56 protein-coding genes and 1 tRNA gene (1 of these 57 running past the window's edge) are annotated in these 57,671 nt (G+C 38.6%); 22 read left to right on the top strand and 35 right to left on the bottom strand.

The window, feature by feature from the left end; translation table 11 throughout:
* Window positions 1–244: 244 nt before the first annotated feature.
* The 3 genes from CLW00_RS03295 to CLW00_RS03305 all read right to left on the bottom strand — a co-directional run bounded on the left by CLW00_RS03295 (window position 245) and on the right by CLW00_RS03305 (window position 3,445).
* Entirely contained in the window at window positions 245–1,243 is a 999-nt protein-coding gene (locus CLW00_RS03295; protein WP_106132242.1) for a hypothetical protein, read from the bottom strand.
* Entirely contained in the window at window positions 1,244–2,266 is a 1,023-nt protein-coding gene (locus CLW00_RS03300; RefSeq protein ID WP_106132243.1) for a hypothetical protein, read from the bottom strand.
* Window positions 2,267–2,482: 216 nt separating this feature from the next.
* Window positions 2,483–3,445 (bottom strand): hypothetical protein, encoded by a 963-nt coding sequence (locus CLW00_RS03305; RefSeq protein ID WP_106132244.1) that lies wholly within the window; start codon window positions 3,443–3,445, stop codon window positions 2,483–2,485.
* A 1,054-nt stretch (window positions 3,446–4,499) separates the two neighbouring features.
* Here CLW00_RS03305 and CLW00_RS03315 point away from each other — a divergent pair.
* The 5 genes from CLW00_RS03315 to CLW00_RS03335 all read left to right on the top strand — a co-directional run bounded on the left by CLW00_RS03315 (window position 4,500) and on the right by CLW00_RS03335 (window position 9,627).
* Window positions 4,500–4,766, top strand: coding sequence for a DUF493 domain-containing protein (locus CLW00_RS03315; RefSeq protein WP_106132246.1), 267 nt, complete (start codon window positions 4,500–4,502; stop codon window positions 4,764–4,766).
* 11 nt (window positions 4,767–4,777) lie between these two features.
* Window positions 4,778–5,005 (top strand): 4a-hydroxytetrahydrobiopterin dehydratase, encoded by a 228-nt coding sequence (locus tag CLW00_RS03320; protein WP_106132247.1) that lies wholly within the window; start codon window positions 4,778–4,780, stop codon window positions 5,003–5,005.
* Window positions 5,006–5,007: 2 nt separating this feature from the next.
* Window positions 5,008–5,697, top strand: a complete 690-nt coding sequence (rsmI, locus tag CLW00_RS03325; protein ID WP_106132248.1) for a 16S rRNA (cytidine(1402)-2'-O)-methyltransferase — start codon at window positions 5,008–5,010, stop codon at window positions 5,695–5,697.
* Between the two features lie 36 nt (window positions 5,698–5,733).
* A complete protein-coding gene (locus tag CLW00_RS03330; protein ID WP_106132249.1) occupies window positions 5,734–6,525 on the top strand; it encodes an inositol monophosphatase family protein in 792 nt (263 codons plus the stop codon).
* 117 nt (window positions 6,526–6,642) lie between these two features.
* Entirely contained in the window at window positions 6,643–9,627 is a 2,985-nt protein-coding gene (locus tag CLW00_RS03335) for an AsmA-like C-terminal region-containing protein (RefSeq protein ID WP_106132250.1), read from the top strand.
* Here the strand turns inward: CLW00_RS03335 and CLW00_RS03340 are convergent, their stop codons facing one another.
* Window positions 9,628–10,533 (bottom strand): AEC family transporter, encoded by a 906-nt coding sequence (locus tag CLW00_RS03340; protein ID WP_106132251.1) that lies wholly within the window; start codon window positions 10,531–10,533, stop codon window positions 9,628–9,630.
* A gap of 143 nt (window positions 10,534–10,676) precedes the next feature.
* Here CLW00_RS03340 and CLW00_RS03345 point away from each other — a divergent pair, with 143 nt between their 5' ends.
* Window positions 10,677–10,907, top strand: a complete 231-nt coding sequence (locus CLW00_RS03345; RefSeq protein ID WP_106132252.1) for a hypothetical protein — start codon at window positions 10,677–10,679, stop codon at window positions 10,905–10,907.
* Here the strand turns inward: CLW00_RS03345 and CLW00_RS03350 are convergent.
* Window positions 10,904–11,278, bottom strand: coding sequence for a UDP-glucuronosyltransferase (locus CLW00_RS03350; RefSeq protein WP_106132253.1), 375 nt, complete (start codon window positions 11,276–11,278; stop codon window positions 10,904–10,906). The two genes, CLW00_RS03345 and CLW00_RS03350, sit on opposite strands and share 4 nt — an antisense overlap.
* Before the next feature lie 173 nt (window positions 11,279–11,451).
* Here CLW00_RS03350 and CLW00_RS03355 point away from each other — a divergent pair, with 173 nt between their 5' ends.
* From CLW00_RS03355 to CLW00_RS03375, 5 genes are all read left to right on the top strand, one after another.
* Entirely contained in the window at window positions 11,452–11,790 is a 339-nt protein-coding gene (locus CLW00_RS03355) for a hypothetical protein (RefSeq protein ID WP_245917158.1), read from the top strand.
* Window positions 11,791–11,854: 64 nt separating this feature from the next.
* Window positions 11,855–14,119 (top strand): TonB-dependent receptor, encoded by a 2,265-nt coding sequence (locus CLW00_RS03360; protein ID WP_106132254.1) that lies wholly within the window; start codon window positions 11,855–11,857, stop codon window positions 14,117–14,119.
* Between the two features lie 182 nt (window positions 14,120–14,301).
* A complete protein-coding gene (locus CLW00_RS03365; RefSeq protein WP_106132255.1) occupies window positions 14,302–15,285 on the top strand; it encodes a TRAP transporter substrate-binding protein in 984 nt (327 codons plus the stop codon).
* On the top strand, window positions 15,282–15,752 hold the full coding sequence (locus CLW00_RS03370) for a TRAP transporter small permease (protein WP_106132256.1): 471 nt from the start codon (window positions 15,282–15,284) through the stop codon (window positions 15,750–15,752). Before CLW00_RS03365 ends, CLW00_RS03370 begins: the two co-directional genes overlap by 4 nt.
* The gene (locus CLW00_RS03375) at window positions 15,749–17,023 is read left to right on the top strand and encodes a TRAP transporter large permease (protein WP_106132257.1); all 1,275 of its coding nucleotides are present in this window, start codon (window positions 15,749–15,751) and stop codon (window positions 17,021–17,023) included. Before CLW00_RS03370 ends, CLW00_RS03375 begins: the two co-directional genes overlap by 4 nt.
* A 114-nt stretch (window positions 17,024–17,137) precedes the next feature.
* On the opposite strand, the gene CLW00_RS21835 is transcribed toward CLW00_RS03375, so the two are convergent.
* The 13 genes from CLW00_RS21835 to tpiA form a co-directional block, all read right to left on the bottom strand.
* Window positions 17,138–17,365, bottom strand: a complete 228-nt coding sequence (locus tag CLW00_RS21835; protein ID WP_425437938.1) for a DUF6364 family protein — start codon at window positions 17,363–17,365, stop codon at window positions 17,138–17,140.
* Window positions 17,366–17,584: 219 nt separating this feature from the next.
* Window positions 17,585–17,869 (bottom strand): addiction module antidote protein, encoded by a 285-nt coding sequence (locus tag CLW00_RS03385; RefSeq protein WP_106132258.1) that lies wholly within the window; start codon window positions 17,867–17,869, stop codon window positions 17,585–17,587.
* A gap of 3 nt (window positions 17,870–17,872) precedes the next feature.
* Window positions 17,873–18,070 carry a type II toxin-antitoxin system RelE/ParE family toxin gene (locus CLW00_RS21805; protein WP_342747901.1) on the bottom strand — a complete coding sequence of 66 codons (198 nt, stop codon included), beginning with the start codon at window positions 18,068–18,070 and terminating at the stop codon, window positions 17,873–17,875.
* 421 nt (window positions 18,071–18,491) lie between these two features.
* Window positions 18,492–19,655: a DUF4221 family protein gene (locus CLW00_RS03395; RefSeq protein WP_106132259.1), complete on the bottom strand. Its 1,164-nt coding sequence runs from the start codon at window positions 19,653–19,655 to the stop codon at window positions 18,492–18,494.
* A gap of 88 nt (window positions 19,656–19,743) precedes the next feature.
* On the bottom strand, window positions 19,744–20,856 hold the full coding sequence (locus tag CLW00_RS03400; RefSeq protein ID WP_106132260.1) for a DUF4221 family protein: 1,113 nt from the start codon (window positions 20,854–20,856) through the stop codon (window positions 19,744–19,746).
* A gap of 696 nt (window positions 20,857–21,552) precedes the next feature.
* On the bottom strand, window positions 21,553–22,305 hold the full coding sequence (locus CLW00_RS03405) for a LytR/AlgR family response regulator transcription factor (RefSeq protein ID WP_106132261.1): 753 nt from the start codon (window positions 22,303–22,305) through the stop codon (window positions 21,553–21,555).
* A 69-nt stretch (window positions 22,306–22,374) separates the two neighbouring features.
* Complete coding sequence (locus CLW00_RS03410) at window positions 22,375–23,511, bottom strand: sensor histidine kinase (protein ID WP_106132262.1); 1,137 nt, start codon at window positions 23,509–23,511, stop codon at window positions 22,375–22,377.
* A gap of 2 nt (window positions 23,512–23,513) precedes the next feature.
* The gene (locus tag CLW00_RS03415; RefSeq protein WP_106132263.1) at window positions 23,514–23,801 is read right to left on the bottom strand and encodes a hypothetical protein; all 288 of its coding nucleotides are present in this window, start codon (window positions 23,799–23,801) and stop codon (window positions 23,514–23,516) included.
* Between the two features lie 176 nt (window positions 23,802–23,977).
* Window positions 23,978–24,634 carry a hypothetical protein gene (locus tag CLW00_RS03420; protein ID WP_245917160.1) on the bottom strand — a complete coding sequence of 219 codons (657 nt, stop codon included), beginning with the start codon at window positions 24,632–24,634 and terminating at the stop codon, window positions 23,978–23,980.
* Window positions 24,635–24,645: 11 nt separating this feature from the next.
* Window positions 24,646–26,796: a TonB-dependent receptor gene (locus tag CLW00_RS03425; protein ID WP_106132264.1), complete on the bottom strand. Its 2,151-nt coding sequence runs from the start codon at window positions 26,794–26,796 to the stop codon at window positions 24,646–24,648.
* A gap of 262 nt (window positions 26,797–27,058) precedes the next feature.
* A complete protein-coding gene (locus CLW00_RS03430; protein ID WP_106132265.1) occupies window positions 27,059–27,241 on the bottom strand; it encodes a hypothetical protein in 183 nt (60 codons plus the stop codon).
* Window positions 27,238–28,068, bottom strand: coding sequence for a 50S ribosomal protein L11 methyltransferase (gene prmA, locus CLW00_RS03435; protein ID WP_106132266.1), 831 nt, complete (start codon window positions 28,066–28,068; stop codon window positions 27,238–27,240). Before prmA ends, CLW00_RS03430 begins: the two co-directional genes overlap by 4 nt.
* 87 nt (window positions 28,069–28,155) lie before the next feature.
* A complete protein-coding gene (gene tpiA, locus CLW00_RS03440) occupies window positions 28,156–28,917 on the bottom strand; it encodes a triose-phosphate isomerase (protein WP_106132267.1) in 762 nt (253 codons plus the stop codon).
* A gap of 74 nt (window positions 28,918–28,991) precedes the next feature.
* On the opposite strand from tpiA, the gene CLW00_RS03445 reads away from it, so the two are divergent.
* The 3 genes from CLW00_RS03445 to CLW00_RS03455 all read left to right on the top strand — a co-directional run bounded on the left by CLW00_RS03445 (window position 28,992) and on the right by CLW00_RS03455 (window position 30,828).
* The gene (locus tag CLW00_RS03445) at window positions 28,992–29,492 is read left to right on the top strand and encodes a regulatory protein RecX (RefSeq protein WP_106132660.1); all 501 of its coding nucleotides are present in this window, start codon (window positions 28,992–28,994) and stop codon (window positions 29,490–29,492) included.
* A 58-nt stretch (window positions 29,493–29,550) separates the two neighbouring features.
* On the top strand, window positions 29,551–30,054 hold the full coding sequence (locus tag CLW00_RS03450) for a hypothetical protein (protein ID WP_106132268.1): 504 nt from the start codon (window positions 29,551–29,553) through the stop codon (window positions 30,052–30,054).
* A 171-nt stretch (window positions 30,055–30,225) separates the two neighbouring features.
* Window positions 30,226–30,828, top strand: a complete 603-nt coding sequence (locus CLW00_RS03455) for a DUF2179 domain-containing protein (protein WP_106132269.1) — start codon at window positions 30,226–30,228, stop codon at window positions 30,826–30,828.
* A gap of 422 nt (window positions 30,829–31,250) precedes the next feature.
* Here CLW00_RS03455 and CLW00_RS03460 read toward each other — a convergent pair whose 3' ends face one another.
* From CLW00_RS03460 to CLW00_RS03475, 4 genes are all read right to left on the bottom strand, one after another.
* Window positions 31,251–33,176: a CHU_0125 family OmpA-like outer membrane integrity protein gene (locus CLW00_RS03460; RefSeq protein ID WP_106132270.1), complete on the bottom strand. Its 1,926-nt coding sequence runs from the start codon at window positions 33,174–33,176 to the stop codon at window positions 31,251–31,253.
* 53 nt (window positions 33,177–33,229) lie between these two features.
* Window positions 33,230–33,721, bottom strand: coding sequence for a hypothetical protein (locus CLW00_RS03465; RefSeq protein WP_106132271.1), 492 nt, complete (start codon window positions 33,719–33,721; stop codon window positions 33,230–33,232).
* 432 nt (window positions 33,722–34,153) lie between these two features.
* Entirely contained in the window at window positions 34,154–34,945 is a 792-nt protein-coding gene (locus tag CLW00_RS03470) for a (Fe-S)-binding protein (protein ID WP_106132272.1), read from the bottom strand.
* An 85-nt stretch (window positions 34,946–35,030) separates the two neighbouring features.
* Complete coding sequence (locus CLW00_RS03475; protein ID WP_106132273.1) at window positions 35,031–36,365, bottom strand: 4Fe-4S dicluster domain-containing protein; 1,335 nt, start codon at window positions 36,363–36,365, stop codon at window positions 35,031–35,033.
* A gap of 106 nt (window positions 36,366–36,471) precedes the next feature.
* On the opposite strand from CLW00_RS03475, the gene CLW00_RS03480 reads away from it, so the two are divergent.
* The 7 genes from CLW00_RS03480 (at window position 36,472) to CLW00_RS03510 (ending at window position 40,801) form a co-directional block, all read left to right on the top strand.
* Window positions 36,472–36,544 (top strand) — tRNA-Phe (locus tag CLW00_RS03480).
* A 203-nt stretch (window positions 36,545–36,747) separates the two neighbouring features.
* The gene (locus CLW00_RS03485; protein ID WP_106132274.1) at window positions 36,748–37,242 is read left to right on the top strand and encodes an RNA polymerase sigma factor; all 495 of its coding nucleotides are present in this window, start codon (window positions 36,748–36,750) and stop codon (window positions 37,240–37,242) included.
* 13 nt (window positions 37,243–37,255) lie between these two features.
* Window positions 37,256–37,660, top strand: coding sequence for a hypothetical protein (locus tag CLW00_RS03490; protein WP_146131362.1), 405 nt, complete (start codon window positions 37,256–37,258; stop codon window positions 37,658–37,660).
* Window positions 37,661–37,662: 2 nt separating this feature from the next.
* Window positions 37,663–38,187, top strand: coding sequence for a DUF4252 domain-containing protein (locus CLW00_RS03495; protein ID WP_106132276.1), 525 nt, complete (start codon window positions 37,663–37,665; stop codon window positions 38,185–38,187).
* 145 nt (window positions 38,188–38,332) lie between these two features.
* On the top strand, window positions 38,333–38,818 hold the full coding sequence (locus CLW00_RS03500) for a DUF4252 domain-containing protein (RefSeq protein WP_106132277.1): 486 nt from the start codon (window positions 38,333–38,335) through the stop codon (window positions 38,816–38,818).
* A gap of 414 nt (window positions 38,819–39,232) precedes the next feature.
* Window positions 39,233–39,823 (top strand): hypothetical protein, encoded by a 591-nt coding sequence (locus CLW00_RS03505; protein ID WP_106132278.1) that lies wholly within the window; start codon window positions 39,233–39,235, stop codon window positions 39,821–39,823.
* 393 nt (window positions 39,824–40,216) lie between these two features.
* On the top strand, window positions 40,217–40,801 hold the full coding sequence (locus CLW00_RS03510) for a flagellar hook assembly protein FlgD (RefSeq protein ID WP_146131363.1): 585 nt from the start codon (window positions 40,217–40,219) through the stop codon (window positions 40,799–40,801).
* A gap of 293 nt (window positions 40,802–41,094) precedes the next feature.
* Here CLW00_RS03510 and CLW00_RS03515 read toward each other — a convergent pair whose 3' ends face one another.
* The 7 genes from CLW00_RS03515 to accD form a co-directional block, all read right to left on the bottom strand.
* Entirely contained in the window at window positions 41,095–42,246 is a 1,152-nt protein-coding gene (locus CLW00_RS03515; RefSeq protein WP_106132280.1) for a pseudouridine synthase, read from the bottom strand.
* Between the two features lie 103 nt (window positions 42,247–42,349).
* Window positions 42,350–43,156 (bottom strand): N-acetylmuramic acid 6-phosphate etherase, encoded by an 807-nt coding sequence (gene murQ / locus CLW00_RS03520; protein ID WP_106132281.1) that lies wholly within the window; start codon window positions 43,154–43,156, stop codon window positions 42,350–42,352.
* Window positions 43,153–43,995 carry an N-acetylglucosamine kinase gene (locus tag CLW00_RS03525; RefSeq protein ID WP_106132282.1) on the bottom strand — a complete coding sequence of 281 codons (843 nt, stop codon included), beginning with the start codon at window positions 43,993–43,995 and terminating at the stop codon, window positions 43,153–43,155. Before CLW00_RS03525 ends, murQ begins: the two co-directional genes overlap by 4 nt.
* 1 nt (window position 43,996) lies before the next feature.
* Window positions 43,997–44,227: a cytochrome b5 domain-containing protein gene (locus tag CLW00_RS03530; RefSeq protein WP_106132283.1), complete on the bottom strand. Its 231-nt coding sequence runs from the start codon at window positions 44,225–44,227 to the stop codon at window positions 43,997–43,999.
* The gene (locus CLW00_RS03535; RefSeq protein ID WP_106132284.1) at window positions 44,228–45,379 is read right to left on the bottom strand and encodes a formimidoylglutamase; all 1,152 of its coding nucleotides are present in this window, start codon (window positions 45,377–45,379) and stop codon (window positions 44,228–44,230) included.
* Window positions 45,380–45,465: 86 nt separating this feature from the next.
* Window positions 45,466–46,764: an NADH:ubiquinone reductase (Na(+)-transporting) subunit F gene (gene nqrF, locus CLW00_RS03540; protein ID WP_106132285.1), complete on the bottom strand. Its 1,299-nt coding sequence runs from the start codon at window positions 46,762–46,764 to the stop codon at window positions 45,466–45,468.
* 137 nt (window positions 46,765–46,901) lie between these two features.
* The gene (gene accD, locus CLW00_RS03545; protein WP_106132286.1) at window positions 46,902–47,744 is read right to left on the bottom strand and encodes an acetyl-CoA carboxylase, carboxyltransferase subunit beta; all 843 of its coding nucleotides are present in this window, start codon (window positions 47,742–47,744) and stop codon (window positions 46,902–46,904) included.
* A gap of 257 nt (window positions 47,745–48,001) precedes the next feature.
* Between accD and CLW00_RS03550 the strand changes: the two genes are divergently transcribed.
* Window positions 48,002–49,633, top strand: a complete 1,632-nt coding sequence (locus CLW00_RS03550) for a carbon starvation CstA family protein (RefSeq protein WP_106132287.1) — start codon at window positions 48,002–48,004, stop codon at window positions 49,631–49,633.
* Between the two features lie 200 nt (window positions 49,634–49,833).
* On the opposite strand, the gene CLW00_RS03555 is transcribed toward CLW00_RS03550, so the two are convergent.
* The 6 genes from CLW00_RS03555 to CLW00_RS03585 all read right to left on the bottom strand — a co-directional run.
* Window positions 49,834–51,375 carry a vanadium-dependent haloperoxidase gene (locus CLW00_RS03555; protein WP_106132288.1) on the bottom strand — a complete coding sequence of 514 codons (1,542 nt, stop codon included), beginning with the start codon at window positions 51,373–51,375 and terminating at the stop codon, window positions 49,834–49,836.
* Between the two features lie 11 nt (window positions 51,376–51,386).
* Window positions 51,387–52,310, bottom strand: a complete 924-nt coding sequence (locus tag CLW00_RS03560; RefSeq protein WP_106132289.1) for a transporter — start codon at window positions 52,308–52,310, stop codon at window positions 51,387–51,389.
* A gap of 161 nt (window positions 52,311–52,471) precedes the next feature.
* Window positions 52,472–53,020, bottom strand: a complete 549-nt coding sequence (locus CLW00_RS03565; protein ID WP_106132290.1) for a hypothetical protein — start codon at window positions 53,018–53,020, stop codon at window positions 52,472–52,474.
* A 353-nt stretch (window positions 53,021–53,373) separates the two neighbouring features.
* Complete coding sequence (infB, locus tag CLW00_RS03575; protein WP_106132291.1) at window positions 53,374–56,352, bottom strand: translation initiation factor IF-2; 2,979 nt, start codon at window positions 56,350–56,352, stop codon at window positions 53,374–53,376.
* Between the two features lie 68 nt (window positions 56,353–56,420).
* A complete protein-coding gene (gene nusA / locus CLW00_RS03580; protein ID WP_106132292.1) occupies window positions 56,421–57,665 on the bottom strand; it encodes a transcription termination factor NusA in 1,245 nt (414 codons plus the stop codon).
* A 5-nt stretch (window positions 57,666–57,670) separates the two neighbouring features.
* Window position 57,671, bottom strand: partial view of a ribosome maturation factor RimP gene (locus CLW00_RS03585; RefSeq protein WP_106132662.1) — a 1-nt sliver only. It continues 470 nt past the right edge of the window; a 1-nt sliver of its 471-nt coding sequence is all that appears in the window; its start codon lies off the right edge, out of view — the gene reads right to left on this strand; only part of the stop codon is in view: it crosses the right edge, with 1 base visible at window position 57,671.

Raw genomic sequence — 57,671 nt, forward strand, 5'->3', positions numbered from 1 at the left:
CTGATTTTTTTCCACATTACAAAATTACAAAGGTTTCCCTATAGTGAAACAAAAAAGTTGGTTTATTTTTTACAAAATGTCTTCTTGTTGGGGTTTTGGTAATCGCATATAACGTTTTGGCGCTTGGCGCAGTGGGGGATAAGATGCATTACACTTGATTGCAAGCAAGATGTACTAAAGTACGAAAAGGATTCGGTTTAGCACTAAAACCCCCATTGCAGCCAAACGCGTGTTAGCGGCAGTTTTATTTTTGGAAGTACGACCGTTTTATAACTACTAATGTAACCAGGCTTAAAAAGTATGCACACTTCCGATTAATTAAACTAAAGAAAAAATCTGAGTCTACTATATCAACGCTTTGAATGTTATTGTCTTGGGAGTTTTTCAAATGAAAAAATCTATTACGAATCGTAATGATAAAACTTGAGAATTCTGGAAACTTAATTGAAATCTTTGAATTTTTTTTATTCCTTGGTTCTTCAAAAATACTTTTATCACAGATGCTGAGTATTGTATTGTATACCCTTTCATTATACTCTTCCAAATCAGAAATGATATTTATATCGATAGATAACCTTTTATAATCTTTTTCAACACTCATTACATTTTCAATAAAATCTTTAAAAACTTTTAGTTCTCCCTTGTCTTTGTCGCCACTAAATAGAGTTTTTAAAATGTCGAAAGATTTTGAAAAGTCTTTTGTGCTGGCTGCATACATTACCGGAAATGAATATGAAACGAACTCTAATATTCTGTATAGATGTAAAAATGCAACGGTGTGATTTTCTTTTGAAGTATGATAATAAAAGTTAGAAAACTCATTATTAAGTGACTCAAAAAAGTTTTTATTTCTATGGACTGCTCTTCTATCAGAAAGCACATCTGATAAATCCTTCAATGAGAATGTATCCGAAATATATTTAGGTAAAATTTCTAGATTAGATTTACACTTTGTTTTCAAAACTTCGAGAAGGTTTGATATTGCTGTCTTTAAGCCTTCTTCAATAGACGTTTCACTTTTACTTTCTTCGCCTGCTATTGAGACAGGCTTTTCAACTGGATTCAAGAAATCTCGTGTTTGCTGAAATGTAATCTCTCGAAATGTCTGCTTTATCTGAATATTCCCAATGATGCCTCTAAGAATTAAATAAAAAGCTGGACTATTATTAATTTTCAAGTTAGGATATTGAGTAAATATTCTATCCTGTTCATCAATCTCTGAAAATTCAAAAGGCTCAACCATTTATTCCGTAATTGTTAATTCAAAAAAGACTTCAGCTAATTCTTCGATATTGAGTTCTCGATATTTCGCCAAGTTTTGAATAAATTCTTTAGATAATTCTCTTCTAAATTTCCCTAAATTGATTTTGGATAGATTTAGTATTTTGAAGGCTGCTTCAAATTTTTGAAATTCAATTTCAAGTTGATTAGAATCTAACATATTTAAAAGTTGAAACGAATTATTAAACCCTACACTAAAGCCTATAAAATTATTGGCGGTTTGCAACCAGGTTAAACAATATAAGCTTTGGGAATGCCTTGCAACAAAAGCTATTACATCATAAAATTCGATCTGGTTATTTGAAATATCATTGTCCAATATTCTACCGACAAGAATCTCATCCATTTTTTCTTCGATAATCTTAGAGTTCTCGTTATTGACGTTATTTGTCAAAAATGCCATATACCCTTTCGCAATATCTCCAAGGCTGAAAGAGTTTTTTACTGGGTTTTCAAACTTTTCTTTTTCAGTTTGGACTGTGATTGCTAATTGTTCAAAGTCGAAAAGTTCTTTTGTTAATATTTCAATCTGATGTCTGGGGGTCATTCCTTTTTGCCCATTGTTAAGGGTTATCATTCGATACAAAAGTTTGTCTTTGTTGTCGGCGATAATTATGTTGAAAAATATTTCTTTATTCCCATTGAATCCTTCCTTTTGAGATGCTCGCTCAAGTGTAGTAAGCCTTTGTATGCCATCCAAAATAAAGCCATGTGAGATATTTTCATTTATATAATTACTCAATTCTTCAAGGCTATTTACATTGTTTTCCTTACTGACAAACGCAAGCGTCAAAGGCGGCATTAGACAGCCTGCCAAAATATCCCGTTCTAACCTCTTGTAAAACTTAGAATCTAATATTTTTCTTTGCTCTTCAAGTTTATTGATAAGTGGATAGATTTTTTCCAGGGTGTATTTGTAGTCAGTCTCGGCTAAACCGCAAATACCACGAATCACATCGTCATGTGCTATATTGAAAATTTTCATTTGCTTTAATTTTACTCTAAAATACGTTTTTGTTGGTAGACTGTTTGTTATTCTCAGGGTTTTGTGAAAATTGCCGCTAACGTGATTCAGCTTGGAGACGGCGGGCTTTAGGAGCCGTTCCCATCCAGCCTACTCCTAACTTCTTAAAGATAGTAAACTTTCAATTTACTCTGAACCGCCCGCTGGATCCAAGGTGATGTTATAGCACGTTTATTTTCATTCATCAATAACTTTAAAAGAATTGAAGAATTGGTTAGCCATTCTTTTATAAACTTCTTCATTTTCTTCAACTATCGGATATCTTGTTCTTAACCAATAAGTGGACTTTTTTCCTAATAGTAATTTGTCTAAAACTAATTCATTTTCTAAAGTATCTTGACTATAGGACTCAAAAATTGCTTTAGGATGAGGTATGTTTGCATCTACAATTATCTCCGATTGCCCCATAGCAATAAGGATCTTAACCAAATAATTTTCTATCGTTAGAGTATCATTACTGTTAAATTCAATATCAACTATCCAAAACTTAACACCGTACTTATCAAGCAAATAACCATTAAATTTTTCATCGTCAATAGATAATACAAGATTCTTAGGTGTTTCTGGGAAAAACACTTCAATATTTTCTGTCTCTTGAAAGATTGGAAAGTCAATGGATTTGTTCAACATTGAATCAATCTTGTATTCCCAATAATCCTGCTTAGCCCTAATGAGGCTATGATTTGTTTCTCGATCATACAATTTTTGATATTGCCTGTCTCTTTGGATTCTGTCAATTACAAATTGGTGGGTTTCTGAGTAAGTAAGATTTTTTTCTTTAATAGATTGGTTAATCTCTGTTGCAAAATAATGGGCAAGTTTTAAATGATATGCTTCGTGTCTGATCAAGTAATCGCTTGCATGATGTTTATGAATGAATGAATGAAATCGATCAACAATTACAGCCACCTTTACCTCTGGTTTATCTAATATCCTATAGTTGTAAGAAATTCTTGCAGCCGCTTTTCCTTCATAAAATGGAGGTCTGCGTAAGAAATCGCTTTCATCAAGAATTGAATCTTCACTCCAAACTTTGTGCTGTTCAGGGTTAGTTTCTTTGCTGGAGACTTCCAAAAAGTAACAAACTATCAGCATTGCCGAAAAAATAATAATACCAACTAACCTGTAAACCCTTACCATAAAGACAATTTAAAAATCTTTGATAAAATCAGGTTTATAAGAGATAAGGCAAATTCAGCCAAGCAAACTATAAATACAGATAAAATAATTAAGTTTGAATAGCTTCCTATCTGATAAAACTTGTTAACCAAATTCAAACTGATTCCAATCAAAAGAAAAATAAATAAGGCAGTGATTAGATTGTGAATCATCCTTCCCAATATTCGATTTCTCCTTTTGTGTTCCAAAAAATAAAATCTATGTTTAAGGAGAATCGGACCTAAAATAACCAAACTGAGAACAATATATTTTGAATCAAACAAACTTAGGTTTCTGAATAAAAAAGCAAGTGATAATAACATCAAGGCAGCAAACAAAGAAGAAAGGATTTCTCTATATGAAAAGGACCTTAAAAACTCTTTCATTTGAATTCTACCTTTAAATGGTTCATTGATCTAATGTGCTATAACTTGTATATACCCCTGACAACTTTCAGGCTTAGCTAACCAACGATCGATAACTAAGCCTAATTTTGATAGTGAATTTATCAGAGTTATTTTGATCCTCTAAACCTAACCATTTCCCATTACCCAAAAAATACCCTGTACTGGGTATTTTTCATCTAAACCAAAAGATAAAAGCTCCTCGAAAGGAGCTTTTAGTACAATTAAGGGATATGATCAACTTTGAACACTTGCCAAAGTTGAAATTACCAGAACGGGATTCAGCTTGGAGACGGAGGGCAATCCCTATGGGAGGCGAGCATTCGGATACGTTTCTCTTCACGCCACTATAGCGTATAGCATTCCAATTGAGAGTGAAAAGTGCCATTATGGCGCCTACATCCGAATTATCTAAACTTAAAACTAACTCTTAAATATCCAATCTGTCCAGAGAACTTTTTATTTGACCAAAACCCTTTTTTGTAATGTGTGTGATTACCAGCCTTCCAGCAGGAAGTACTTTACGGTTGGAGTTGAATATTTCCTCAGAACTATAAGAAACAGGAAACCTTTTGGAGATTAAAGTAGGTTAAACTTCGAAGTATGCTTTATAAGTTTTAATTTAGAGAAATATGAAAGACACCTTTAATCGGGAATCATTTAAGGAAAAACTGGATGCTCAATCTTCATTTCCATCCTTGTACATGTTTAAATTCATTGTGCCAAATGGTAAAGAAGAGGAGGTAGGAAAGTTATTGCCCAACAATAAAATGGAGCTTAAACAATCCTCAAAAGGCAAATATGTATCGGTGACGATCAAAGCCATGATGTCCAGTTCTGATGTTATTTTGGATATTTATGAGAAGGCATCAAAAATTGAAGGTGTCATTGCACTTTAAACAAAAAAACTATGTGGAAAGAAGAAAATAATAAATTGAACAGAACTTTTGAATTTGGTGACTTTCAAGAAGCCTTTGCATTTATGACCAGGGTGGCTTTCCTTGCTGAAGCACAGGGCCATCATCCTAATTGGAGTAATGTATACAACAAGGTAACCATTGAGCTTACCACGCATGATGAAGGCAATAAAGTGACAGAAAAAGACCATAAATTGGCCAAAGCCATCGATAAGATTTAAACATGTCGGAACAGGAAGCAACACAGGTAAATCTCTACCTTGTACCTACTCCTATTGGCAACCTCAAGGATATTACCCTTAGGGCTATAGAAGTACTCAAATCCGTAGATGTAATCCTGGCTGAGGATACCCGTACCACGGGAAAGCTTCTCAAGCATTTGGAGATCCAAAGACCACTTCAGAGTTACCATATTTTCAATGAGCACAAGACTGTAGAAAAACTGGTAGATCGCTTAGAAAAGGGAGAAGTAATGGCTTTAGTAAGCGATGCAGGCACTCCGGGGATATCTGATCCAGGTTTCTTATTGGTCAGGGCGGTAAAAGAGGCAGGACTCACGGTCAATTGCCTTCCAGGGGCTACTGCATTTGTCCCTGCTCTTGTCAATTCAGGATTGCCAAATGACAGGTTTACTTTTGAGGGGTTTTTACCTCATAAAAAAGGTCGAAAAACTCGTATAGAAAACCTCTTGGAGGAAAATCGTACAATGATCTTTTATGAATCCCCACACCGCTTGATGAAAACGTTGGAACAACTCTCGGAAGCTTTTGGGCCTGAAAGGATGGCAAGTGTATCCCGTGAGCTTACCAAATTGTATGAAGAAAATGTGCGGGGCACGCTTTCTGAACTGATCACTTACTACCAAGAGAATCCAATCAAAGGAGAGATTGTATTGGTGGTGCAGGGGAAATAACAATCACACATTTTTAATTTCAAAAAAACTTATCCTATGAATGACCTTTCGGAAATTCTCACAAAAACTATAGAAACGGCAAAAACAGCAGGCGCATTTATCAGAAATGAGTCCAAAACATTTGATAGAAGTAAAACCGAATCCAAAGGATTGAATGACCTTGTCTCTTATGTCGATAAAGAGGCAGAGAAGATAATTGTCAGCAGGCTCAAAGAAATCCTGCCAGAGGCGGATTTTATAGCAGAAGAAGGTACAGCAGTTCAGAGTGGCAAAGACTACACATGGATCATTGATCCCTTAGATGGTACAACCAATTTTATTCATGGTATTCCCATATTTGCAGTCAGCATTGGCCTGAAACACCACGATGAATTGGTTTTGGGAGTAGTCTATGAAGTCAATTTTGATGAATGTTTTTATGCCAGGAAAGGAAATGGCGCCTTCATGAACGGCAAACCTATTCATGTCAGTAAACCAGCTACACTTTCAGAAAGTCTTGTCGTAACGGGCTTTCCATATTCTGCATTTGAAAAGATCGATGACTACCTGAAAATCTTAAGAAAGCTTATGGAAACATGTCACGGTTTGCGAAGGCTGGGATCAGCTGCTACAGACTTATGTTATGTTGCCTGTGGAAGGGCAGAAGGATTTTTCGAATACGACCTCAAACCATATGATGTAGCTGCAGGTGTTGTAATTTTATCAGAGGCAGGCGGAAGCGTCTCGGATTTTTCAGGTGGGAATGATTTTTTGTTTGGGAGAGAAATTTTGGCAAGCAATTCGCATATTCATCCAGAGTTCCTTACAGAAATCCAGAAAATCTGGTAACCCCGTATCTTTACCTGAATTTTGCAATTGATTGTGTAACAAGTACCATTGCGAAATTCAGGTTTGATTCCTCACCTTTGAAACGGGATTACGTATAATCCTAAAAATCATTTTTGTATGAAAAAGAAACTTTTGATCGCGGCTTCTATATTTATCCTGATCTTGGGAATATTGGTAGCATTGCCTTTTATTTTCAAAGACAAAATAGCTGAAAGAATAGACCGTGAAATCCAAGCCTCTGTAAATGCTCAGGTTTATTATGATTTCAACAATATCAGCTTGAGCATCTTCAAGAGGTTTCCCCATATTTCAGCAACTATAAGAGAATTTGGCATTATCGGGAATTCCCCCTTTCAAAATGATACCTTGGCTCATGTAAATCAATTGCAGGTTGATTTCAATCTTAGATCGGTTCTTTTTGACGACTACCCCACACTCACCGGTCTTCACCTTGATGGTGGTAGTCTCTATGTCAAAGTACTTGAAGATGGTATAGCAAATTATGACATTACATTTCCATCAGAAGAACCCACTACAGAAAGTAATTTCAAATTAGCAGTGGATATTATTGAGGTAAATGACCTTGATTTGATATATGATGACCGTCAGTTAGATTTTTTTATGGCTTTGGGTCAAGTCAGCATGGAGGGAAGGGGCGATTTCACAATGGATGTCTATGACCTGCCTATGCAAATGGAGGCTTACATTGCAGATGTTTCATATGAGGGCACCAATTACCTAAGGAGTAAGCGATTCAAAGGAGAAACTGTTTTGAATGTGGATTTGGAGCAATTTAAATTCACCCTTGGTGATGGCAGCTTCAGCCTCAATGACTTCCTCTTTGACCTTCAAGGCTTCATAGCATTACCGGAAGACGACATCGAAATGGACCTAGCCTTTGAAGGTCAAAACAACACCTTTAAAAGTATCCTATCATTGGTCCCAGGGATTTACACAGAGAACTTTGATAAGCTTCAAACGTCCGGAACCATGGATTTTAGAGGTATTATAAAAGGTGTATACAATGAAAATAGTCTTCCTTCTTTTGATATTTCACTCAAAGTGGAAGAAGGCATGTTCCAATACCCAGACCTTCCAAGACCTGTAAGCAATATTAACGTGGACATGCACATTTTGAATGCAACAGATAATTTGGACAATACCTCCATCAATATCTCTCAGTTTAACATGACTTTTGGAAGCAATCCCATATCCGGGAGGTTTGCTCTAGCCAATTTGGTGGATTACACCATGGATGGTGTACTAAGGGGAAAGCTGAATTTGGATGAATTGACCTCTATTTTTCCCGTAGAAGGAATTACTCTGAGGGGTATACTTGATGTAGATGCAGCCGCCAAAGGAAAATACGACTCCATTGCCCAAATTATCCCAACAATAAATGCCAAGCTTGCACTTAGTAATGGATTTGTAAAAAGTGATGAATATCCGGCACCGATTGAGCAGCTGAATGTAAATGCTACCATTATGAACCCTAGTGGTAAAATGGACGATTTTGTGGTAAATCTTTCCCAATTTGGGTTTGAATTGGAAGATGAGCGTGTCACTGGAAATATGCGCATCTGGGATTTCTCACAACTCAACTGGGACGGCGCGCTACAAGGCTCGGTAGATCTAGGTAAAATGTTAGCCATTTTTCCTATGGAAGACATTATCATGGAAGGCAAGCTTAAAGCAGACCTCCAAACCAAAGGGTCGTATGCTGATGTGGAAGCAAGCAGATACAATAGGATTGACATGCGTGGAGAAATGGGCTTAAGTGATTTTTATTTCAATTCTAAAGACCTACCGCAAGGCGTCAGAATCAACAATTCGGACCTGGAATTTTCACCTCAACGAATCAACCTAAAGAGCTTCGATTCCAGACTCGGTCAAAGTCCACTAAAGGCCACCGGCTTTTTATCCAATTACCTCGACTATTTCTTAAAAGAAAACGAGGTTTTGACAGGTCAATTGAACCTGTCCTCAAGCAAGTTTGACATCAACGAATGGATGACATCCGACACTTCAGACACCACAGAATTAAGCGTAATTTCATTGCCAACCAATATTGACTTTGCAATGGCTGTCAATATGGATGAAGTACTGTATGACAACCTCAGTCTAAAAAATGTCAGAGGCAATCTTGCTATCAAAGATGGTGTCCTCCGATTCAGAGATGCTGCCATGAGTACGCTTGGTGGGCAAATTAGCATGAGCGGTAGCTATGATCCAAGAAATATTACAGAACCTCTTTTTGCCTTCGACCTTGACATTTCGAGTTTAAGTATTCCTAGAGCTTTTGAAAGCTTCAATACTGTAAAGGCGTTTGCACCTATAGCCCAACACCTGACAGGTAATTTCAATACAAAGTTAAATTTCTCAGGAAAACTTGGGCCTGACATGATGCCCATCTTATCTACGCTTGATGGAAAAGGTCTGTTAAGAGTTGCGGAAGCTGCATATCAGAATCCACAATTGCTTCAGGCGGTATCCCAAGTCACGCGATTGAATGAATCCAATAGCTTTCAGCTAAGAAATATCAATGTTCCAATAGAAATCAACGATGGCGTAATGGAGGTCAGGCCATTTGAAGTACGACTCTGGGACTATCAGGCCAATATTCAGGGAAGTACTTCTTTTGACGGAAGTATCAACTACCTCATCAATATGCAGGTACCTGCTGGAAAATTTGGTTCTTTGGCCAATAACCTTCTTTCAAGTATTAGCGGAGCTCAGACAGCAGAATCTACCATCATACCAGTTGCATTGAATCTGGGAGGTACTTATGCAAGTCCACGGGTAAGCCTTGCAGGTGGAAACAGCATCGAAAACCTCCTAACCAGTGCACTACGCTCCAGAGTAGGTCAAGAAAGGGACAACATCCAAGAACAAGCTACGCAACAATTTAAAGCAGCAGAGGACAGCATTAAAAGGGCGGTAAAATCCAGGGCAGAATCAGCACAAGACAGTGTCAAAAGAGAGGCTGAAAGAAAGGCTTCGGAAACAAAAGACCGTGCTGTAGAAGAGGCAAAAAGTGTTTTGAGAAATGTCCTTAGACCTCAGAGGCCTACCACAAAACCCGATACCACGAGTATCCCATAATCAACCCAGAATAAAATACCATACTGCTATTGTCAGAAAAGACAGAGGTATCCCTACTCCCACGAGTAGGGATGCCAGTTTTGGTTCCAAGTCATGGGTAATGGCAATGATGGATCCTGTGATCATTGGCGCCATTGCAGCTTCGATCACCGACACTTTGAGCATCATTCCTTTCAACTCAAAAACAAAGGCATAAAGGACAAATATCACCAATGGGATCAAAACCAATTTGTAAGCCAAACCCATCCATAGATATTTCGAACTGATGGAAGCCATACTGATTTTGACCTGAAGGCCTACAGCTGTCAAGGCTATGGGGGTCAGGGTAGCGGCAACAACATCAAGTACGGGGAGAATCAGCGCTGGGGTTTCAAGGGAAGAAATATTCATTGCCATAGCAAGAATGAAAAATATAAAAGGGGGAAAAGTCAGGATTTTTTTGGTGACATCTCTCTTGCGTTTTTTCCCGACACTATATATAGATGCCACCACCACTGCAACACTACTTACAATTATAAATGACCCTGCCTGATCAATCAAAAGAGCAATTTTGACCGCTTCTTCACCATACAATGCCTTCACGATAGGAAATCCAACAAAAGATGTATTGGCAAGGCCTGCTGTGATAATGAGACATCCCGTCAACCCATCAGACCATTTTAGGTATTTCCCGAGACTTCCAAAGATTATCCAAGAAAGCGCAAAACTGATCCAAGCAGAACCTATCGGCAAGAGCAATTCAAATTTAAGCTCCACTCCAGGAAGGTATTTCAGTGCCAAAGCTGGCAGCACGATATAAATCAGATAGTTGTTGAGGTAAGTGGCAAACTTAGCAGGGATAAAGCTGACTTTTTGAAGGATAAGTCCAGTAATCAAAAAAACTACTATCAGAATAAAATTGAGCATGTGTCTTTGAAATGCGTAAAATGTTGGTAGATGACAGCGAAATTAAACCAGACTTTTTAAAAATTTAACAGAAGGGTAATTAATTGTTAACCAATCACCAATGATAAATGAGTTGATTTGTAGAAACAAAAAATTAAGCACAAATGACGAAACTTATACCCATGGACATCAAAGGCGAAAAGGTCATCCAATTGGCTCAGCTTACCATTGATCAGGCCAATGATTTCCGAAGCTGGCTTCCACAATCAAGTATTAAAACAATAACGTTTCAAGGAATGGAAATCAATGATTGCGTTCCTTTTGAGACCTACAATTATTGGTTTAGGACTTACCATGTATTGTCTCGTCATTATGAGACCATTTTGGATTTTTAACGTAAACCATAAGTTTTTCTTTTTTCGGAAAAATACGCTTCCAGATCGGGATAAACTGAGCTTTCGGCTTCAGGTATCCCACTCAGAGTAAGGGCTATATTTCCTTGGGCTTGTTCAGGATTGATATCCATCGTCTCAATCATAATTATAATCTCCTGAAGGGTAAGAGGCAATTTAGACGAAGCTGGATTGAGGTTAATTTCATTACCGTAAAAATCAACAGCTTCAAAATAGTATGTACCGTCCATCACATTTGCATATATACTGATTTCCTCACCCCATTGACTTTCTGGGTAAAGCAATTTGACCAGCATAGCATTTGGACCAGTACCATCAAAGTAGCGCTCAGGTCTAAAATCAAAATTAATCATAGTCGAAAATTACAGAATTTATTACACTAAAATATATTTAGCCTTACCTAAATATTTATTTTGCTTTGCGATAAAAATAAAAAAGGTATGTCTAACTTAACAATGTTTGTTATATTCGCGTTGATTAGATGCAATTTGGAATAATGAAGCTTTGGAGAAACATATTACCGCTAATGAGCCTACTGAGCTTAGCTTTGATGCTAAGTATTTTGGCCAATGGTGTATTGTTCTTCCATTCGCATGAATTAGAAAACGGTAAAATCATTACACACGCCCACCCAATTTTATTGGAGGAGGAGAGTGATGATCCTACTGAACATGGTCATACCGAAATGGAATTGATCATTTTGGATTTGATTGCACATGGAGAATACTTTGCGTTTCATTTCGAAGTAGCAGTTCCTGTTGCCCCTGAGTTCAACGCCACTATTGTATCAACATTTTTATCACATGAATTTTTTCAAGCCATATCCTTGGGTTTTGATCTCCGAGGTCCTCCCACAATTGGCTAAAATCATTTAAACAGCTTTCAGCTGCAATTTTCTTTTTTTTTAAAACAAACATCAAATCATAACCATGAGAGTATTATTCGTGGCCCTAACACTCCTGTTTGCAATGGGAGTGAGCGCCGCCCAAGACATTTCACTTTCAGGAAAAGTGGTGGACAAAGATTCCAAAATGCCAATTCCTGGAGTTTCAGTGTTTATACCTGAATTAAATAGAGGAGTAGTCACAGATTTAGACGGAAACTTCAGTCTGGCATCTTTACCAGACAAAAATCTAACCTTCCAAATATCATTTACAGGCTATGGCACTGAAGTAAAAACCTTCAATCCCAATAGAATGGGGACATTGACCATCGAGCTGGAAGAGAGTACTACTTCTATGGACGAAGTGGTAGTATCAGGGGCCTACGTTATGAGCAAAGAAAGCTCACCTATCAATATTGAAAAAATCAACAAAAGTGATATCCTGAAAATGCCTTCACCAAACTTGATGACGGCATTGGCAAGGACTCCGGGAGTAAGTGAAATCTCCTTAGGTCCCGGCATCAGCAAGCCTGTGATTAGAGGACTTTCTTTTAGCAGGGTATTATCCGTCTATCAAGGTGCCAGATTTGAAAACCAACAATGGGGAGCAGATCATGGACTAGGGATGACCGAGACTGGTATTGCAGATATTGAAATGATCAAAGGTCCTGCATCTTTAATATACGGTTCAGGCGCTATGGCTGGGGTAGTTCACTTGATTGAAGAACGTGATGCCTCTGCCGGTGAAATCAATGGAGATGTGAACCTGAGGGGCTTTAGCAACTCATTGGGAGGAAGAATCGATGCTGGGGCAAAGGGTGCCAGTGAAAATGGTTTTGTCTGGTCACTGAGAGCAGCTACTGAATCTCATGCTGACTATTTAGACGGGGATGGCAACACTGTTGGCAACACAAGATTCAATACACAAAATATCAAAGCTGGAGTAGGTCTGAAAAAAGACTGGGGTGATACCCGAATCAGATATACTTATCTTCAACAAAAACTCGGCATTCTGGAAGAAGATGAGCTCGATGAGTTGGTAACTACAAGAAATGACCGTAGCATGCAGTTGCCTTTTCAAGATGTAAGAGACCACTTTTTCAATTCAGAAACCAATGTCTACCTTGGAGAAGATAGGCTCAAAGCAACATTTGGATTGCACATTAATCAAAGAAAGGAAATTGAAGACGACTTTGATGAGGTGGATCTTGGGCTCAACCAAAGCAACTTCATGTATGATCTTAAGTATTTTAAGTCACTAAATGAGCATACTGAATTAATTTTTGGGGTGCAAGGATTTTACCTTAACAATGCCAATATGCCTGAAGCCGTGGAAATCCTTATTCCTGATGCTACCAAGGACGATCGTTCTGCATATGCTTTGGTGAATTATAACAAAGACAAATGGGTCCTTCAAGGTGGATTAAGATATGACTGGAGAAAAGTAATAGCGGATGCCAGTGCTCCCAATCTTGTGGATTATGGATTTATCTTGCCCGGAGAACCTGCAAATAGGAGATTAGAGAGAACATTTGATGGTGTAACTACCAGTGCAGGCGCCACATTCAGACCTGATTCAAATTGGAGGTTCAGGTTGAATATTGCTCAGGGCTTTAGAGCTCCTGATTTGGGCGAGTTATTTTCAAATGGACCACACCCTGGCACCAACAGGTTTGAAAGAGGCAATGCAAACTTTGAAAGAGAGCAAAACCTACAGACTGATTTTGGTATCAGATATAGCAGAAATGGCTTTAGTATCTCAGGTGAGGTATTCTACAACCATATCAACAATTACATCTTCTTCTCTCCTACTGATGAAATGATGGGAGACCTTACCATATGGGAATTTGAACAAGCTGATGCTAGGTTGTATGGAGGTGAAATCGAGTTCGATTACCAACCTGCAGGAGCCAAGTGGATCAGTTTCAATTCAGGTTATAGCATGGTAATAGGTCAGCGAAGATCTGATTGGAGCTTCTTGCCTTACATCCCTGCTTTTAGATGGACACAGGGGATTGATTTCAGATTGAAAAACTTTGCAGGAATCCAAAGACCTTACATCAGTCTTCTTGGCTCTGCAGTTTTTGACCAAAACCGTGCAGCACCTCTTGAAGAGGCTACTCCAGGATATTACTTGTTGGGATTGAATGTAGGAGGAAATGTGCAAGTAGGTAACAATACTTTAGATGTTTATCTCAGTGGTAGCAATATGCTTAACCAGACCTATCTTGACCATATGTCCTTATTTAGGCCTTTTGGCATCAATCAACTCGGTAGAAATATTGCTTTGAATGTGAGGGTACCTTTTTAAAGGTAAACAATCCTCAAAAAAAGCCTTTCCGGAAAATTCGGAAGGGCTTTTTTTATATCCTCCTATTTCAAATTTGCAGGGTATAGAAACCGAAAATCAGGACTTTTGCCTGATACCCATATTTTTATAGGCATTTGTACTTTTTTCTATTACCTTAATTTTCCCTATAACCTATCTTCAACATGTATTTCGCATACCGCTGCTTTATACTCTTATTGGTGATCTCGACACTGAGCTTTTGTCAATCAAAAGAAGAAAATGCTGAGTTCACGCTTCGTTTTGGCCACATTGTGAATGAGGATAATACCTGGCATAAAGCTTCAGTAAAGTTTAAAGAAGAAGTGGAAAAAAAATCCAATGGCCGCATCCAGGTTAAAATTTACCCCAATGAACAGCTTGGAAAGGAAATGGATATGGTGACGGGGATTCTGAGTGGTTCGGTGGACTTGCTGATCACCGCCGAATCATTGGAAAATTGGGGCCTACCATTATCAATTTTTTGCGCCACACCCTATGCCATTCGGGATTCTGATCATCTTAGAAAAGTAGCGGGAGGTACGATTGGAAAAGAAATAGAGCAACATATTGAGGATGTGGCTGGACTTAAACCTATTGCCTGGTTTGAAAGAGGTGCCAGAAACCTCACCACCAATGTCCCCATCAGACATCCGGACGATCTGAATAACCTCATTATACGGGTGCCTAATGTGTCTTTATTTGTAGCCACATGGAGTGCTTTGGGCGCCAAACCTACCCCAATGGCTTTCTCGGAGATCTTCACAGCACTTCAACAATCTACCATACACGGTCAGGAAAACCCTTTTTCCCATATCCGAAATGCAGGCCTGTATGAAGTACAAAAATATGTCAACCTCACCGAACATGTAAAAGGATGGGCTTATGTCGTCATGGGCAAAAAGCAATTTGATAATCTTCCAATAGAGCTGCAAGAAGTAGTCATGGAGGCAGCTGAAGCGATGCAATCATACGAACACAGCCTTTTTGCGGAGCAGGAAAAACTGGATAGAGAATATTTACAGGCCAAGGGGATGGAATTTGTCGAAGTAGATAAAGAAGCTTTTCAAAAAATCGCGGGTGAGGCCGTGGTGAGGAGTTTCAATGAGCAGCAAAAGGACATGTATAAAAGAATCCAAGCCATAGAATGAAAAACTTGAACTTTGAAAAGCTTCTGGAATTGGCAGTAATCTGCAGTTTTGTAGTGATGATGCTAAGCGTCTGTCTTCAGGTGTTTTCCCGCTATGCCTTGCCTTGGTCACCTTCTTGGACCGAGGAGTTGGCGAGGTTCTGCTTTATCTACATGGTCAGCTTGGGGGCTGGATTAGCTATCAAAGACAGAAGCTATGTCAGTGTAGGGGTGATTTTTGACAAGCTTGCCCCAAGATCGCGAATCATTTTAGAAAACTGTATTCTCAGCTGCATTGGGATCTTAATGGGTTTTATGCTGGTGCACAGCGTACCTTTGATTTACATTGTCACCTTACAGCAATCTGCTTCCATGAAACTCAACATGGGAATGGTTTATTTTTCCATGTTTGCCATGAGCGCCTTGGTATTGGGGTATGTCATGAGGGAAATCATCATCAACAGTAAAACCCTAAAGCTGCTCAAATGATACTACTGCTTTTCATCATTTTTATCTTGTTGCTGCTTATAGGTATCCCAATTGCTTTTGCATTGGGATTGTCTTCGTTTTTTTACCTGATTTTTTCTGATCTGCCTTTTATTGTTATTCCTCAAAAAATGTATGCAGGGATAGATGTTTTTGTTTTACTGGCAATCCCTGGTTTTATTTTGGCAGGCAACCTGATGAATGCAAGTGGTATTACGGGAAGAATCATCAATTTCTGCAATGCCATACTAGGCCATGTCAGAGGTGGCTTGGGCTTGGCCAATGTAGGGGCCTCTATGCTTTTTGGTGGGATTTCAGGGACGGCTATTGCCGATACTGCGAGTATTGGCGCAGTCATGATTCCAGCTATGGAAAAAGAGGGTTATGATAAGGAATTCTCCTGTGCGGTTACAGCGACTTCATCCACTTTGGGGCCGATTATCCCTCCAAGTTTGCCGATGATCATTGCAGCAACCCTGACGGGACTTTCGGTAGGGAAGTTATTTGTGGCAGGAATAATTCCGGGAATTTTGCTTGGAGTTGGGCTTATGGGAATCACCTATGTGATTTCGGTCAAAAGAAATTACCCTAAAAAGAAAAGGGTGAGTGCCATGCAGATGGCCAAGAGTTTTTATCAGGCTTTTTGGGCAATCATGATGACCGTATTGATCTTATTTGGAATCATCGGAGGTGTCTTCACCCCTACTGAGGCTTCTATTGCTGCCGTGGTCTATGCGATTGTGATCGGACTGTTTGTTTACCGAGAACTGAAACTTTCCATGATTCCCCGCATCATCTTGGAATCTGCCAAAACCACCGCTTCCCTGATGGTCTTGGTGGGCTTTGCCAATCTCTTTGCCTGGATCATGACAGTGGAAGAAATTCCTCAGATGATTGCCAATGGGCTTTTGGGTTTCACGGAAAACAAGCTGATGATCCTATTGCTGATCAATGTTCTGTTGCTTTTTGTTGGCGCTTTTATGGAAACCATTGCTGCGCTTCTGATACTATTTCCTGTTCTGTTGGGAGTGGCCATGCATGTGGGTGTGGATCCGATACAGTTTGCCATGATCATGGTGGTCAATCTGGTGATTGGGCTGACCACGCCACCAGTTGGGATTTGTCTTTTTGTGGCTAGCAGTATCGGTAATATTTCCTTGGAAAAAATCAGCAAAGCTGGACTCCCTTTTCTCTTGGTGAGTCTGTTTGTGCTTTTTCTGGTAACCTATGTGCCAGAGGTTTCACTTTACCTGCCGAGTTTGTTTTATGATTGATTTACCATGAAAAATGAAAGTTTGATTTGCGTTTTTCATGGTAGAAGGATGGGTATTTATTTGGATATTGTCAACAATATAAAGCCCAACCCTTTTTGCTGTATTACAAATTCATTATGAATATTTTTTGTCAATGTAATTTCTGTAATCATTTTTTTCGTCATAATCACATGGGATAATTCCGGTCAAACTTTCATCCAACGGACTAACCGATGATTTTTCCTTTGAATCCCTTGATAACGAATTTAAATAGTTCTCTACGAGTTTGGACAGACTGACCCTATGGCTTTTTGCATATATTTTGGCTTCGCCTATAACGTCCTTATCCAGATTTAAAGTCAGCTAGGTCTTCATGACACAGTTGTTTACGTGGAAAATAAAAAATTATTACGTAAGTTGTGTTTTGAAGACGTTTTTTCTATGATCCGTGATTCAGCTTGGAGACGGCAGGCATTCGGAGACGTTATCTTCCAACCTATTCCTAATTTCTTAAAAGTACTGGTTTTCATAGTTAATCGGAACGACCCGCTGTATCCAAGGTGATGTTGTGGCTTCGTTTTTTTACGTCGATATAGGGTTTATTCTTAATTGACCGCCAACAGCTTTTAATACTTTTATTATTGTTTCAAATTGAGGCTTTGAACCTGCTGATAGGGCTTTATACAAACTTGGTCTACTCATGCCAGTTTCTTCCGCTATTTTGGACATCCCAATTGCTTTTGCAATGTGCCCAAGTGCAACAACAACATCATCATTATCCCCTTCCTCCAAAACAGAATTTAAATATTCAGCAATCATTTCTTTGCTGTCCAAATAATCTGCAATATCAAATTTTGATGTTTCCATTTTTTATTTTTTTATCCTTTTCCAAATTTTCTTTGCTTTTTCAATATCCTTTTGCTGAGTTGACTTTTCTCCACCCACAAGAAGAATAATTATTTTCCCTTCCCTCTCCTTGAAGTAGATTCTATATCCTTTGGCATAGTCTATTCTCAATTCATGAATCCCTTCACCAACGGGTTTACAATCCCCGAAATGTTCATCAATTTCAAGTTTTTAGATTCTGAACAAAATTTTTGCTTTTGCTCTCAAATCCTTCAATTTTCTCAGCCATTTGTCAAATTCAACAGTCTTCTCAATAAAAAACATTTAATTACCTGTCTTCATTTGGATACAAAATTACATCATTTCTCTAGATTAAAAAAATTACTTCGTATTGCCTGGGGTTCTTTTAAAATGTGCCACAAAAGTTCGCTCCACGAAACTACTTCGCTATTTGTTCTATATGTCATACATAGCGAAACAGTTGCAGATATATTTTAATAATCTAAATCTAATACCATAAAAGGTAATCTCCTCTTATCTGAAATTACAAATTCATTTTGATAAAAAGGCGAAGTTACTTCCGACAATGTGCGAAACACGCTTAGCGTACTTGCCAAATTTCAGTCACATGGATTTATAGGATTCAGACCCCACCAAAGCTCATCCTCACAAATCCCAATTCATCATCCACATTCACGTAATACCAGATTTTCCCGTCTTTGACAAAGGCAAAAGTAGGCACACTGCCCAATTCGGTAAGATCTGATTCACCTAGAAGATTAAAATTTTCATCCAAAACGCTCAAAAATAATTTGGATAAAGGCTTTTCTTCGGCTGATTGAAATAAGGGCCAATCAGTATTTCCCGTGGGGCTTGTTTCGAAGGAAAACCTGTAATACTTTTTGTTTTGTTCATCCCAAATCAATGGCTGAAAGTTGATTTCTGCATATATGTCTTCGATGACTTCCCTTAGCTGCTTCTCTGACTTAACTTCTGATGGATATCCGCCTTTCTTAGCTTTTGCCGATAGTTGAGGAGTATAGTCCACATGGTAAACACTGTCTTTTTTCAAATCCAAAATATATAGATCTGTATAGCCTGTGCTGGATAAAACCAGCTTATCCCCAAACTTTTGAACAGTTTTTATAGAAGTAATAATCGTAGACAATTTTTCAGTAGTTCCATTCACCACATAATCCGGCAATTCATCTTCACCGGGCAATTCCATTTTTTTAATGGTTTTGGCTTCAAAATCTACTTTTGACAATGATCCTTTCGGGCTCTTCCAAGGGTTTATCAGCAAACCGTAAACCACATCTCCGCCTTCTAAAGCAAAAGATTTGTTGTGAAAACTTTCTCCTTCTAACAAACTGTCTCCTTCAAACTTATCCTTCTCTATCTTTAGGTGCGATAACTTTTTGCCTTTAAGGTCAAATATGCCCATTCCCTGATGGATTGCGAGTATAATTTGATTATCATCCGGCAGACTCATCCAATTGACAAAGAACCCGACTCCATTTGGCCCTTCTTTTTCGAAAGGTACTTTTCTCTCCAATCCCAATTCATCAAGATCGATAATGTCTAAAGTAAAAGCCTGATTGTCCCATAAATAAAGCTTGGAGTTATCCGAGTTCATCGTGCTTGACCACAGGCCTCCTCTAAGGTTGATGATTTCCTCTCCTGGATCCACTACCACAGTATCCATTTGGAAAGTGATATTTGAAAAGTCAGTTGTGGTTTCAGTTTCATTCCCGCCTCCACAGGCAAAGATGAGTGTGGAAAGTAGCGCTATTGCATAGTTTTTCATAAAAGAGGAAATTTGAACATCAATTTAACCACTATTCTTTTAATTCAAAAAGGAAAATTTAGAATATAGTTATTGGGATCAGGTTAAATCAATCTAGGCTTATCTTTACAAAACCCAATTCATCTTCCACATTTTCGTGAAGCCAAATGCTGTTATCCTTCCAAAAATAAACTTGGGGTATGGTGTTCATTTCAGGAATGAAAGATTCGCTCAACAGTTTGAAGTCCTTGTCATAGGCTACTAAATGGATATCAAATTTCAAGGGTAAATCATCTGTCTTTTCCCTTACCTTCTTCATAGTGAATCTGTAGAAGTTGCCATTTGATGGATTTCTGACAAGTTGCTTGTATTCGATTTCAAAATACATCTTTCGAGCAATGTCTTCGAATTCATCGCTATCCTCCGTTTCATTTTTGTATGATCCTGACTTACCCGCTGACAATTTATCAGCTTCAACCGTTAGTTTTTGGATTTCATCTGTTAGAATATTATAAGTGAAAATGTCATTATTGGAGGTATTTGAAATATAGATCAAGTCATTAATCTTTATCATATCAATTGGCTGTATAATTGACTTCATCGATTTACCGCTCTTGAGGGTAACATTGAAGTCATTGATGACTTTCAATTCTTCAATTTCTATTTTTTCCATTTGATCCTTTTCCAGGTCCACCAAAGCAAGGAATTTGAAATCACTTCCTCTGGAGTATACAGGGCTTACGAATTTTGTAGGGGTATTCAGAAAGCAGAAATTATTCGTAAAACGATCTGAAGCTTCTTGCAATTCTTTGAAAAATTCGAAGTCCCTGAATCTTACTTCATTAGTTTTATTGCCCGCTACATCCAAAAAGTTCAAACCAAAATAATTGCCAAAAACAAAAAGACTATCTCCCAAAAAATAAAATCTGCTAACATTTTCACCCACACCTTCGGGACCCTCTTGTTCGATGTTGATCCTATCCTTGATTGATAAATCTTCAAGATCTAATACTTCAATCTCAGCGGTTTTATTGCTATAGTGATATAGAGTGGAAAGTTTATTATCAAAATCACTTAAAAAAAGATTGGTGGCCCCCATGATTATTCCTCCTTTGGAGTCCACCATCACGGTATCCATTTTATAATCAAGCTGACCGTCACTGCCACCTTTTGGGCTACATGCAAATCCAAGGATTAAAAGAACAATCACCAGGTATCTCATAGAATTAAATGTTTAAGCTAACCTAAAGATATAATTGTAAAGATGAAAGGGCATTGCCTGAATATTAGGCTAGAGTACCGTTATTGTTGAGTAAGCCCCGATGTTTTGGATATTTTTACTAGTCGACTAGGTAAATTATCGGGTATTTTCACTAGTGCACTAGGTAAATCATCGGATAATTTTACTATGGGTCTGAAGATTTCTTTCGGAGGATTGTGTGATGGAGGGTGTATTAATTCTCTTTGATTTTTCTTCCTCTATTAATTTTCTCCTCATCCCATCCCTGTTTTTGGCGGAAAGCTTTTTCAACTCTTAAACATTATTTGGCCAAAAACCATAAAACACGCTATCATTTAAACCCCGGGTAGCTACCCGGGGCTATTCAAAGTTCAACCCTTTCAGGGTTATTAATAACTCTACCATTGACAGATTTGTTGGGGTCGTCATCCGTAGGAAGGATCTCCTAGCCTATACGTTAGGAGATCCTTCGCTTCCACATGCTCCGGTTCAGGATGACGTACACCAATTGTCATTCCCTTTCTGTAAATAAATTTTAAAAACTCAGAATGTCAGCACTTCCCTTAATCCCGTATTCTTCCAAATTCTCGCTTTTCAAATGATTTGCTAAACTGAACACAAAAAAGCCTCGTCAATCGTAAATCGTCATTCGTAATTCTCCCCTTCATCCTTCCATTCCTACCCATCCAACCACTCCTTCAGCGCCCCGACTTTCTCTCTGCTCACCAAAATATCATTGTCTGGGCAGTCTTTGAGTTTGATTTTTAGTCTGCTGTTGGAATAGGTGTGGATTTCAGATATGGCTGCAAAGGAGGCGATATATTTTCTGTTCAATCTGAAAAACTTCCTGGGGTCAAGCAAACCCTCCAATTGGTCTAAGGTATAATCCAAAACAAACTTCCTCCCAGAATCATGTTGCAGAAAAGTCACCCGTTCTTCACTGAAAAAAAATGCGCCTTCTTCGGTTGGTACAGATTGAATTTTCTCTCCGATTTTGACCATAAAGCGGCTTTTATATTCCTTTAGCTCTGCCTGCAAAAGGGACTTCAACTGAGCCAAATCCAATGCTTGGCCTACTCTCATTTCCTTGAATTTCTCCAAGGCAAGAATTAGCTCTTTAGGGTCAATTGGTTTTAGTAAATAATCAATCGAATTGAGCTTAAAAGCCCTAATGGCATATTGGTCATATGCTGTAGTGAAAATAATGGGTGAACGTACTTTTACCTTTTCAAAAATTTCAAAACTCAAGCCATCAGCCAATTGGATATCGCAGAAAATCAGGTCAGGTGCTATCTCACTGCCCAACCATTCAACAGCTGATTCGATAGAGTCCAATCCTGAGGTAATTGTAGCTTGAGGAAGCTCCAATGCTATCAATCCTTCAAGCCTCCGGACTGCATGCCTCTCATCTTCTATGATCAGTACTTTCATCTTCGTTTGAATTCATATTTATTGATCAGGTACTCACATGAGGCAAACTGGGAATCTTTCATAAAAGAATCATTCCATTGTGTGTTTTTTTCCCTCATCCTTGAATTCGCGATTATCAACGCGCAGCAAAGGAAGTGATACAATAAATTCATGCTTTGTTTTACGGATCTCCAATTGTCTATCGCTCAACAGTTCGTACCTCTTTTTGATATTTTCTAAGCCAATACCTGAAACTTCTTCCTCTTGACTGGATTTTGGTTGTAGGATATTTCTCACCTCCAAGCTTTGCCCATTTTGATGGATAAACACCTTCAAAGGGTTTTGGCGACTTGCTACATTATGTTTAATGGCATTTTCCAATAGCAACTGTAAAGAGAGTGGAGGAATAAAATAACCTGAGACATCAGTAACCTCTACAAAGTATTCCAAGCTGCTTTCAAACCTGATTTTTTGGAGGCTCAGGTAATTTTCAGCAAAAACCAGTTCCTCCTCCAAACTTACCAATTCTTCATTTTGTACTTCCAATACATACCGGTATATCCGTGAAAGCTGCTGGATAAAATCAGCAGACTTATCCGGGCTTTCATAGACAAGGTTAGAGAGGACGTTGAGGGAATTAAAAAGGAAATGTGGGTTGAGCTGATTTTTTAATGATTGGTATTGGCTGGCTAATTTTTCGGATCTCAATTTTTCTGCCTCAATTGCAGCATTTCTCCATTCAAAAAGCCATGATCTGGATATAAATATAGCAATGATAATCACTGCAATAATAATTGGATAAAGGGTATTTGTCAGTATTCTTAACCAGGATATATTAGAAAACGTCACTTCTTCCACTGTGATGACTACATACAGTGTAATGAGTATGTAACTGACCACAAAACAATAAAGCAAATATGTCCCTGTAGTAAATACCAATCGCTTTACAGGTTGCTGAATCCAAGATATCCTTTTATCAAAGTAATTTTCTACAGTGAATCCTCCAAAGCTAATAGTCGAGGACATCAAAAATGAAAACAAAAACTCAGGGAAAATACTCTTCAAACCTTCAAATGAAAGTAAGCAAGCCGGGCATTGGATCAGCATGAGCACCGCAGCTATCAAAAGATTGAGCAAAATAAACCTGCCTAAAGAATTGAAAATGGTAGCGGATACAAAAACCTTCTTAGACCATGATTTAGGATAAATCTGAGCTTGATCTCTCATTTTTAAGATTTGTTTTTCTTAGAAGAATTAGATGCTAAAATACCCCATCCCCCCGAGCCAAGGAGAAAACCCAATGCATACCACGAACCATTATTATTTGGGGCATACATGGCAATTTCTGAATCAAAAAAACTGACTATCAAGCCTATAGGAGCAATTAATCCATGTACAAATCCCCAAAGAAAGCCATACTCTTTCCCTTCTAAAGACGCTTCCATAGGTACATTTTCAGCACAACTTGAAAGGAGAACAATACTTATCGCAATAATGAGAAATTTACTGGTTTTCATCCTTTAATATATTTTGGATTTAATTTCAACTAACCGATATAGCCATACAATTTAAGGAAAAATAATTCTGGGTCAACCTTATCAACTGACCCAGAAAATTTCTGAAACTAACTGTTTCATATTTAAGCAAAGTTTAATCCGAAAGTACAATTTTTAACCTTGGCCGATAAAGTGGCTTAATTCTGACAATTATCTTTCATTTGTTCAGCCATTTCCTTGCCCCATCTCGGCTCGAAACTTTCCACTTTAGTTTCGTCAGCTTCTTTCCTAAAAAGCTCTAAACTGGATTGTACCAAGCCGCATGCCTTTTCTGGTCCCTGACCAAAGAACTGTGCCATACCCAATTCCATTTGCGCCAATAGAATGATTGCTCTTGGGTTTTGCCTGTTTAGGTCAACTGCTTTTCCAAAAGTCTGCATGGCCTGACCTGAAAGATGCTGCCCTCTTGTCTGCGGATCTGCTGCCAGTTCTCCCATGGTAATAAACCCCTGAAGTGCTACCACTTCCGAGTTGTCCGGAGAGATTTTAGCCGCTCTATCCGCATGTTTTTTTGCTGTTCCAAAATACGCATCTTTCTCTTCTAAGCCTCCTTCGCTTCGAAAACCCGCATTAGCTAAAGCCAATCCTGCATAATATTCAGGAAGCCATTCTTCCGGCATCATTTGGGCTATTCTCGAAAAGCCATTGGCAACTTTTTGAAGGTCTTCCGAACTTTTGGCTACTTTCATGGCTTGAAGTTCCTTTTCCATGGCCTTTTGATAGGCTTCATTGTCGGCTTGCACGATGAATGAAAATAAACATGTTGTGATCAAGGTTAAAATGTACTTTTTCATAATTATTATTTTTATAGGTTATTTAAATTATTAGCGTTTTTGTCCTTTGATAAGGTTAAGAATACTCCCAGTAGAAAAAACCTCGGTGCCTGTAGACCTACAGGTTGTGACTCGAATCGACCAGCCTCATTGGCTTGCGGGCTAAACTGGTAGCCGAAGACATTCTCCCTGCCATACACATTGTTACAAGCCAAGTGAATGATCAGGTTCGGTTTAGGTAAATAGGACCAGCCTATACTGAGGTCCTGAAAACTCCTGGTTTTGGCGTTCATTTCTCCTGGAAAATTTGGATCGGTAAAAGTGTATCCATCATTGATGACCCAAGAAAGACCCAATTGAGATTTTAAAGCTTGGATCCAATGTTTGACCACTACAGAGCCATTATGCCTTGGTGCAAACCATGGCTGTACCATGGTGTTGAACTGGGCAAACACCCTCTTACTATCCACATAGCTGTATGTCAACCAAAAATCTGTGTTCTTGAAGCTTTTCTGATCCCTGTAAAAAACATCCATCCCTCTAGCGAAACCCGCTCCTTGCTGGGCTACATTTTCATATTGGTAAGGCATCCCTTCAAAGGTCAAGAGGTTTTTATAATCCTTATAAAAGGCCTCTGCCCGAATAGTCCGGCCATTGGTACTTAGAAGGTAATTCAGAATAAGATGGTCCGCTACGGTGTTTTGCAACTCTGTATTGAAAATTCTAAGTTGTTCTACAGCAGATTGACTGTACCTGCCGGCTGCTAAAGACAGTTGTCCTTGATTTTGGAATTTATAGGCCAATGAAAACCTTGGGTCTAACCATGACTCTTCACCTAATGCACTATATCCTGTTCTGAGCCCGGATCGCAGGATCAATTTATTGCTGAAATAATAATCTGCTTCCGCAAATACAGTGGGTTGATGGTCTACAAATGAACGCTCAAGGTCTTCGGTGATCAAATTTTCTGAATAAGAGAAAACGAAATGTTCCACCCCGGTCTTTAGGGAAAATTTATCCGAAAAGTCTTTTACAGCCACCATTTTCCCATGTAATACCTGATTTTGATTTCTAACATTTAGGCCAGCAATGGAAAAATTATCTGTATTGGAAGAAAAGGACATACCACCATATAGGCTCCAGCTTTCACCCGCTAGCTGCTTGAATGAAAGCTGCCCAAAATGGTAATTGTTGTCTATCCCTAAAAGGCTTCCCCTTCCCTGAGATTGGGAAGTTTTCTGCCAGAGTTTCATGCCATTGGCCGAGGTGTGGAAATATGCTTTGAGCATTCCGCTGTTTCCCCATTTTTGCCTACCGGAAACTTCCGCATCCCAGCCATACGGAGCCCTTTCCCAATCAAAATTTTGTCTTACAAGAGATTGGTAAGGAGAAAGATCAAAATAATTTGCAGATGCGGTGAGGCTATTTTTTTTCCCTACCAAAGTCTGATTATAGCCAGCTCCTACAGACAAGATACTGATATCTCCTTGATTTCGGGCTGGCATGTCAACCGTATTCAATGACAATGCAGAAGACAAAGCATGGCCATATTCTGCCGAATATCCTCCTGTACTGAAAAAAGAACCTTTGAACAAGTTGGGGTTGAACCGCGTCCGTGTCGGCACATTTGCAGCTGTTGTTCCAAAGGCATTGCCCACTTTCATCCCATCTATAAATATGGCTGTTTCGGAAGCATCACCACCTCTGACAAATAGACGGCCATCATTACCCACAGCAGCAGTGCCCGGTAGGGTTTGAAAAGCTCCGACTACATCTCCCATGGCTGAAGGTACTGTGACTATATCCACTGGCTTGAGCACAATTGATTTCTTCTCATCCGACGCTTCCAAAGCTCCGGCGCTGATGGTCACCGCAGTCATTTCATTGATGGTTTCCTTTAAAACAGGTCTTATGACAATATTCCCCGCCTTCAAAGTCTGAGGTGATTCAAAGGTCTTAAATCCCAGGGCCTGAAACACCACAATCACTTCGCCCTCTATGTCTGTGACTAGGTTAAAACTACCATCAATTTCAGATGAAGTTCCCTCAAAAGTGCCTCTCAGGTAAATATTGACACCAGGGATCGTCGTGCCTTTGTGGTCAAAGACTATTCCCTCAATGATAGTCTGACTTAGCGCTATGGTAGACCAAAGAATAAAGAAAGTGGAAAGTAAGATTTTCATATGCTGAGCTTTGATCCAAAACTCAGGAATATGATCAGATCTAAAAATTAAAGTCTACTGAACTGCAGGATCAGCTTACTGAACTGTAAAAATCAGATACTGGACTTTTATGCATTTACTGAATTATACATATAATTAAGTGGAAATCTTCTTTGTACATCAGTTCGATATTGATTGATATTGGATATAAAACGATATTGATCCGAAACATCCATTGTTACAGAATAATGATATTTTTAGCAAAGATGTTTACAATGGATTTTTATCGATTCTTATACTTTCCCCAAAAATAAACCGGAAATACCAAGGCCTTCAACTTCCAATCGTTCTTTTCACGGAGGTTGAGTGACTCATCTTTATGCACAGCACTGTACATTTTGGAAGCCATTAGGGTATGGCCAATGAGCAATAGAAATATGATTGCGTAGGTGATTAATTCTGTCATTTCCTTATCAAGAGCAATGCTGCCCAATTGTCTTTTGATTTTTGTCCTATTTTTTCCAAACCATATTGATTGGCTTTGGCTTCGATATCGACGATATCATGCTCATAAAATCCACTCAAAAATAGCTTCCCACCATTTGTAACCAACTTGGAATATACTTCCATTTCATCAAGCAGTACATTTTTATTGATATTAGCCAAAACGATATCAAATTCCCCTTGAGGCTTGACTTCTCGGACCGTTCCCTTGCCCATCCTGACATCCTGCATTCCATTGAGGTCGAAGTTCTCATCCCCATTTTCTACACACCACTCATCGATATCAAAAGCCTCCACATGCGCTGCACCTAGCTTATGAGCCATAATCGCCAATATGCCAGTACCTGCACCGATATCCAATACCCTTTTTCCCTCATGATCTACATCCAACTGATGTGAAATCATCAAATAAGTAGTGGCATGATGCCCTGTCCCAAATGACATCTTGGGATTGATCAGGATCTCATATTCAAACTCAGGTTTTGCTTCATGAAAAGAAGCCCTTACATACACCTTGTCACCCACCATAATAGGATCATAGTGTTTTTCCCACTCCTCATTCCAATTGACCTTATCCATCAAGCCTTCCTCTACAGTCAAAGAAGCGGAATCTACATACTTATCATAGATTTCCTGATAGGTATCTCTGTGAAATTGACTTTCTTCTATGTAAGCATCTATCCCCTGATCAGTTTCCAAAAAGGAATCAAAGCCAATTTCAGCTAATTCGGCAATTAAAATTTCACGAAATGGTTCCTTACAGCTGATCTTAAATTCTAGGTATTGCATGATTGCGTTGGGTAAAAAAACACCCGAAGCCTGGGTTTCGACTTTTAAGTCGCCTGCTGCTCCGGGTGAAAATATATGGGGAATTATTTAAAATGATTTCACAATTTCAACAAAGTCTCTAGACTTAAGAGATGCTCCTCCTATCAAACCACCATCTACATCAGGCTTACTGAACAATTCCTTGGCATTGTCCGGCTTTGCCGAACCGCCATAGAGAATAGATAGGTTGCCTGCAATCTCTTCCCCAAACTTAGAGGCGATATGAGACCTCAAGGCCGCATGCATTTCTTGTGCTTGGTCCGAACTGGCCGTTTTTCCTGTACCTATTGCCCAAATCGGCTCATAGGCAAGAACAATTTTTGACATTTCTTCAGTTGTAAACCCAAAAAGACTTTCTGTCAATTGGTTTTTCACATAATCTTCATGCGTACCAGCTTCACGTATTTCCAAAGGTTCTCCACAGCAGAAAATTGGTGTCAACCCATTAGCCAACGCTTGCTTTGTTTTTTCGGTAAGCAGTTGGTTAGATTCAGCAAAGTATTCTCTTCTTTCACTATGACCGATGATCACGAACTTTGCACCAAAAGAGGCTAACATCCCAGCTGAAGTTTCACCTGTATAGGCTCCTGACTCTTTATCAGAACAATTTTGTGATCCCAAAAATAAGTTAGGTGTATCGCCAATCAGTTTTTTGACTGAATGGAGGTGCACAAAAGGAGGGTTGAGGACCACAGTCACATCCTTCACATTTTCATCTTTGAGCATATTGACAATTTCTGAAGTCAGCTTTTGACCTTCTTCGAAATTCAAGTTCATTTTCCAGTTACCCGCTACTATATTCTTTCGCATGATTGTTTAATGGTTTGATGAATAGATTTGAAAAAAATAACACTTACAGTTACTTTGGGATAAAATTACACAAAATGTCCTTCCCAAGAAAAGATAATCCGTTTGATAAACCTAAAAAGTACTGGTCGTTGCAAGAAGCAAAAATCAAAATCGCTGCATATTGTGCTTATCAGGACAGGTGTCAAATGGAAGTCAGGAATAAATTGTATGAAAAAGGGGTCTATGGTGACAAGGCGGAGGATTTGATTGCTGAAATGATTTCAGAGGGTTTTTTGAACGAAGAAAGATTTGCCCAATCTTTTGTGAGGGGAAAATACAGGTTGAAAAAGTGGGGACGAAATAGGATACAGCTAGAATTAAAGCAAAAACAAGTTAGCCCATATTGTATCAAGTCGGGTCTCAAAGAAATTGACCCAGAAGAATATTGGGAAATATTAAAAAGGGAAACCGAAAAAAAATACTATTCCATCAAAGAGCAAGATGAATTTAAAAAACGGTACAAAACAACACAATATTTGATGGGTAGGGGATTTGAAATGGACTTGATCCAAAGTGCATTGGAGGAGTTAAATTGATGACAAAACTTTATTTATTGAAGCCAAAAGGCTATTTTGCAGGAGTTTTGACTTTGAGATGATTCAGAAATTATTCCCTTTAGACAAAAATTACCTTCTAAGACAAGCACAATCTGTACTTGAAGATCAGTTGGTAGAAATGATGGTTTTTGAGCTAAAAAAATCATACACGCAGCTATACAACCCTTTGATGCTGATGGATGAGACTTTTGTGAGAATTCTGGACACTCATCACTACCCCAAAGACAGGTTACAAATGATTTACCGTCAACTTTGCGGTATATACAGATTCAAAAACGGTGACAACCAGTTGGAATTGCTTTTCGACGGCAGGTCTCATCTAGACAAATTCAAAGATGATTGGTCAAACCAATTGTTGAATTGGACGCGTGAATTGGGAATGCACGAACAATATGTCAAAACAATGCTGAGAATGACCATACTTTTTGACTCTGATTCACGTGCTGAATGGTCTGAAAATCACTGTAAAGCATTCATCAACCAGTATTTTGACCTTAAAATTGTAAAGAGAAAAGGTGAGCTAAAGCTGAAAATTGCCTGAGTTTGATTCTGATTATTTTATAAATCATCCTAGTTAGACATATTTTTTATCAGTATCCTATTTAGCATCAGGGATGGTAACCAAAAAATATATCACCAAAATCGGAAGCTAATTTGGTTTTTTTAGGGAATGGTATTTGCGTACCGTACCTTTGTTGTAAAAATTAGCACCATGCAGGAGTATTTTCTGAATTTTGGAATTTCCCAAGACTTATTCAATTACGTGATCATGCCCTTGTTGATCTTTATGGCAAGGGTCACGGATGTATCTATCAATACCTTAAGGATAATGTTTGTCCTCAACGGCAAAAAGAATGTGGCGCCTATACTTGGCTTTTTTGAGGCCTTAATTTGGCTTTTGGCAATTGGACAGATTTTTCAAAATATCAATAACCCCATGTCTTATTTTGCATATGCAGGCGGATTTGCCATGGGTACCTATGTGGGCATGACCATTGAGGAAAAACTTGCTCTGGGAAGGGTTTTGGTCAGGGTAATTACACCGGCACCTATGCCGGAATTGATTGAATATATGAAGGAAAGAAATTACAGGTTTACAAGTGTAGGAGCCGAGGGAAGGTTTGGAAAAGTAAACCTACTTTTTACAGTTATGAAGAGGGAAGATTTAAAAACCTATATCCCAAAAATCAAGGAATTTAATGACAAAGCATTTTACACCATCGAAAGTGTAAAGCGGATCAGCGAAGATGATTTTAACGCCATGGAAGATAGGCCAAAGTTTACGACTAAAGTCTGGAGTAGGCTAAGGAAATAAGAAATCATTTAGCCCAAAATGTATATACGGAATGTTACCAGTATTTGAAGAAGAGAGTTCTCTTTGATTCATTTCGATATTAATTGATATTAGATATTGATCTAAATCAAACATTAATACCAGAATTATAATCTACTGGCAAAGTAGCATATAATCATATCGCCAAATAAATAGCCCTCTGCAATTACTGCAAAGGGCTATCTATTTAATAATTAAATTATATGCAATTATGTCATTAGCCAAATTTTATAAATTCAACATCCAGTTTAGAACCAATATCCGTGAATAGCTTGTCAAACGTGTCGGATTCTACTCGCCTCCCGGAGAGCAGATATTAATGAATATCGGAAAACTAATAAACTAAACTACTGATGATTGCCGAAGACATTGCTGACCTAAATACTAGATTAAATTTTTAATCTCTAATCCAATAACTCAATCACTTTAAATTCGGTTCTTCTATTCACCTGATGGTCTTCCTCGGTCTGGGCATTTTCGATGATCAGCTGTCTCTTTCCATAACCTTTCGCCACCAATCTATCCTCGTCAATTCCTTGTGAAACAATATAAGCTACTGCAGATTCTGCTCTTCGCTGGGATAAGGCATCATTATAAGCATCTGTGGCCCTTGCGTCTGTGTGTGAACTCAGTTCTATTCGGATTGATGGGTTGTCTTTAAGGATCTGAACCAACTTATCCAACTCTTGGGCTGCATCCGGCCTGATATCCGCTTTGTCCAAATCATAATAGATGTTGTCTAAGACAATGGACCTTTCCAGAATCAAAGGATCCAATACAATAGTGGTATCCAAAACAATATTGGTAACGTCCTGTATCAAATCTTCTGGATTTGGAGTCTTACCCACAGTACTATAATTGACTGTTTTGGTAAAATATCCTGTTTTGGAAGCAATTAAAGAGAAAGTTTGATTTGGAGTAAGGGTAAATCTCAACCGGCCGCTTTGGTTAGAGAAATCACCTCCAATATTTTTGTTGCTTTGGTCGTAGAGCACTACCCTTGTTTGTGGTAATGTCTCTTCCGAACCATCATCCTTTTTCTCTTTGGTGGTTACATTCAACAAAACATTGACGATTTTGGGCTTTGGTGTTTTGTCTTCAAAATAATAAATATCATCATCTCCTTCTCCGCCAGCCCTATTTGAAGATAAAAACCCTTCAGTAGGATACTTGGTGAAGTGTATTCCAAAATCGTCTGCGATAGTGTTCACATTTGGCCCAAGATTTTTGACTTCCCAGCCTTTTTCGGTCTGTTCTGCGACAAATATATCAAGCTTTCCAAAGCCCGGATGTCCGTCTGAAGCAAAGAAAAGCTTTCCATCAGGTGCTACATAAGGAAACATTTCGTTACCGGGAGTATTGATTTGAGGCCCAAGGTTGACAGCATTGCCAAAATCTCCATTAGCAAGTTTGGTTGCTTTGTATAAGTCCAACCCGCCTCTTCCCCCATCTCTATTGGAAGTGAAGTAGAGTACTTCTCCATCAGGACTAAATGCTGGTGTGGAATTAAACCAAAATTCATCTTCATTGACAGGCATCCATATAGGTTGGGTAAATCCTCCACCTCTAAAGTAACTGGCAAATAAATGTACATCAGGAAGATCTCTGTTGGACCTGGAATTTCCACGTGCATAAACAATCGTGTTGCCATCAGGGCTAATGGCTATAGCCCCTTGATTCAGCCCATCTTCATTTCTGAACTCGGGCATTTCCTGTACATTCTGCACATCCACTTTTATCCCATCAGCACGCGCTCTATAGATTTTTGTATATGGGACTCCTGTAGCCGGATAAATCCCTCCTCCAGTTCTGCTGCTGGTAAAATAAATAAAGCCTTCACTGAAAACAGGTGAATAATCAGTACCGGAAGTATTTAGCAGGCTGTAATTTTCAACTTCCAGGTATGGGAAGTAGTCTTCAATATCTTCTACACTTTTGAGACTATTTAACTCAAGGTCCAATTGTCTCTGAAAATTGTCGTCGAGTGTTAAATCTTTTGCTTTGGAAAATGCCTTTTCCGCTTCTTCATATTTACCTTGGCTTTTATAGCTTTGACCCAATCTATAATAAGATTCAAAAGATTCTTCCTCCTCTACAAGTTTTTCATAATAGGCCTGGGATTTTTCTATTCGATTGGAAAGCCTGTAGCTCTCTGCTACATAAAAGTTAGCTTCCTTATTATCAGGGTCATCTTCGAGTACTTTTGAAAAAGTACTGATCGCCAATTGATATTCACCTCCCGCAAACTGATTTTGCCCTTTTTGAAAAAGGCTTGTACATGATCCAAAAAGAAGGATTAGCAAACTAAGAAATAAAGCATATTGCTTCATGTGTATTCTCCAGATAAATTTCTCGATGTTTTAAATATAGGATAATTATATAATTAATTCCTAAAGTATTTGTTTAACCAGCTCTCTTTAGCGCTGACGAGCCACTTATTGTCTAAGTCAGCCTTTTCTTTTACGAGTGGATTGAGGACTAGGGTTTCAGGATTTAACAATCCCGCTTGGACACTTTCTTTGATTCCAAAGACGGAGTTAACCTCCAGATTGTCCTCATTTGCTAAAAAACCGACTTTCCCTTGATCAAGGAGGTTTACTCCAAGCTGTTGCTCTATTTCTCGCAGAGTCCTTACCGAGCTATCAATGGAACATCCGCTTGCTCCCAGCTGACTTTCATCCACAGACAATACCAGGACCTGATCAAACTTAATGGTAAAAGAGGTGGGCATTTTTGCTCCATGCGTATTCCACTGATCACAAAAAGCCTCCAACCGCTCTTTGACCCAGACTACTTCGCTTTCTGTAAACTTTCTGTCAGATTGATACACCCAAATGCGGGCATGTGCAGGCATATGTTCAAATTCCAAATACATCTTGTGGCTGTTAAATTGTTCACCAAAATAAGGAGAATTCGGTCAAATTAGTTCTTTCTTTATAACGTAGAAAATTGAATTGAAGGTATGTTTTGAATTGATCCTCTAAAAGAAGTTCAGAACTTAACAAAGCACTTTACATATTCCGCGATTTTTGTACCCAAATAATATGGCAAATTTAAAAGGTCATTTTATTTCTTTATGTGTAACAAAGTCAAGGCAAATATTAGAAACTAGAAATAATTTAAAATTGTATCCTCAATGCAAGTAATAATGAATTACAAATACAGGCTTACACATTTATTGAATCATTTATAGTTAGAACATTTTTTGGCATTACCATCAAATTTTGAAAGATGAAAAACCAAAAAGACCTGCCACGTTTAAAAAAACTGGCAGGTCTAGGCAATTAAAAGGAATGATTTCCTAAAATCAAATCCCCATATCCTTAGCAATCATCTCTGCCAAGTCATACACTTGGACATCATTCTCCTTGTCTTTATTTTTGACACCATCTGTCATCATCGTAAGGCAAAAAGGACAGCCAACGGCTATTGCCTGTGCACCTGTCGCCAAGGCTTCTTCGGTACGTTCAATATTAATATCCTTTTTTCCCGGTTCAGGCTCTTTGAACATCTGCGCACCTCCAGCCCCACAACAAAGCCCCTTGGTACGACAACGTTTCATTTCAACCAATTCTACATCCAATGCCTTGATTACCTCTCTCGGGGCTTCATATACATTATTGGCCCGGCCTAAAAAACAGGAATCGTGAAACGTGATTTTCTTTCCTTTGAATTCACCCCCACCCTGAAGGGCCACCTTTCCTTCATTGATCAATTGTTGTAAAAATTGGGAATGGTGGATTACCTCGTAGTTTCCGCCGAGAGCTGGGTATTCGTTTTTGATAGTATTGAAACAGTGAGGACAAGCCGTCACTACTTTTTTTATATTATAGCCGTTCAATACTTGAATATTGGCAACAGCTTGCATTTGAAAGAGAAATTCATTGCCAGCTCTTCTTGCTGGATCTCCTGTACAAGCTTCCTCAGGTCCCAATACAGCGAAACTGACACCCACTTTGTTCAGTATTTTTACAAAAGCCTGTGTCACCGCTTTGTAACGGTCATCAAAAGATCCGGCACAACCTACCCAAAATAGGATCTCTGGACTATCGCCGGAAGCAGCCATTTCGGCCATGGTGGGTACTTTATATGTTGACATTTTGGAATTTTAGAGTTAAGATTTTAGATTTTAGATTGAAACGAGAGGCGAGACTGTCTAAAATCTCGATTCACGTTACTCGCTTCTATTCAGCTTCTTGATTTTTTACTTGATCTGCCCAATTGAACCTATCGGTGGGTGCAAATTTCCATGGGGAAAAACTCGTTTCCATATTTTGAAACATTGCATTCCACTGTGCAGGCGAACCAGACTCCTCCATGGCGACATATCTACGCATTTGGAGGATTATCGAAAGTGGATCAATATTGACCGGGCAAGCTTCTACGCAAGCATTGCAAGATGTACAGGCATTGATTTCTTCTTTGGTAGTGTAGTCACCCAAGAGTGATTTCCCGTCTTCCAGCCCTTGCCCACCTGCATCAATACTTTTCACAACTTCTTCAGCCCTGTCTCTCACATCCATCATGATTTTTCTTGGGGAGAGGATTTTACCTGTAATATTCGCAGGACACTCAGCGGTACATCTACCACATTCTGTGCAGCTAAAAGCATTCATAATATTGACCCATGAAAGGTCATTTACATCCTTCGCTCCAAATCTTGCTACTTCTGCAGGTGGCTCACCCGTCGCTTCAGTTTGAATGCCAAGCATCATATTGACTTCGTTGGTCACCTCATCCATATTTTTCATTTCACCTTTTGGCTTCAGGTTAGAATACCAAGTATTGGGGAAGGCCAAGAAAATATGTAGGTGCTTGGAATAGGTCACATAAATAGCAAAAGCAAGTATTCCTACAATATGGAACCACCAGGCAAACCGTTCTATAAAAATCAGCGTCCCATCAGACATTCCCTGGAATATTGGTTGAATCAGCCCACTGAAGAAAAGTCCCTGCAAAGCAATATACTTTTCTACTCCTCTTTCTGCTAGAATTTGATCCGTGGCATTCATGGTCAAAATGGCAAACATAAGCACTATCTCAATAATCAGAATCAGATTGGCATCCAAAGCAGGCCAGCCTTTCAGCTCTTTCATTGCCAAGCGATCTACCCTCATGATGTTTCTTCTTATCAAAAAAGCAAAACAGGACACCAGTACTGCTATAGCTAAGAATTCAAATATATTCATCGCTACGTTATACACGCCACCTAAAAAGGGCGCAAAGATCCTGTGCTGACCAGATAATCCGTCGATAATGAATTCCAGCACTTCAAGATTGATAATGATAAAGGCCACATAAATCAGCAGATGCAAAAAGGCCGGACCGAGTCTTTTGAACATTTTTTTCTGACCCAGGGCAACCAGCATCATGGTTTTCCATCTTTCATCCTGATTGTCATTTCGGGCTTCCTTTTTGCCAAGGAAAATACTTCTTCTTAGGAAACTGACTCTTTTGTATATGATAAAGCCAGCTAAAGCAAAAACAAGAAGAAAAATCAACTGAGGTAAAATGCTCATATTGTTTATTTTAGCGTTTTTTGATTGGGTTTATATGATATTTTTTTCTAAAATGATTTGCATCAAAGGTACAAATATCTACCTTTGCATCACTTTAAACGGAATCGGTGATGTAGCTCAGTTGGTAGAGCATCGGACTGAAAATCCGTGAGTCGGTGGTTCGAATCCACTCATCACCACAAGCCTCGAAGAAATTCGAGGCTTTTTTTATTTCTATGCGTTTCATTTGGTTCATTGTATCCATTCCTTGTATACTTTATAGTGCAAAATAATAAATAGTAGGCATGCATACTATTTTGGCCGACTATTTAAAATCAATCTAATTTCTGAATTTTTATCAAATTGCTGTAACATTTGTCAAACCAATGTATCATCTACCTGAATGAAGACATTTTTTGAAGCACATATTCTAACGCTCAAAAACCAACTGTACAGGATGGCTTACCTCTGGCTCAAAGACAGAGATCTAGCTCAGGATGTACTGCAAAATGCTTTTGAGAAGGCTTGGGTAAGGAAAGATGCGCTTCAGAAAATGGAAAATCCCAAAGGCTGGATGGTAAGGACACTTAAAAATGAAAGCTTACTGCAGTTCAGGAGCAATAAAAAATTTGAAAAACTAGAGGACTGGGATGCTGAATGCGAGGATGAGGAAGATGAAAAAGATACGAGCACAGAAATCAAACTTGTATTCAGGTTTCTTGAATCTCTTCCTGAAAAGCAAAAAGAAGTCTTTCAACTCCGGGAGGTTGAAGGCCTGACTTATGAGGAAATTTCGGAGTACATGGAAATATCCCTCGACCAAGTAAAAGTCAACCTACATAGGGCAAGAAAAGCTCTGCGCGAGTTTTTAACGAAGGAAAATCATGAAAGAAAATAGGCTTAATTCACTTATGAGTAAGTACTGGGAAGGAAAAACCAGTATCGAAGAAGAGGCTGAAATCAGGAAATTGCTGGCAGAAACAGAAGGCCATTTAGAAGCAAAATCTTTTTTCCAAGGACTCAGCTCACTTGGCAAAATCCAAGGAAAACCAATTCATCTTTCCAAGAACAAAAGCAATTCTTGGAAGCAATACCTTCCATATGCTGCAGTCTTTACACTAATACTGATTTCAGGATGGCTCGCACATACTTCTTATCAAGCGCGACAGGAAAAGCTTGCGTATATGGAAGTAATGCAGGCTTTTGACCTAATCCAGGAAAATATGCAAAAAGGCACTTCCCAAATTCAAATTATGGGAGAATTCAAGCACCTAAACACCACCCACGAGCTGTTCAACATTGAAGAAACAAAATAATCATGAAAAAATACATCAGCGCCATATTGCTTTGTTTTGTCATTTCAAGCCTTCAGGCTCAAGATGATGCGATCGTCAAGTTCTTCTCCAAATATATGGAGGATGATAATTTTTCCAGAGTCTACATCAGCCCAAAGATGATGCAGATGGCGGGAGGATTTCTAAAATCTACCGGAGATAATAAAGATGAAGAAGCCCAAAAATTAGGTGAGCTCATCACAAAGGTAAAAGGCATTAGAATATTAAGTGCTGATAAGGTAAGTGGTAATAGGCTCTACCAAGAAGCCATGAATACACTCAATAAAAACCTCTATGAGGATTTGATGGACGTGGCAGATAAGGATTCAAATGTGAAGTTTATGGTAAGGGAAGAAAATGGCAGGGTAAAAGAGCTCATCATGATTACGGGTTCTAAAGATAGCTTTACCTTATTAAGCATGTTGGGAAATTTCACTTATCAGGACCTGAACATCCTGGCCGATAAAACAAATATTCCTGGGATGGACAAGTATAATAAAGGGAAGTAAAAGGTGAAAAAAGAAGAGATTTACTTTTTAGCAAGCTCAAAAGACAAATACGAGCTCCTATATTTCAAATACAAGTCTAACACAAAAGAAAAAGATCGACTCAAATTTCAAGTACAAAACACATTAAATAATTAATCATAACACTATGAAAAAGCAACTATTTATTATCACTGCAATCCTTTTGTTTTTTGCCAATAGCAGTTTTGCCCAGAGCAAAAGTGTAGAAGCGCTTTATCAAAAATACAAAAGCAATGAAAATTTTTTTCACTTAGACGTGGGAGGTAGTTTTATGAATTTCGCAAAAGGCTTCAACATTCAGTTGGAGGATGGACATAAAGAGGCCATCGCCAATTCCATGGAAAGGCTAAAGATGTTTAAACTTCCTGTAAATTCACAAATCGCTAAATCCGAATTTAAAGCTTTACAAAAAGGGCTCGAAAAAGAACGCTTTGACCTTACCATGGAGCTTCATGAGAAACGAAACGGGATAAGCATTTACACTAAAGGGCAAAGTAAAATTTCTGATATAGTAGTATTGGTTCAAGACGATGAAGGGGAAATGATGGTATTCGAATTGCAAGGCAACTTTGATTCAAAAATGTTGTCTGAAGTAACAAAATCCTCAAAATAAAAACTTTGAAAAACCCAAAAGACAGTGATGCTCGAGATCACTGTCTTAATATTTTATAATTTGGGAATTCGCAATCGATTGTTTCATAATAATTAATTTTTTTATAGTAAAAAAAATTTTATTTGGTTTTCCGCATGCATTTTCTACAAAAATTCTTGCCGTTACCGATTGCGGAAAAATTTTATTGATTTTTACATCATTAATAATTAGATATATTCTTTACATATTCATTAACAAAACATGAATTTATTTGCATTTTTTGTAATTAGCCGAAACATATTTTACCTTTGAAGTGTTGAAATACTGAAATTCAACATCCCCCACAATAACCTGCCTTCAATTATTTGATATTCGGAAAATCCGAAAAGAAGGTAAATCAGAGAATAATTTAAAAACCTATTAAATACTACAATTATGAAAACGTTAATCGCAATGATCGTCGCATTGGGTATTTCTACAAGTACCTTTGCTGAAACAAGAAATGATGAGACCCCTGTAAAGTCTCCGGTATCTATTAGAAAAGTAGATGACAACAAAGTTCAACTATTGTACGGTTTGGTTCCGAGTGGTTCTATCCTTGTAAAAATTTATGATGAGTCCAATACCTTGGTTCAAAAAGACAGGATCTACAAAAAAGAAGCTTTTGCGAAGTACTATGACTTCTCTCTTCTTAGACCTGCCAAGTATCAAATTGAGGTGATTGAAAACAATCAGACAATAGATAGTTTTGAAATGGATCTTAGGGCTAATACAATCGAGCCAGTGATATACTCTAAAGTAGAAAAAGTAGGGAACAATAAATTCAAACTTCTTGTGAACTCACTTCACGCTACTGATCTTTCTATCTTGGTCTACGAAAACGGACAGTTGGTTCATGAAGAAAGTGTTGACAACGTCAATGGATTTCATAAACTATACTCTTTCGTAAAATTAAATGCGAGTTCAAATGTTGAGTTTATAGTACAGACTCAAGATGGGTTCAGCAAATTACTTGCAACCAAATAATTAGAGACGTTTGATTTGTAAAGAGTAAACAAATCAATAATGATTGATAATCTTCAATTCAAACCTGTTAAAAAAAGAGCTGTGTTATCTACAGCTCTTTTATTCTTTTTATAGCTAGCCTAAATATATTTAATACTGGAGAATCTTTTCACTAGGCACGTAATACCATTTATTTAAGGGTTTTAGCTACTATATTTTTTGAAATTACTATTGATATCAAAATATACTTCTGTAAAACCTACAAAAATATTTAAAAATATTTTTGTTTCACTTGACATTAAGATTTCAGGAAATATCAATTTCTTGTTTGTTGCAAAACCAAGCGATCTAAATCCCACAAAACCTGAATGTTATGAATTCGTGGGAGGTAATTGTAACCAAACATTGAAAGCCATGAAATACTTATTAGCCATTGCCTTATTGATGGGTACCTTCTCAATTTCTTCAGCCATCAATGAAGAACCGAAAGAAACACTTGTTTCCTTAAAACTAGTAGAGGATGGTAAAGCTTTATTCAGATACAAAACAGCTCCTCAAAGCCCGATACTTGTGAACATCTATGATTCCAATAACAGAATCGTTAAATCTCAGAAACTGAATAAAAACAATTCATTTGCAAAGTATTATGACTTCTCTTCTCTCGGATCAGGAGAATACTTGGTAGAGGTGGTTGAAAAGGGGCAAGTCGTAAAAAGGATTCCGGTGGAATACGAAAAAAAAGAAAAACCTAAGCCTGTCGCTTTTTCTGAATTTGAAAGGGTGGAAGGGAACAAAGTCAAAATGAGGTTCAATTCCTTAATGCCTACAGACATTACAGTTTCTGCTTTTGAAAACGGGAAATTGATTCATGAGGAAAAGGTTTCCAGTACATCTGGTCTTGAAAGGATTTATAGACTTAAAGGTGTCAGCCCTATGGCAGATCTCGAAATCGCCATTCAGAGCATAGATGGCCACAGCAATAGGTATAAGATCAACTGACTTTCCAATTTTCTAGATTTTACCAATCAAGTTAAATTGGAATATGATTATCCGTAATCATGCCACTAATCAATTAAACGAGGTTTTTTTGGCAAAGTGATATTAATAGATATTGGATATTTATTCTATTGGTTCGAAATCAGAGGTTAATTCTATTAATTAGATTCTACTGGTATGAAAGCGGATATACATGAATTGGAATTAGGATAGGAGATCTATTATCTCTCTACATGCCAAATAAAAAAGGGCCAATTGGAAATCCAAGGGGCCCTTTTTTATAAATGTAATGCTGATCAGGAAAAGAATTTCAGTCTCACGACCTCTTTCTCTGCCAAGAATCTATATCTTCCTCTAGGCAAATCTTTCTTATCTAACCCAGCATATAGAACCCTGTCTAAGGCTATGACATCATAACCTAGGTGAGCAAATATTCTTCTCACAATACGGTTTCTACCCACATGGATTTCCAAACCTAGGATAGTCCTATCTTTAGAAAGCACTTGCATATCATCCACAGTAACAGCACCATCTTCCAAAGTAAGACCTTCTAGAATTGCTTTTTCATCATTCTGGGTCAAAGGCTTATCCAAGGAAACTTGATAAATTTTCTTAACCTGATTTGAAGGATGCGAAAGTTTAGCGGCTAATTCTCCATCATTGGTAAAAAGCAAAAGGCCTGTTGTATTTCTATCAAGCCTTCCGACAGGAAATACCCTTTCATCACAAGCATTTTCGATCAGGTTCATTACCGTTTTACGCTCCATTGGATCATCAGTGGTAGTGATGAAATCCTTGGGTTTGTTCAGGAGGATATAAACCGGCTTTTCTGGATTTAGCAATTTACCCTTATATGTTACTTTTTCTCCGCTTTTTACTTTATACCCTAGCTCAGTGATTACTTCCCCGTTTACAGTTACAAAACCTTTGGCTATCAAATTATCGGCTTCTCTACGAGAACAAACTCCAGAGTTTGCAATGTATTTATTCAACCTTGTTTCATCTGAGGGATTTTTGTTGCGCTCTTTTTCAATTTTTTCAAAATTGTAATTGGGCTTTTCTATAGATTCCTCGTTCTCAAACGGATTCTTGAATCTTCTTTTCGGACGGTTGTCCTTTTCCAATTCAGATTTGTGAACTTTATCAAAAATAGGCTTTTGATTTTTTCCCCTTCCTTTGTAGACGCTTCTATAATCAGCTTCATCACCGATTATTTCGTTTTCTTTTTTTCCGTCTTTACTGTTTTTCAGAGTGCTGTTTTCTTTCCAGCTGCTTTTTTTCTTAAAATCATCTTGAGAACGTGTATCGCTTTTTGAATAACGAGAATCACCTTCTTTTTTTCTTTTGGGATCAAATTTACTTTTTTGACCATCTCTTTTAGGGCCAGTATCCCTTTTTGAACCGCTTTCTCTTTTAGAATCGGAATTCTTACTATTGTATTTTTTCATTTTCTTGCAGCATCTCTGCTGGATTTAAGTATTTCCATTTGTCCAGGTTTAAGTCCCTGATTTCAAACGGGAAGCAAAGGTACGTAAAGAATATGTAAAAAAATCATTTCTTGTAAAATGCCGCAACTGCCTCTCTAACAGAACCATATTTCATCAAGGATATTTTGGCCTCGGCTTCATCCTGACCTGTGGATTCCATGATCATCCTGGTACCTCTCTTTACCAATTTCTCATTGGACAGTTGCATATCAACCATTTTATTGCCTTTGACCCTTCCAAGTTTGATCATAATGGTAGTGGAAATCATATTCAGCACAAGTTTTTGAGCTGTTCCTGATTTCATCCTGGTACTTCCCGTGACAAACTCAGGCCCTACGACAACTTCAACAGGATATTCAACCGCTGCAGCCAATGGTGAACCAGAATTACAAGTAATGCAGCCAGTAAGAAGTCCCGCTTCTCTGGCGGCCTTCACGCCTCCGATTACATAAGGTGTAGTTCCTGATGCCGCAATTCCAATTACAGTATCTTGCTCGTTAAATCCAAACTCCTGAATATCTTCCCAAGCTTGGCTGGGATCGTCTTCTGCATTTTCTACTGCCTTCCTGATAGCTTTGTCTCCACCTGCAATAATCCCAACTACCCAATCAAATGGCACTCCATATGTGGGCGGACATTCGGAAGCATCCAAAACCCCGAGCCTACCACTTGTTCCGGCTCCAATGTAAAACAATCGGCCTCCTTTTTCCATTCTTGGTACTATTTGGGAAATCAACGCCTCTATGGGAATTAATTCTTTTGCAACTGCGGTGGCTACTTTTTGGTCCTCTTGGTTGATGTTTTCCAAAAGGGTTCTGACGCTCATTTCTTCAAGTGCGTCGTAAAGAGATGTACTTTCAGTAGTGCTCATAATTTACTTTGATGGTAAAGTGTAAGACCTGCAATAGGACCTTCAATAATAATATTTACTTTGATATCGGCATCGTAAGCAGCGCTTCTCAATATATCACTATTATAAAATGCGATGGAGCCTACAAAATTCACTGGCTTCTTTTTGTAATCGTCGTATTTCATGACATGCTTTTTAAAAAATTTCTGAAATGCATCATAATAAAGCATGTAGCAATAAGGGTCGCTTTTGTTTTCAGTGATGAACCTGCAAAAACTCGCCATATACCTTCCTGGGAATGGTCTTTGGTAAACATTCTCAATAATAGTTTCATTGTCAAGCTGAAAAGTATTTAACACTTTTTCTCTGACTTTTTTAGGCATTTCTTCATGAATAAAGTCAGCCAAAAACTTTCTGCCAATATATGCCCCACTCCCTTCGTCTCCAAGAATATAGCCTGGAGCGGGTCTTTTGGCAATAATCACTTCACCATCATAATCACAGCTATTGGACCCGGTCCCTAGGATACAGGCTATTCCTGATTCACTGCCACATGTAGCCCTTGCTGCTGCCATAAGATCATGATCAATGTTTATGTCTGCATGTTTGAAAAGGCTACCTAGCGCGTTTTCTACCTGCTGCCTATTTTTACTGGATGTACAACCAGCCCCATAGTAATAGATTATGTCAATATCAGCTCTCAGGTCAAGTAAAAAATCATCTTGAAGTTCACTGACCATTTCGGCAGCTGTTTGGTAATTGGGATTAAAACCTATTCCTCTGTGTTGACCGATCTCCCCTTTATCATTGATCACTCTCCAGTCTGTTTTACTGGCACCACTATCTGCAATTAAAATCATATCAATTCATCAATAAGCCTATGGCTAGAAATTTATCAAATACCTCTGAAGTATGGGGTGCATCCGGCAATTCATCCGTAAGATCCTGGCCCGCCCAATGTTCGTAATGTTTACCATTTTTCCACAATCTTGACGCTGATACATCATAAATCAAGCCCTTATAGGCGACCCAGATTTCAGGCCTGTCCTGTCCATTGCGGAGAGACAATTGTTGTTTGGTGTAAGTTTTCATTTAAAAGAGCTTTAACTGGGCATTCACCCATCTCTCTGGAATTTCACCTGTCTGAGCCATTTGATAGTCCTTATAACTGCAAGGAATAATCATGGAACGGTCAAATTTGTCTGTATCCGATTGTGGCACTTCCATCCACCATTTTTCACTCCTTCTACTCTTATAGAATACAATAATGGAGGGTTTGGTATCTAAAGATACGGTATATTTAACATAATCGCTGCCCTTGAATGATAGACTGTCTTTTCGATTATAGAACCCTTCAATAAAATACCAAATCATCGTGGCTATGACAGACGCTGTTTTATTCCTGTTGTCATCATAGTAAGGCTGATAACCGTATATGCCTATAGAGGACAATTTTTCATTCATTCCAGCAAACCTGCAAATCTGACAAGCATCCTCTCCACTCAACCCAAATGGCTGAGCATCCAGGGCACCTGGGGCATCCGATGACTGGATGGCACTTACGTCAAAACTCATCAAATCCGCATTTCGGATAATAGGCTCTGCATCTTTGAGGTTGTTTTTTAAACTCCCCAAGCGGACATGATCAAAATACAGCTTTTCGATTACATTGACCAAATCTTTATCATTCAAAAAGCTTTGGTAACCTATATGCCCATAATTGAATAAAAAATTAGGTTGGTGTAAAATGATTTCCTGAGAATGGGTTTCAGAAGCCTGTCCTTCTTCTTCCATATCTATTTTAGCATCAACGGTGACCAATGACACCAACTTTTTCAAACCTTCATAAGATAGATATTGTCCATAGTCGAGGTCATGGGTCCCTCCGAAATAAATCGGCAAAATCTGTTTTTTCATCAAAAACTCACCCACCGCTTTTAGGTATTGTATGGATTCCTCTCGAGTTTCGCCTACTTTTAAATCCCCCAAATCGACAACTTTATAAAGTGCATCAGCTTTTTTAAGGTGGAATAGCTTCTCTCTTATTTCAGAGCTTGCCCTTTCGACAGTATCACCCATTTTTACACCTCTACTGTCTTTTAATCCAACCAAGGCAATTTGAGCACCTTTGATATCAGGGAACACATTTCCGTAGTAATGAATATAGTTGAAAAAAGAATTATGGGAATAGGTTTGATCGATGACATATTCTGGGATAGGATCAAAGAAGGATTTTAGGTTCATAGTGCTGGTGAATACTTCATTCAAAAATACTTAAAAAAATGAGAGGGCAAATAAAAAAGTCCCGCCTGGGCGGGACTCGAATTTTATTAACCTCCGAAATCATCAAATCTGATGTTCTCTTCAGGAATTCCCATATCATCTAGCAACTTTAATACTGCTGCATTCATCAATGGAGGTCCACACAGATAATATTCAATTTCGTCTGGCTCAGGGTGATCTTTTAGGTAGTTATCATACAACACTTGGTGAATAAATCCTATATATCCATCACCCTCTTTATCATCCAAAGTTTTCTTTAGCTTCCAGTTGTCCTCAGGTAAAGGCTCTGAAAGTCCAATGTGAAAATTGAAATTAGGAAAATCTTTTTCTATGTCTCTGAACTGAGGTGTGTAGAACAATTCTTTCTTGGAACGTCCACCATACCAGTATGATACTTTTCTGTCAGTCTTTTCAGTATGGAAAAGGTGGAATATATGAGACCTCAAAGGAGCCATACCTGCACCACCACCAATATATATCATTTCTCTCTGTGTAGGGTTGATATGGAATTCACCATAAGGACCCGAGATTGTGACTTTGTCTCCAGGCTTTCTACCGAATACATAAGAAGAACAAATACCTGGATTAACATCCATCCATTTGTTATTGGCCCTATCCCACGGTGGAGTAGCAATACGAATCGTCAACATGATAATATTACCTTCAGCTGGGTGATTGGCCATAGAGTAAGCTCTAAAGATTTCCTCGTCATTTTTCATAACAAGATCCCAAAGACCAAATTTATCCCAATCGCTTTGGTAAACATCCTCAGGGTGACCTAGATCAGGATGCGGAGTAATATCCATGTCCTTGAAGTTGACAGTAGTAACTGGAACATCAATTTGAATATACCCTCCAGATTCAAAATCCAAAGTTTCTCCCTCAGGTAATTTTACTTTAAATTCCTTGATAAAGGTAGAAACGTTATAGTTAGACATAACTTCACATTCCCACTTCTTAATCCCGAAAATTTCATCTGGAATACGAATTTTCATATCCTGTTTCACCTTTACTTGGCAAGTAAGTCTCACTTGAGACTGCTTTTCAGCACGGCTAAGGTGACCTTCTTCGGTAGGCAATACTTCGCCACCACCTTCTTCGATTATACACTTGCACATCGCGCAAGTACCACCTCCACCACAGGCAGAAGGAAGAAAGATTTTGTTATTACCCAAGGTACTTAATAAAGTAGAACCTGCTGAAGTAGTAATGGTCTTCTCGTTGTTAATAACGATCTGTACATCACCAGAGGCAACTAACTTAGACTGGGCAAACAACAGGATAAAAACAAGTAGCAATAAGATTACTGTAAATGCTACTATCGATGTGATAATTACTGAACCCATTTAATTTTTATTTTGCTTTTAATTTCAGTATGTAAACCTGATTTAGGCTCACAAATATATTTATAAATCATTTAATCAGGGAATAATAGGTGTTTATTTTCCCCAATTATATTACAAATTGATAACGAACTGAGCGCTTAATTGTTAAGTAATTTGAGTAAAGTTGTCAGCCTATTTTTCAACTGCCTTCTATCGATGATAAAATCCAAGAAGCCGTGTTCCAAAACAAATTCGGAACTTTGGAAGCCTTTCGGCAGGTCTTTTCCTATCGTTTCTCTGATGACCCGTGGTCCGGCAAAGCCTATCAAAGCGCCAGGTTCTGCAATGTTGAAATCACCAAGCATGGCATAAGAAGCTGTGACTCCACCAGTTGTTGGATCTGTAAGTAATGAAATGTAAGGGATGCCCGCTTTTTCGAGCAATGCAAGTTTGGCTGAAGTTTTTGCCATCTGCATCAAACTAAATCCGGCTTCCATCATCCTGGCACCTCCGGATTTTGATATCATCAAAAAAGGAATTTTGTTCTTTAAAGAGTGGTCGATTGCTCTTGCAATTTTTTCACCAACAACCGAACCCATGGATCCACCAATAAAATTGAAGTCCATGCAAGAGATCACAATGTCAAAACCATTCATTTTCCCAACTGCAGACCTGACTGCATCATTGAGTTCGGTTTTGCTTATAGTCGCCTCAATTCGGGCATTGTATGGTTTGCTGTCTACAAACTTCAACGGATCACCAGAGGTCATACTGGCATCCAACTCCTTGAAGTTATTGCCATCAAAAAGAATCTCGAAGTACTCTTTTGACCCAATTTTCACATGATAATCATCATCTGGGCAGACGTAGGAATTGTTTTTCAATTCTCGGGTATGGATAATATTGCCTTTTGGGGTTTTAAACCAAAGCCCATCAGGAGCATCCTTCTTTTCCTCAGTGGAAGTTTTGATGCCTTTATCTGTTCTCTTAAACCAAGCCATAAATAAATGTTTTATCCCGAAACTATTGTTGCAGGGACTACAAATTTATAGGTATTCTTGGTTAAATAAAATTTGCAATCCGATCTTACATGATCGGACGTCAATTCTAGCGCTTTAAACGCTTATTATAACCCCTAAAACCACTATACAAAGCTTGATAGGTAATAGGAAAGAAGTTCAAATTGTTAAACACATAATTTTGATTTGTTTTTTTGTTGATTTAGCCCAACTTCATGGTTGATAACCTAAATCACTCTATGAATTTAATCATACTTCTTAGCGTATCAGCCATAGTGCTCCTGACAGCATACTTTACATATGGAAAGTATGTTTACAAAAAATTTAAACTTGATGACAAAAGAAAAGCACCGTCACACGCTTTTGAAGATGGGATTGACTATGTTCCAAGTAAGCCTATAGTGGTCTTAGGGCATCATTTTGCATCTATTGCAGGGGCGGGGCCAATTGTAGGGCCAATCATCGCCGTCACTTTTGGGTGGATTCCCGCTGTGATCTGGATCTTGATAGGAGGAATATTTTTCGGTGCAGTGCATGACTTAGGTAGCATGGCAGCTTCATTGAGAAATCAGGGAAAATCAATTGGTGTTATCATACAAAACAATATCGGTCAACGTGGGAAACAGCTTTTCATTCTTTTCAGCTTTTCGACTTTGATCTTAATTATTGGTGTATTTGCTGATATTATCGCGAAGACTTTTGTCAGCAATGCAGGAGTGGCTTCAGCTTCTATTTTATTTATTTTGCTAGCAATTGTGTTCGGGCTAGTCAGTAAAATTTTCTCAAATAGTAAAACCGGGTTTGTAATCATTTCTGTAATAGGAGTGGCATTGATGTATTACTTCGTCTATCTGGGAATGAGCATTCCGTTTGAATTGTCTTACCAACATTGGGTATATATTCTTTTAGCATATGCATTTATCGCTTCAGTCACCCCTGTATCAATGTTATTGCAGCCAAGAGACTACCTTAACAGCTTCCTTTTATATGGATTGATAATTTCGGCAGTGATCGGCGTATTTATTGCCAATCCAGAGATTAAAATGGATACAGAAGTTCACCTGAATGCCGAAAATCTAGGTTATTTATTTCCTGTATTATTTGTAACCATTGCCTGTGGGGCTATAAGTGGTTTTCATTCCTTAGTAGCTTCAGGCACTACATCCAAACAACTGGATAAAGAAAGTGATGCCAAAATAGTAGGATTTGGAGGTATGCTGATTGAGTCATTTTTGGCTATTATTTCCGTTGCGGCAGTAATCGTGCTAAGTAGAGGGGAATACCTGGGCAGGCTGAGCGAGGAAGGCCCCGTGCCCCTTTTTGCCAGTGGCTTAGGGAATATGATTGCAACCTTGGGAGTATCAGAAAATTTTGCTGTGGGATTCGTAGCGTTGACAGTTTCAGCTTTTGCTTTGACGACCCTAGATACATGCACAAGATTGGCAAGATTTACCATGCAGGAATATTTCGAGGATATCAAACATCCCGTTGGAAAAAAACTTTCCACAAACAGGTATTTGTCCACCAGTGTCGTGGTCGTTTTATCAGTCCTGCTTTTGGCTTCAGGAGGTTTTACTACACTTTGGCCAATTTTCGGTTCGGCAAATCAACTTTTGGCAGCCTTGGCCCTATTGACCATAGCGGTTTGGCTCATCCGCCAAAAAATCAACGCCTCATTTGTGACTATCCCAATGTTCTTCATGTTTTCAGTAACACTAACATCTCTCGGTTTATTTGCTTGGAATAATTTTAAAAATGAGGTCTATATTCTTGGAATTATTGCATCACTATTATTTGTACTCTCCATTGCCTTGATCATTTTGGCAGGAAAAAGCCTGAAAAAAGAAGTGGAAAGTCCTGTAAAAGTTTAGACGGCTATTAAAAAAAACCAGCCAAAGTTTGGCTGGTTTTATCGTGTAACATAACCCTATTATTAATTTTTATTTCTGTTTACATAAAATTGACACTTCATAACTGTGTCAATGTATTGAAAGGAAGCTTCTCGTATAAGTAAAATACTCCTTATGGGTATTAAGAAGGGCAGAACCCAACATACCGATGTATAGTTTATCTATCGTGCGCCATCTTCTTTCGCCTTTTTAACAGCATAAGTCCCTACCTTCTTGCCTTGTGTGACTCCTTCTTCGGCATCAAATCTATAATGGATACCTCCATAAATTCTCGAAACCGCAGCCTCCTCCGCCCATGCACTGAATTGGGAGGCCTCCTCAGGAAAGATATAAGAAAGCACCTCTGCTCCAGCAGCTGAGAAAGTACTATGTCCTGAAGTATAGGCCGGAAAGTTAGGTGTCCCCAGAATTGTTTTGAATCCTGATATACTTTCTACAGGTCGTGGATAGTGGTAATAATACTTGGTGTCCCAGCATGCTACTCCTGCATCCATAATGGCAGTATTCATATAGGCAAATACTCTAGCCGCTCGTAAGGGATTCAGTTTATTCTTCACGATTGAGATTTTGGCAAATTTGTTCCAATGGCCTGGAGGAGTGTAAGAACCAATCCCGTCTTCCCACCAGTTGGCAATCCTTCGCTGCGCAATCGTCATATGTGCAGCATATTTTTTGAGTTCTTTCACATCTTCTTCAAATTGGGGAGAACCTATGGCGGGAGGAGGAGGTGAGCGGACTTCTTCAACAGAAGGAACATGCCACATTTTTACTTGGCCAAATAGCGGGGTAAGACCAACAGGTCTTTTTGGCACTTCTGTATTTTGCCACATCCAACCAAACCGCTCAAAGGCAGCATTTGCAAGAGAGTCTGAAACAGGCTTTGGAGCTTGAGCCTTGGCCATACCATCAGTAGACGCTCGGGATTTAGCTAACTTCACCACTTCCTCAGCTATCAATATTCCTGCATCAATATCACTTGAGACATTTATTCCTGCCTGTTTAATACTTTTTATGTGTTCCTGGTATTTTTCCTCTAAAAAACCCGCCTCAAGAGGAAACATCATCGTGAGGATATCCTTTGAAACTTTCGCTACTGTAGCTCCATGTGATGGAAAAGCCGGTAAATTACTCGAAGCATAGGCTGATACTATTGAAGGATCATTCTGATATGGAGCATCTCTTCTGTACTGAAACTTGTAGTGCCATGCTACCACCAAAGCATCAAATTGAGCAACACTCAGGTAGGCCAACATCCTGCTGGTATAAGGAGGATGGGCAAATGGAAATGCAGGTGGCCCCACAGGATTGCCAGGATTGGGTAAAGTATAAGTTCCATCTGGATTTGGACCGGGAATCAGGTTATACTTTGCGGCCATTTCCAAAGCGATTTCATTCCATCGAATCACAGGGTTATTGCCCCAATAAGCAATAGCCTGCTTTTCAGAAGGTGAAATATCAGCCATTATAAGCTTAATTTCATCTAGTTCTGCCTGATAGGAGGTAGAGTTGACAGGCTCAGGCTGAGGAATGCCAACTTGGGCTGGATTTGATATTAGGATTGTTTGCCAAGTTCCTCCCTCCTCGTCAATATTCTCAAAATTATAGTCTTCAAATTCAAGAAATGAAGGTGTTTCTTCCAAGCAGGAGCTCAGTAGAAAAAGCGCTAAAATTAGGCTAAAATGAGATAGTATATATTTTTTCATAATTGAAGCTTTTAATAAACTTTGAACTGATAAGTAAGACCAAGGCCTATGGTGTTGGCCTTTCCGGAGTTTCTTCCGCTTAGGGTATGATTGAAGTAAGCGATAGCGCCTAATCCTTTATCAGCATTGATGTAATACTGAGTCCACACGCCAATCTGACTAACCTCCATCTTATTGGTAGGCTGCGGACGATTATAAGACCTGATATCATCCCCGCTCAGGCAATTGAGGCTCATATAGGTGGCTTCCAATCTCAGCCTGTTTTCCAGAGTCCAATACCCGATGGCTCCATGAATATTCAAGGCATTGGGAACATTCATAAAAGGAGAATAGACACTTCCATCTTGGTAGTAATAATCCCTTTCGATCTCAGTCTGCCCTCTCCACAAATAAGCCATCGTGGCCCTGAATACTAAGCCATTGTCCATTCGGTAAGCTCCAATTCCTCTCAGACCCAATTCTGGCGCACCTGCACCTATACTAAAAGGCATATAATCTGACAGATAATTTCCTACAGGTGTACTGAAATGGGTATTGGTGAGAAACATCAAATTCCCTTTGCCAACCTGCTGATTCAGCCATTCCGCTTTTAAAGAAATGTTAAGGTCTTGTACTCCTGATTGGCCGACTTGTGTGCCAGCAGATGCCGCAGTACTGACATAAGGCAAAAAGGCTATAATATTGATTTTATTTGTAATGCCAACTGCCACCATTGGCATAAGCATCTGTCTTGTAAATGTGCCGATATTGGCATTTTCACGGAGATAGTCACCTTCCCAATACTGATCCCATTTGCTATTTTCATAGATCACTGCCGCACAGATCTCTCCTTTTGGCATTAAGATTTCATCGAATGGCAACTGGGCATAAGTAGGTACATTTGGAAGTATATAACATAAGGTCAAAGCAACCGCCGACCTGATCAAATTTTTCATGTTGATAGATTAGGTTTGAATAATGAATTTGTATTGAAAAATCACAAATACAGTGAAGACATGACAGCACTTACCCAAAAAGCAGTGCTAAACATAGCTATAGTACATATTGTCCCAAGTAAACTTGGAAATCAAATATGAAGAAAGGTACCGTACTTGTGTTAGGAAAATAATTCCGGAGGAGGGGTATTCAAATTGAGGTATTGACTCTGATAAGCTGAAAAAATAAACCCTATCAATTGTCTTTCATCAAGCACACTAAAACCATAAACTAACTGGTTTTCAGGCTGTATATAATCTTTTACAAATGTTTTCGAAAGCAAAGTATTATTCCCCGAATCAGGTAATTCATCTTGAACCAAAGAGCTGATCCAAGTTTTGATGGTATTGTCAAGAGAATTTTTAGTGGTATCCGGCACATAGACTATCTGAAGTGTGTCGTTAACATACCGTTGCTTTACAGCCCTAAAGTGCTGTCCATCTTTTTCAAATCGGGTATTGGAAGGCCTGAATTCTTCCTCATCAGCCATATAGGGTAGTGTCATCGGGATTTCCAAGAATCGTTCTTCCAAACCATCTAATTTATCACCGTAAATTTTATCCACCCAAGTATTTTCTATCTGAAGATTGAAGGAAAAATAAGCCACATAATATCCAAAATGGTATATACCAAAGCAACACAAAAGAAATATGGCGATGAATCTTTTCACTTAAGGCTATTTGAATTTTAAAAGTAACAATAATTTTTAAAACCAAACAGAAAACTTGATAAAGCTTTAAAAAACAGAATTTTAAACAATTTCTATTGACCAAGGCAACATAATAATCTAAAAAGTATGAATGCCCCCAAGGCAATCCCTCCATATATTTTTAAAACTTTCAATCTATTAAACCTATCCAAAAACCATAATACAATTACCGGGCGGACCAATCCGATAAGCAGGCTTGATAGTGATAGCCAAAATATGCAAGCCAATATTAAAACCGCAACTTCATTCATCCTGCAAAAAAACAAAAAAGGAACGATTTGCACCGTTCCTTTCATTTATAAGGCAATAAGAAATTACTTCTTTTTCTTTATTTCTTGCATCATGTAGCCTTCAATAGTATCATCGACAAGTATATCGTTGAATTTTTTGATTGAAACACCGCACTCATATCCTGCTTTCACTTCAGAAACATCATCCTTAAACCTTTTCAGTTGGTCGATATCTCCATCATGGATAACGATACCGTCACGGATGATCCTGATTTTATTCTTTCTGGTAATGTATCCATCTGTTACATAACAACCAGCTACAGTACCAATTTTAGATATTTTGAATACTTCCCTTACCTGTACATTACCGGTAATGATTTCTTCAAATTCAGGCTCCAACATTCCCTCAATAGCATCTTTGATCTGATTGATCGCATCATAGATTATAGAGTAATGTCTGATTTCGATTTCTTCTTGTTCTGCCAATTTTTTGGCATTTGTTGATGGTCTTACTTGGAAGCCTAGGATAATGGCATCAGAAGCTGAGGCTAATAGCACATCAGATTCTGAAATCTGTCCCACACCTTTATGAATGATATTGACTGAAACCTCATCTTTAGAAAGTTTGAGCATTGAATCAGAAAGTGCTTCCACAGATCCATCCACATCACCCTTGATAATGATGTTAAGTTCTTTGAAACTACCAATTGCCAGCCTTCTTCCAATTTCATCCAGCGTGATATGCTTTTTGGTCCGCATACTTTGCTCTCTGAGGATTTGCTCTCTTGAGTTAGCAATTTCTCTTGCTTCCCGCTCACTATCATATACCTTGAAGGTATCGCCAGCTTGCGGTGCTCCACTTAGTCCAAGTACCTGTACAGGAGTAGAAGGAGCTGCTTTTGAAAGTTTTTTGCCTTTATGGTCAGTCATTGCCTTGACTTTTCCATAATGTTGACCGGCAAGCAATACATCCCCAACCTTTAGGGTTCCTGCCTGAACCATTACTGTGGTCACATAACCTCGTCCTTTATCCAAGGAAGCCTCGACTACTGTTCCTACTGCATTTTTATCCGCATTGGCTGTCAATTCAAGCACTTCTGCTTCCAGCAACACTTTTTCTAAAAGTTCATCAATACCAAGGCCTGTTTTGGCAGAGATATCTTGAGATTGGTATTTACCTCCCCATTCCTCTACTAAGAGATTCATATTGGCGAGCTGTTCTTTAATCTTATTTGGATTGGCGTTTGGCTTATCGATTTTGTTGATCGCAAAAATCATCGGCACCCCTGCCACTTGAGCATGGTTGATAGCTTCTTTGGTTTGAGGCATGATATCATCATCCGCGGCAATCACGATAATCGCAACATCCGTAATTTTGGCACCACGAGCCCTCATTGCTGTAAATGCTTCGTGACCTGGTGTATCCAAGAATGCGATTTTTTCACCTGTAGAAGTGGTCACATCATAAGCACCGATATGTTGGGTTATACCTCCCGCTTCAGCATCTGTTACTTTGGAAGTTCTGATAAAATCCAAGAGAGATGTCTTACCGTGATCCACGTGTCCCATGATTGTGACAATAGGAGCTCTAGGCTTCAAATCTTCAGGGCTATCAGCTTCTTCAATTACACTTTCTTCCTCATCGGACTTGGTAAATTCAACTTCGTAGTCAAATTCATCTGCAATAATCGTGATGGCTTCCGCATCCAATCTTTGGTTGATAGAAACGAACATACCCAGAGACATACAAGCTGAAATCACTTGATTAACAGAAACATCCATTAATGAAGCCAAATCATTTGCTGAAATAAATTCGGTTACTTTAAGGATTTTTGTTTCCTCTGTACCTTCAAATTCATCTCTTGATTTATCAACTCTTTTATCTCTTCTTTTTGATTTACCTCCACCGGATTTACCTCCACCTTGCAATCTTGCAAGAGTTTGTTTGATCTGATCTTGGATTTCTTTTTGGGTAGGCTCAGCTTTTTGTACCCTTCCGGCACCTTGACCTGGCTTACCCTTGGCGCCTTGGTTTCTACGATCCCTCGTGTTAGGATTACCTCCTTGTGCAGGTCTACTACCTGGACCACCTGGTCGGGCTTGTTGATTAGGGCCACCGGTATTTTTATCGATCCTTTTTCTAGGTCGTTTTTTCTTTTCTTTTCCTTTTTCGTCCGAGGAAGCCACAGGCTTTCCTTTTTTCTTGGACCTGTCTTCCGGAAGTTCGATTTTACCCAATACAGTAAGACCTTTCAGGGCATCCGCTTTAGCAGATATAACTTTATTTTCTGCTGGCTTAATCGCTTCAGTAGTTTCCTTGGGTTTTATAGGACCAGAAGGCTTCTCCATTTTTGGCGCCTCTTTTTTAGGCTCCTCTTTTTTAGGCTCTTCCTTCTTCAGTTCTTCTTTCTTAGGGACTTCTTTTTTGGGCTCCTCTTTTTTGACAGGAGTTTCCTTTTTAGCCTCTTCTACTTTTTCTTTTATGCTCTCAGTTTTTGCGTCGTCAGTTGGCTGAGGCTTCACAGCCTGAGGTTTTTCTTCTACTTTGGCTTCAGGTTTTGCAGTTTCCACCTTGGCCTTGGGTTCTTCTTTTTTCTCTGGCTTAGGCTCCTCTTTTTTTGGAGCTTCCTTTTTGGGAGGGTTTAGGTCAATTTTGCCCAAAACCTTTATGCCTTGCAATTTGGGTGCTTCCGCTGCAACCTTTTTTACCTCTGGCTCAGCTTCTTTAACTGGCTGGGGCTTAGGTTCTGGCTTTACTACCTCTTTCTCTTTGGCTTCAGGTGCAGGAGCGGGTTTCTTTTCCTCTTTTGCATCAGATTCAGCCTCAATGGTGAATGTCTCGTGATGACGCTTACCAATAGAGAGATGAGATGCCTCTTCTTTTTCCATAGCAGAGGACTTAAACTCCTTGGCCAACATGTTAAACTGCTCCATGTTGATTTTGGAGTTGGGGTTGTTTTCTACTTCGAAGCCTTTTTTGGCCAAAGAATCTACAATCGTAGATATACCTACGTTGAGTTTCCTGGCTACTTGGCCCAATCTCATTGTTCTTTCTTCTGACATACGCTAAAAACTCTCTATAATATAGTTTTGGCAAATATAGGCCAATTATTGTGGAAATCGGCTCTTATTTACTGTTCAAATTCCTGTCTCAAGATTTTAAATACTTCATCTATAGTCTCTTCCTCAAGTTCTGTTCTTCTCAACAAATCTTCTTTTGTCAGAGTCAAGACACTTTTTGCAGTATCTAATCCTGTTTTTTTCAACTCGTCAATTACCCAAGTTTCGATTTCATCCCCAAATTCTTCCAAGTCCACATCTTCTTCCTCCATCTCACTTAATTCTCTGAATACATCAATTTCGTATCCAACTAATCTAGAAGCTAGTCTGATGTTAAACCCTCCTTTACCTATAGCCATGGACACCTGGTCAGGCTTTAGATAAACAGAAAGTCTTTTCTTTTCTGCGTCTGCGGCAATGGAACTTACCTTTGCAGGACTCAATGCCCTGGCTACGTAAAGTTCCAAATTATCTGTATAATTGATGACGTCTATATTTTCATTCTGCAATTCTCTAACGATGGCGTGAATTCTACTTCCCTTCATACCTACACAGGCACCTACAGGATCAATTCTATCATCATAAGATTCAACTGCAACTTTTGCTCTTTCTCCTGGTTCTCTGACAATTTTCCTTATTGTAATCAATCCGTCAAATACTTCAGGAACTTCATTTTCAAACAACCTCTCCAAGAAAATAGGAGATGTCCTTGACAGTATGATTTTGGGGTTACCATTCACCATCTCCACTTTATGCACGATAGCTCTTACAGAATCTCCTTTTCTAAAGCGGTCCTTAGAAATTTGCTCACTTTTAGGTAAAATCAATTCGTTGCCTTCTCCATCTATCAAAAGTACTTCTCTTCCGAGTATCTGATAAACTTCTGCTGAGATAATCTCTCCTACAAGCTCTTCGTACTGATTGAAAAGTAAATCCTTTTCAAGATCTTTTATTCTCTGTATCAGAGTCTGTCTGGCCATCATTACAGCCCTTCTTCCAAACTCCTCCAACTCGATCTTTTCGTACACTTCTTCGCCAACTTCAAAATCGGGCTCAATTTTCTGTGCATCAGACAAACTGATTTTATCGAAATCCCAGATATCTTCAGAATTGTCATCAACAATTTCCCTGATTCTTAAAATTTCCAAGTCACCTTTATCTGCATTGATGGTCACATCAAAATTTTCATCCGTTTCATATTTCTTGCGAATCATCGCTCTAAATACATCTTCAAGTATACGGATCATGGTGGGACGATCCACATTTTTAGATCTTGCAAATTCTGCAAATGATTCTATTAGAACTTTAGCATCCATTGTTTT

The organism is Mongoliibacter ruber, assembly GCF_003003005.1.
GTDB lineage: Bacteria > Bacteroidota > Bacteroidia > Cytophagales > Cyclobacteriaceae > Mongoliibacter > Mongoliibacter ruber.

Excerpts from the sequence above, each read along its gene's own strand:
- CLW00_RS03295 (WP_106132242.1), bottom strand. The coding sequence starts at position 1,243 with ATGGTTGAGCCTTTTGAATTTTCAGAGATTGATGAACAGGATAGAATA.
- CLW00_RS03300 (WP_106132243.1), bottom strand. The coding sequence starts at position 2,266 with ATGAAAATTTTCAATATAGCACATGACGATGTGATTCGTGGTATTTGC.
- CLW00_RS03305 (WP_106132244.1), bottom strand. The coding sequence starts at position 3,445 with ATGGTAAGGGTTTACAGGTTAGTTGGTATTATTATTTTTTCGGCAATG.
- CLW00_RS03315 (WP_106132246.1), top strand. The coding sequence starts at position 4,500 with ATGAAAGACACCTTTAATCGGGAATCATTTAAGGAAAAACTGGATGCT.
- CLW00_RS03320 (WP_106132247.1), top strand. The coding sequence starts at position 4,778 with ATGTGGAAAGAAGAAAATAATAAATTGAACAGAACTTTTGAATTTGGT.
- rsmI (WP_106132248.1), top strand. The coding sequence starts at position 5,008 with ATGTCGGAACAGGAAGCAACACAGGTAAATCTCTACCTTGTACCTACT.
- CLW00_RS03330 (WP_106132249.1), top strand. The coding sequence starts at position 5,734 with ATGAATGACCTTTCGGAAATTCTCACAAAAACTATAGAAACGGCAAAA.
- CLW00_RS03335 (WP_106132250.1), top strand. The coding sequence starts at position 6,643 with ATGAAAAAGAAACTTTTGATCGCGGCTTCTATATTTATCCTGATCTTG.
- CLW00_RS03340 (WP_106132251.1), bottom strand. The coding sequence starts at position 10,533 with ATGCTCAATTTTATTCTGATAGTAGTTTTTTTGATTACTGGACTTATC.
- CLW00_RS03345 (WP_106132252.1), top strand. The coding sequence starts at position 10,677 with ATGACGAAACTTATACCCATGGACATCAAAGGCGAAAAGGTCATCCAA.
- CLW00_RS03350 (WP_106132253.1), bottom strand. The coding sequence starts at position 11,278 with ATGATTAATTTTGATTTTAGACCTGAGCGCTACTTTGATGGTACTGGT.
- CLW00_RS03355 (WP_245917158.1), top strand. The coding sequence starts at position 11,452 with ATGAGCCTACTGAGCTTAGCTTTGATGCTAAGTATTTTGGCCAATGGT.
- CLW00_RS03360 (WP_106132254.1), top strand. The coding sequence starts at position 11,855 with ATGAGAGTATTATTCGTGGCCCTAACACTCCTGTTTGCAATGGGAGTG.
- CLW00_RS03365 (WP_106132255.1), top strand. The coding sequence starts at position 14,302 with ATGTATTTCGCATACCGCTGCTTTATACTCTTATTGGTGATCTCGACA.
- CLW00_RS03370 (WP_106132256.1), top strand. The coding sequence starts at position 15,282 with ATGAAAAACTTGAACTTTGAAAAGCTTCTGGAATTGGCAGTAATCTGC.
- CLW00_RS03375 (WP_106132257.1), top strand. The coding sequence starts at position 15,749 with ATGATACTACTGCTTTTCATCATTTTTATCTTGTTGCTGCTTATAGGT.
- CLW00_RS03385 (WP_106132258.1), bottom strand. The coding sequence starts at position 17,869 with ATGGAAACATCAAAATTTGATATTGCAGATTATTTGGACAGCAAAGAA.
- CLW00_RS03395 (WP_106132259.1), bottom strand. The coding sequence starts at position 19,655 with ATGAAAAACTATGCAATAGCGCTACTTTCCACACTCATCTTTGCCTGT.
- CLW00_RS03400 (WP_106132260.1), bottom strand. The coding sequence starts at position 20,856 with ATGAGATACCTGGTGATTGTTCTTTTAATCCTTGGATTTGCATGTAGC.
- CLW00_RS03405 (WP_106132261.1), bottom strand. The coding sequence starts at position 22,305 with ATGAAAGTACTGATCATAGAAGATGAGAGGCATGCAGTCCGGAGGCTT.
- CLW00_RS03410 (WP_106132262.1), bottom strand. The coding sequence starts at position 23,511 with ATGAGAGATCAAGCTCAGATTTATCCTAAATCATGGTCTAAGAAGGTT.
- CLW00_RS03415 (WP_106132263.1), bottom strand. The coding sequence starts at position 23,801 with ATGAAAACCAGTAAATTTCTCATTATTGCGATAAGTATTGTTCTCCTT.
- CLW00_RS03420 (WP_245917160.1), bottom strand. The coding sequence starts at position 24,634 with ATGAAAAAGTACATTTTAACCTTGATCACAACATGTTTATTTTCATTC.
- CLW00_RS03425 (WP_106132264.1), bottom strand. The coding sequence starts at position 26,796 with ATGAAAATCTTACTTTCCACTTTCTTTATTCTTTGGTCTACCATAGCG.
- CLW00_RS03430 (WP_106132265.1), bottom strand. The coding sequence starts at position 27,241 with ATGACAGAATTAATCACCTACGCAATCATATTTCTATTGCTCATTGGC.
- prmA (WP_106132266.1), bottom strand. The coding sequence starts at position 28,068 with ATGCAATACCTAGAATTTAAGATCAGCTGTAAGGAACCATTTCGTGAA.
- tpiA (WP_106132267.1), bottom strand. The coding sequence starts at position 28,917 with ATGCGAAAGAATATAGTAGCGGGTAACTGGAAAATGAACTTGAATTTC.
- CLW00_RS03445 (WP_106132660.1), top strand. The coding sequence starts at position 28,992 with ATGTCCTTCCCAAGAAAAGATAATCCGTTTGATAAACCTAAAAAGTAC.
- CLW00_RS03450 (WP_106132268.1), top strand. The coding sequence starts at position 29,551 with ATGATTCAGAAATTATTCCCTTTAGACAAAAATTACCTTCTAAGACAA.
- CLW00_RS03455 (WP_106132269.1), top strand. The coding sequence starts at position 30,226 with ATGCAGGAGTATTTTCTGAATTTTGGAATTTCCCAAGACTTATTCAAT.
- CLW00_RS03460 (WP_106132270.1), bottom strand. The coding sequence starts at position 33,176 with ATGAAGCAATATGCTTTATTTCTTAGTTTGCTAATCCTTCTTTTTGGA.
- CLW00_RS03465 (WP_106132271.1), bottom strand. The coding sequence starts at position 33,721 with ATGTATTTGGAATTTGAACATATGCCTGCACATGCCCGCATTTGGGTG.
- CLW00_RS03470 (WP_106132272.1), bottom strand. The coding sequence starts at position 34,945 with ATGTCAACATATAAAGTACCCACCATGGCCGAAATGGCTGCTTCCGGC.
- CLW00_RS03475 (WP_106132273.1), bottom strand. The coding sequence starts at position 36,365 with ATGAGCATTTTACCTCAGTTGATTTTTCTTCTTGTTTTTGCTTTAGCT.
- CLW00_RS03485 (WP_106132274.1), top strand. The coding sequence starts at position 36,748 with ATGAAGACATTTTTTGAAGCACATATTCTAACGCTCAAAAACCAACTG.
- CLW00_RS03490 (WP_146131362.1), top strand. The coding sequence starts at position 37,256 with ATGAGTAAGTACTGGGAAGGAAAAACCAGTATCGAAGAAGAGGCTGAA.
- CLW00_RS03495 (WP_106132276.1), top strand. The coding sequence starts at position 37,663 with ATGAAAAAATACATCAGCGCCATATTGCTTTGTTTTGTCATTTCAAGC.
- CLW00_RS03500 (WP_106132277.1), top strand. The coding sequence starts at position 38,333 with ATGAAAAAGCAACTATTTATTATCACTGCAATCCTTTTGTTTTTTGCC.
- CLW00_RS03505 (WP_106132278.1), top strand. The coding sequence starts at position 39,233 with ATGAAAACGTTAATCGCAATGATCGTCGCATTGGGTATTTCTACAAGT.
- CLW00_RS03510 (WP_146131363.1), top strand. The coding sequence starts at position 40,217 with ATGAAATACTTATTAGCCATTGCCTTATTGATGGGTACCTTCTCAATT.
- CLW00_RS03515 (WP_106132280.1), bottom strand. The coding sequence starts at position 42,246 with ATGAAAAAATACAATAGTAAGAATTCCGATTCTAAAAGAGAAAGCGGT.
- murQ (WP_106132281.1), bottom strand. The coding sequence starts at position 43,156 with ATGAGCACTACTGAAAGTACATCTCTTTACGACGCACTTGAAGAAATG.
- CLW00_RS03525 (WP_106132282.1), bottom strand. The coding sequence starts at position 43,995 with ATGATTTTAATTGCAGATAGTGGTGCCAGTAAAACAGACTGGAGAGTG.
- CLW00_RS03530 (WP_106132283.1), bottom strand. The coding sequence starts at position 44,227 with ATGAAAACTTACACCAAACAACAATTGTCTCTCCGCAATGGACAGGAC.
- CLW00_RS03535 (WP_106132284.1), bottom strand. The coding sequence starts at position 45,379 with ATGAACCTAAAATCCTTCTTTGATCCTATCCCAGAATATGTCATCGAT.
- nqrF (WP_106132285.1), bottom strand. The coding sequence starts at position 46,764 with ATGGGTTCAGTAATTATCACATCGATAGTAGCATTTACAGTAATCTTA.
- accD (WP_106132286.1), bottom strand. The coding sequence starts at position 47,744 with ATGGCTTGGTTTAAGAGAACAGATAAAGGCATCAAAACTTCCACTGAG.
- CLW00_RS03550 (WP_106132287.1), top strand. The coding sequence starts at position 48,002 with ATGAATTTAATCATACTTCTTAGCGTATCAGCCATAGTGCTCCTGACA.
- CLW00_RS03555 (WP_106132288.1), bottom strand. The coding sequence starts at position 51,375 with ATGAAAAAATATATACTATCTCATTTTAGCCTAATTTTAGCGCTTTTT.
- CLW00_RS03560 (WP_106132289.1), bottom strand. The coding sequence starts at position 52,310 with ATGAAAAATTTGATCAGGTCGGCGGTTGCTTTGACCTTATGTTATATA.
- infB (WP_106132291.1), bottom strand. The coding sequence starts at position 56,352 with ATGTCAGAAGAAAGAACAATGAGATTGGGCCAAGTAGCCAGGAAACTC.
- nusA (WP_106132292.1), bottom strand. The coding sequence starts at position 57,665 with ATGGATGCTAAAGTTCTAATAGAATCATTTGCAGAATTTGCAAGATCT.